This window comes from Oryzomonas sagensis (genome assembly GCF_008802355.1).
GTDB classification, from domain to species: Bacteria; Desulfobacterota; Desulfuromonadia; order Geobacterales; family Pseudopelobacteraceae; genus Oryzomonas; species Oryzomonas sagensis.
The window spans coordinates 1-57,671 of the sequence record NZ_VZRA01000007.1; the positions used below are offsets into that span (position 1 = coordinate 1).

Consider the following 57,671-nt stretch of genomic DNA (forward strand, 5'->3'; position numbering starts at 1 on the left):
TGCCGCTGGCATCATAAGCCTTGGCGGAAAGGGTATAGCTGCCGTTGGCAATGGAGGCGGTATTCCAACTGTAGCTGTACGGGGCGGTATTGGCGGCATACAGCAGAGCGCCATTCTCATAAAATTCAACACTGCTCACTCCCACGTTATCACTGGCAGTGGCAGCGATGGTTACTGTCCCGCTCACCACGGAACCCGTGGCCGGTGACGTCACCGATACCGTCGGAGCCGTCGTGTCGCTGCCCGCAACCGTTACCGAGACAACACCGGATTGCCCCACGTTGCCGGCGGCATCATAGGCCTTGGCCTGCAGCGTGTAGCTGCCGGAGGCAAGCCCGGCGGTATTCCAGGAATACACATAGGGGGTCGCGGTGTCCGTGGCCTTAAGAACGCCGTTCACGTAGAACTCCACCTTCGTTACCCCCACGTTGTCGCTGGCGCTGGCATTGACCGAAACCGTGCCGCTCACCGTCGCACTTGCGGTCGGAGAGCTGAGGGACACGGTCGGCGGGGTCAATTCGGGGATACTGGCGACATTCGAGTAGGAGCTTTCGACACCGGAGGCGTTATAGGCGGCAACGGCAAAGTAGTAGGCATGGGCCGGGTCCAGTCCCGTGATGGTGGCGCTGGTCAGGCTCTGGACATCGAGAGGGGCCGCGCCCTGGGTGGCACCGGTCCCCTGAAAGGGCTGGGTGGCGGAATCTGCCTGGTAATAGACCTTGTAGCCGGTCACGCTCGGATCCGTATCGGCATCCCACTGGAGAACTATACTGGAGGCAAAACAGGTAGCTTGGGCAGCTACGAGTAAAACCATCGTGAGCAGATTGACCAAAAACAATCGGGACTCACCAATCCAGCCATTTCCTGTGTTCTTCCATGTAGCAGTTCTCATTTTGCGTTCTCCTGTTTTTGCCAATAAAAAAGCCGGGGCCGATATACCTTTTGGTATTTCGGCGACCCGGCTGTCTCAAGGAGACCCTGTAGGCTTTCCGTCCCATCCTCGCGGATGGTTTAGTATTATCGTGTACCCTTCTTTATGTAGTTCCTTTATCGCAGAAAGCCCCAAGTAAAGGTGTGACCGGTCTCACAAAATCAAGGAAGTCTTCGTCAGAGGTGTGACCGGGCTCACAAAAGAGATGAATAATTGGAATCGGGAGAACAAGATTTGTTGCAAGGAGGGATTTTACGGCTCGCAGGAGGCAGTCACGCGGTTATCTGATCCCGGCTGAGGTCTACTGCAAGGGAGTGCTTGAACAAACCAGAGTAAAGAAGAGATGCGGGGCAAAAACAACCCGGCTGTCGTTACATTCTCCCCAAAAAGAAACAGCCGGGTCTCCTATACCTGATGATGGTATTTCGGCGACCCGGCTGTCTCAGAGAGACCCTGTAAGTTTTCCGCCCCATTCACACGAATGGTTGAGTATTATCGCGTACCGTTTTTTTGAACTTCCGCTGGCAAATACTCTGAGCAGCAATTCATGTCGACTGAATTCAACACCATGCGACACGGAACAAACAAACCCTTGACCATCTGAAATCACGTGTTTTTATACAGAAGACGGTTTATTTTCACGTGGTGGTGCGGTTTCTCTCTGACGATCTCTCATCAACCGGCAGTTGGTCATTGAACCGTGGCTTTAAGATTCTTCGGCGCAGTCGGACCAGATGCGACACTGCCACCAAGAGTAACTGGATAACCGGACGCATTTGCGGTCCCGGTCGAATCGACAACATACAAATAAGCGGTTGCATTGCTTGCAAATCCACCTTGATTAACCGTCGCAACAATAGACCCAGCTGACCACGACATGAGCGGCTGGATTTCGCAACTTTTCCGAGATGCCCATGTGGAGGCATCGCATAGTTCAACACGAGATTGGCTACCCTTTTGGACATAAATATCATCTTGCCAAACGGTTCCAGCCGTCTGGCCATTGCCAAAATAGTTTTGAAATTCAATAAAATTCCAAGCCGTTCCTAAAACATGTGTTTTCAAACCAGTATAAGTACTTGAGTGCAGAGTGCTTCCTGGCTCATAATGTGTAACAGTAACAGTGCCGTCCGATGCGCTGGTGGAAGAACTGGCTGTAAGGTAATAATCCATTCTATGCCATGTTCCTTCAGTTTGTGGAAATAAGTTCGTGTCTATCCAGACGGTATGATCGTTGCTCGTATTAGGGTCCACGTAAAAATATGTCTGATAAGTACCCCAGTTTGAAAACATTAGCTCTTGCGGTCCATCAACAATAGTATCATTTTGAGAAAATCTCAGCATTTTCCACTGATGATTATTGAGTCCATTGCCAGTAGTGACTTTAACCCAGTATGATACAAATATGGACTCACCGACGCCTATCCCGCTTGGCAGCGAGTAGGAATAAGCCGCCTCTAAAGCACCGTCAGCTGTTGTAGTAACAGCTTTAAGGGATTTACTTCCACTATGCGGAGTATCGGTAGAATAGAGCATGTGTCGCCAGTCTTTATTATTGCTCCAATTATTCCTGGTAAACTCGGCACCGTCACTGCCAGCTTCAACGGCAGTACCTATCGACTCAAAGTTTGCCGTACCTGCCGAGGGGTTGCCGGTGAATCCTGAGCCACCGATTGTAATGCTTAGCCCGTTTTGATATGTGCCGGCAGCGGATACAGCAGAAGAGGTGACACTCGCAGCAGATGTTGCAGTGCTGGCAATTGAAGTGATAGAAGGTGTGGCGCCAGCCACCGATGACCACAGTATAGCCCCAATTACTAATAGTCTTTTCATTATTCATCTCCCTTTTCCCTTAATACTTGGCCACAAAACATTGTCAGACACGCCTTAATTATAAACCCGCTCCAACCGGTAATTAAATAAAAAAACCGAGCCCGTTATACCAATTGTGGCATTTCGGCGACCCGGCTGTCTCGTGGAGACCCAGTAGGCTTTCCGTCCCATTCTCGCGAATGGTTTAGTATTATCGTTTACCCTATGATATTTCTTAAAATAAAAGCTAACAAAAAACCAAATCAAATCATGTGATGTTAATCACAAAAAATATGCAAATTCACTTAATGAGCTACAATCTCATTTCTTTTCTAAAAAGACGTTTTTGAGCCATATACCAGAAAGAAGGCCTGTTTTTATCAATGCTATGTATAATATCTAGCGTTGAATCAAGTAACTTATTTCTACTATTTAAATATTTATTTAAACCAGACATTCCATCACAAACACCTTTTATCCAATATTTAAGTTTTCTATCTCTAATAGAATAAACAAAAGTTGATAAAAGGCCTTTAAAAATATAGATAATTGAATAAGTTAATGGAAAGTTTCTAGCAGCAACCATGAATTGGTTTCTTGTATCATAATAATATCTATACCATGATTTTCTACCAGATTCGGCATGGTGATGAACCAAGCAAATATCGCCACAATATTTAACCTCGTAGCCTGAATTCATAATCCTGAGTGCTATGTCTATTCCTTCATGACTCAGAAAGAAATCTTCCGCATAGTATCCCGCCTTTTCAAATACTTTTTTCCTAAATGCAACTGCGCCTTCAGTAATTTCGTACGTCAAAAATGATTTATTTTCAAACTCGTCAGACCTACAGTGATGAATCCAATTACAAATCTTTCCTTCTATATGATCCACTACTTTAAAATTCAAGGCCCCCAAATTCTCATTTGAAACAAAATAATTAATAATCGTCTCAATTTTATCATCATCCACCCCAAATATATCATCATCAATTGTTATAATAATATCACCGTTTGCCTTTTTAATACCAATATTACGTGCAGCGACACCAATATTGGTACTTGTTTTATGATAAGCAACATACTGATATTGTTTTACAACAATACCAGTATTATCTACTGAATTATTATCAATTACAATTATTTCCAAATTATTATATCTAATATTGGTCAGCGAGGCCAGTAATGTATTTAAAAAATTGGCTCTATTATATGTCAAAATACATATTGAAACTGTTATATTTTTCATAACGAATAATACCTTATATTGTTTTAAATTCAAACAATGCTAGCTTCAACTTAATTAAAAATTGAGCTTGTCAAACTTTACGATCGAGACCGTTGATTAGATACAATTCACTAGTTTTTTCAGTAACTATTTTGTTTATATTGTAAAGTGAAATGGCAACACCACACCCAAGCCACCAATATATTTCATACAAATCCATACCAAAAAAGCCAAGAACCAATCTTATTGCGATATAAGCGAATACCGCCGTTGTAATGCATTGAAGAAATTTTAAATCTTTTATATTTTCCTCTGCCTTAGATTTTATAACGTCACTACTAAAATTATTATACAGTATTTCAGTATTATCTATCAATAAACGTGCTAGATTTTTTTTAATTATACTGAGCATTGTTAACATCTTGTATATTAGCAATAGAAATATAATAAGCCCATGAATTCCCAGGTTTGTCGCCACCTCCAAATACAGATTATGTGTGTCCTGTGACCTATTAAAATATTGTGACCTGACTTTTGGGAATGCTTGTATTCCAACACCGAATGGGTGTTGATAAAATATTTCTATCGCATCCTTCATTATTTCAACTCGCTTCTCAGATGAATGACCTTCTTTTTCTTTCATGGTAAATATTGAATTAAACCTTTCAACATATTGTAATGGAACAACTAAATAAGACAAACTCAAAAAAGCAATGAGAATTAATACGTATTTTGTACGTTTTAGATTAAACATTATAAAAAACATAAAGAAGATAAAACCAACATAACCCGTTCTTGATCCAGTATAAATAATGATATTAAATGAAAATATAGCTAACACTAAAAGAGTTATTTTTATATACTTATTAGATATTGGCCAAAGCGCATATATAAACGGCAGCGTGCCAAGGGCCATCCCTGAAAATGAATTAGGGTGCTCATAGATCGGGGTAGGACCATGAAGCCTCATCACCCCCTGATTTTCCCACATCATACTTCCCGTTATTTTACCGAAAAATCCTTCTTCGCCCATCTTAAAACAGGCCAACAAAAAGGCAGCCAAGAAAAATTTCAAGTGCCGAGGGCTTCTTACAAAACAGGTAATAAACCACGCCATGCACGCAAACTTTATGATTCTATCCCAAAAAACATCAATGGATCTGTCAAAATCATAAGAAAACGGCAAAGAAACCACTAAAATAAAAAAATACAATCCAATATAGGGGAAGAGAGGGCAGTTCCAATTCAACTTAGGAGTGAACAAAACAGACAATACAATAAGAATGGATGCATAAATAAACTCAAATCGTATACTGCCAAGCATTGGTACTCTGATGCCTATTTCCAAAAACCATATAACAACATACCCACATAGCAGAAGGATACTTAGCAGAGATATATCGGGATATTCAGTTATTTCTATTTTATTTTTCATATATTTCGCATAGGTTAGGTGAATTCAAATACGTTATTGTACCCGGCAAATGGAAAATCGGTATTTCCCAGATTTTTCAGGTTTGATACAATCTACAAGCTTAATTGTCACATTAACACCATTTCCGAGCAATTTTATAAAATATTCAGACAATTCATATTGTGTACCTCTACTATAATCTAAAGCAGGAACTACCAATAGAACAATCTGATCCATAGTTTCTTGCACAATCTGCAATTGTGCTATGCCGGAAAATTTCGTCAACGTATTTTCAATCAATGACACGCCAGCGACCCTGGAACCATCCCTTCGGATCAAGTAATCCGCGACTCTGCCGGTAACTTGTTCCATTAAAGGCAGCCCCCTTCCGCAGGAGCACTTTCGTTCGCTTGGAATCCCCATATCCTCAACCTGGTATCGGATAAAAGGCATTGCATAATTCATTAAATCAGTGATTACAATCTTACCTTGTTCTCCTGGCTTTGCAGGAGTATTGTCTTCCTTCAGGAACTCAATGTAGAGATGTTCAATATTCAAATGCAAACCTTCGTGTTTCTCGCATTCAGATGCGATCAGGCTTAATTCCTCACAACCATAACGGTCGGTAACTTTAACCCCAAAAACCGACTCAATAAACTTACGTTCATTTGGCAAAAGCATCATTGAGGTTGATAAGATGCCTCTAGGCTTTATCTCCTTGATTCCAAGCTTATTGACGTATTCCGCCAATATATAAAGAGAATGGGCATGACCATACAAAAGAGATGGTTTGGCGCGCTCCCATTCCGCCGCAAAAGTCTTCACGGCATGTTCCGTGACGTTCATGGTATCTAGATATATCAATGGGTTCAGCAGCCAGTTCTTTAATTTTCCTTTTATATCTTTAGGCAGCTCAGGATTTCCCCATACGGCACCAACGGGTTCCCCAACCTCCCACCCAGTCCATCTGTCATGCCGACGAGCACAGGCGTTGCGCAATTCGCTGCACTTTTCGGTGAGATAAACGTCAAGTGGCTTTCCCGTCGAGCCCCCGGTTTTATAGTGTTGTAGCTCTGCCGTATCAAAATCGCGACTGATCATGCGCAGCGTATTTTTACGAATGTCTTCTTTGGTTAGAAGCGGAATAACGTGCAAATCCTCGGGAGAACGCACTGATTCGGGAGTAATCCCGGCTTTTTCGAACCTTTCGCGGTAAAATGAGTTATTTTCCCATACATGGCAAAGCATGCGCTCAAGCCGTTGCCATTGCCTGTTTTTCAACTCCTCTTCCGGTAAAAATTGTGTTTGCTCCAACTCGCGCCAGTATCGGAGGAGGGGACTGCCGTTAAGCCGGAAAATGAGCGGCTCGAACAGCTTGCGGCGTAGCAGCGACGATGTAATGCTACCCGGCATGGTTCCTCCTTATTGCGTCCCATCTGTCGCAAAAGGAACGATAATAACCTTCCCATTGCGGCATGATGGTTTCCCAGGTGAATTTTTCGATTATTTTTCTTTTGGAATTGCCACCTAGTTTTTTCCTCAATTCCTGGGAATCGGCAAGGCTGAGGATGGCATTTGCCAATGCCACAGCATTGGCTGGTGGAATACAGGCGCCATTCGTATCGTCAACCAGTTCGCTGTTGCCACCGACCGCGGTGGCCACCACGGGGAGGCCGCAGGCCATGTATTCCAATATGGCATTCGACAGGCCCTCCTTGTCGGAACACAAAACGCCGACATCAATATGGTGCAGATAATCGCTCACATTGGCGACAGCGCCCATGAAATGCACTCTGTCGCCGACATCCAGAGTATCGGCAAGGCGCTGTAGTTCCACTCTCAGCCTGTCGTCGCCCAAAATGACTAGTCGAATGATCTTCCTGGGGGCACTAGTCTTCAATTCCGCCAAAGCGTGAAGCAGAATATCTATTCTTTTCACTGGCTTCAGGTTGGCTACGATCCCTATCCACAAGTCGGCACGATACTCTTCGAAAAGAACGGGGCAATCCGGTGGCAGCATTGGGAAGTCAAGACCATTGCCAATTACTGTGATATTTTCAAGAGGTATGTTTTCATATCGAACTATATGTTCCTTTATGGCAAAGGCGTTAGCTGCTATGCCATCCGCTGATCGCAAAACAAACGGTTTGATTTTTTTATACAGCCAATGATAGGAAGGTTCATCGCTCCCCAAGCCCAAATCTCTTCGGCTGACAATCAAAGAATGCTGTTGTTTGCTCAGTAATTTCCCCAACCATCCAACAAAGATCGAATCTTCAAAAAAGGTCTGAACGATATCTATATCCATTTCGCGAAGAAGGCGCTGATAATCTAAAAGGACCAGAGGAAAGCCGGGCTTCAGGAATCCTCTATACCCCAGTGTGACAACCTTGCATGGTAATGAATTTCGTATCATCCATGGAGATTCATACAAACATACCAGCGTGACTTCAAACATATTCCGGTCCAAACGTTCGATGATGCTCAGGAGTTGCTTCTCAGTTCCCCCTTTATCGGAATCGATAGTGTCGATGAGATATGCGATGTGAATTTTTTTTGTCATGAAATGCCTTCACCCATCACTTACAGATAACCAGATACGCGCGACCTGAAGCTCCCCCTGGTTTCAAACCTTCCAACACTGATCCTGGGAATTTCCAGCAGACAATTCTGCGCAGACCATATCCCAGGCGTAGTAGTTACAGCAGTTTCATATCCCGCCAGGTGTACCTGCTCTTTCACGCAACTGTTTAAATTCCCATTAGGATACGCAAAATGCCTGGGCGGTAAGCCGGTCATTCTGGTAATTTCCCGATGAGCCGTTCGAAGTGATTCCTGAACCTCTTGAGGGGTGAGTTGGTCCAATAGTTCATGCCCATGGGTGTGTGAGCCGACAGTAACACAAGCCGAAGCTGCAAGGCGTCGCGACTCCTCCGGGGTCAGCATTTGCAGGGAAGCCCCGACAGCAGCGTATGACTCCAAAATGCTCTCAACGTTTTTATCACGATCCGGCGGCGCCATGAGCTTCAACCTGCTCAGAATTCGCTGGACTTGCTGCCATCGACACTGCTCACTGGCCAGATGAGAAATTTTGTAACGCTCCTTCTGACCATTCAATGTCAGGCAAACGTGTACGTCACGGGGCACATCAAGCAAGTTAATGATCCGGTCGTACCAATACTGTTTTTGGTCCACAACCGCCTGAGTAGCTATAAACACGGTGAATGGAAGTCCCAGCGATTCCATTAACGGCAATACGATATCAATATTCCCCTTGTACCCATCGTCAAACGTCACAACCGCGAATGGCCTATGGTAATTTGGTTTCCCCGTGATCCTATCGAGTGCATGATCCATTGATACAACATCGAAATGGGTCTTCAGAAAGAGCATCTGCCACCGGAAATCCGATTCCCGGACGACCGTCCAGGCAGGCAACTTAAAATCGTCCGGGAGTACCTCGTGGTACATCAGCACGATACCTGAAGACGGAGACATTCGGCTGATGGCGCATTTGGCAACGATCTCCGGGAAAATATATCTAAACAAACGATTCTTGAGCCCCACGCCTATCTACCCCGCACCCTTTTGCATAGTTCTTTGGACTGGTCCAGAACACTGAACAAATGGGAACGCCACGTGCCTCGTTTCATGTCGCATCGATAGAGTACCCGCGACTCATTTGTCCAAATGCCTTTGTAACTCTCATCGCCCTGGAGAAAATTGAACTCAGTCACACCTTTCGAACAACAGTTTTCAAGCGCCAGAAAGAGCAGAACCGAACCAGGGCTCAAATCCCCATAAGCCGGATCATGGGCGACCTGATAGTAAAAAAAACGGTTGCAAAACTCGAAGCCGTAGATGACTGCAATCAACTTGTCGTGCAGGCGAAGCCCATAGAAACGAACCATCCTCGATTCCTGGGCGAGGAGTCGATGCAACGCCTCCACGCGACCACCTTCAAAAGTGCTATCAAGCACTCTTTCCACCGCCCTTTTCTGATGAAGGGCAAATAATGCATCTAAGAAAAAAGCGTGGGTGCCCTTATCCACCGAGAAAACCAACTCCCCGCCGGCCTCCAGAAACTTACGTACCAGGGAACGCAAATTATAACGTTTTTTTTGCTTGAACTCTCCGAGTAAATCAGCGAAATCCCTGGGCAAAATCTTGAATGGTTCTACGGAAACGCTCTTGGCCGGCAGGTTCCAGTCAGCCAGTTCATCCCCTAAAACCCAGTCCAGTATAAATCGATCCCAGCCGGGAACATTCAGCAGGTATTCCCGTATGGCTTTGGCGCATTTTGCCCTGTAATGTTGAGCACTTATCAACCCGATTGGATCCGGGTAGAAATCCGTGCCCAAAAAACGCAGATCCCTCCCACCCAACGCATTAGGTTTGCTGACCAAGGGGAGCACTGCCCTGACACAGCCATCTTGCTTTGCAAGAAGTATAAACAGTTTATCATCTGGGCAGAGGTTCTTCGCGGAAGCCTTTAACCAGTCCCCACAACAAAAAAAACTGGGGTAAGTCATACTTTGAGCAATTTCTGTACAAATGGCCCAAACTTCATTCAGATTGTCTATGCCTGCATACTCAACGAGAAAATTTGAATTCATATTGATTTAAGCATCGTATGTGGTCTACGAATAGTGTTCAGAGGATTAATGCCCATGGCCATCCACCGTATTCACGACATATTCACCGGATCCCTTTGTGGAGACTATTTCTCCGGGAATCCCCACGATCACCCCGTAATCGGGTGTCGGCTTGGTCACCACGCAGTTGGCTCCGACAGCGGTGTGATTGCCGATGGTTATCCCTCCAATGATCTTGCTGCCAGGCCCGAAATATACGTTGTTCATGATTACCGGGGTTCCGGGATATTTTCCACCATAGGTCGTGCCGATGGTCACTTCCTGGTTGATATTGCAGTTGCAACCTATTTTTGCTTCGCAATTCACAATGATCCCACCAAAATGGCCGATGTAAAGCCCTGGCCCGATGTCGGTGTTGTAGGGGATGCTGATCCCGTATTTGAACTGATAATGATTGAGCAGGAGCCGTGCCATAGCATAAATAGGTAAGAACCAAATCCCCTTAGACTTCAGATACCGGGCGGTTCTCATGAAAAAAGAATATCTGAAACCGGGGATAGTTGCATAACACTTCAAGAAGGGACCCAAGTTGCGTTGGCCGCAATACCGGTAAAGGTCGGAAGTAACGATAAAGGTATATTGTTTCCAGTTCATGAAACACCTCTCCCACAGGCCGTCAGGAGATTTTTCACCAAGCCCTTGTATGCAGCCACTTCGGCCGGGTTTTGGCCGATAGCATCTATGAAGTACCAACTGGATTTTTTCCGGTCAATGGGGCGATAGTACTCGCCACGGTTGCAATACGTAACCGCATATGCCTTCCGTATGGTCCAAGCCGAAAGGAGTCCCGGATATGTTCCCAGGAAATTCACCATGATCCTGTCGGAACATCGCTGCCTTTCCTCAAGGTTTTTGGACATCTGCCCCGAATGTCCCATACGGTAATAAAACAGGCGGTCATCCACATAGTCAAATTCGTAAGCCGTAGATATCCTGAGCCATAGATCCCAGTCAATGCCCATTTCCAGGCTCTCGTTAAACCCACCGAATCTTTCAAAACACGACTTCCGGACTATGGAGGAAGAAAACTGCACAAAATTGTCGAACAAGAGCCACTTGGTAACCGCCCCGCGTCGCGGTTGAAGATAGGTGCCTGTCATTTCATAGTCAAAGCTATCGTTGTTCTCGTCAATATATCGTGCCCGGCAATAGACAACTCCCGTACGTTCATTGTCGAAGCAGACCATCTGTTTTTCGAGTTTTTCCACGCACCATCGGTCGTCGGCATCGAGAAAAGCTACAAATTCACCACGAGATCGCTTGATCCCCATGTTTTTTGCAACGGCCTGCCCCTGATTTTCCTGTTGGATATAGACAATCTTCGGATTTTTTAGGTAGTTGCACATGACCTCATCCGTGTTGTCGGTGGAGCCATCATTGACCACGATAATCTCGACATTCCGGTAGGTCTGTTTCAGCACGGAATCAATCGCTTTACCAACGTATTTCCCATAGTTAAAACAGGTGACCACCACGCTGACAAGGGGTGTCATATCCATTGAAAATCCCGTGTATTATGCATTGGCACCATTATCTCCTACTTTCTTGAGTCCCATGGCCATCAAAATCGTTCGTGCAATCCCCTTCCATGCAGTCACGGCCTGTGACCAGCACGGATTGCCCGAAAGCGCCTGCCAATCCTTTTGCATGGCCCGCAGATAGTGGCTATGATTCGCATAATAGCGGGCAAGGCCCATCTGGCAACCGGCGATGTAACGGTTCAAATGCGTACAAACTCTTGGGTCCTGCTCGTTGTCTCGCAGCAAACTACGGCTATAAATACCATCAGACAGCATCTTGGTTGGATCACTGCTTGTATTATTTTCATGAAGCCTCCTCAACATTCCAACTTCATTAACAATACCCACGGAGCTATGTCGAGCTAATCGGTAGTAGAAATGAAAATCTTCGCAGACCCTAAGTGTTGGCTCAAAGCAAGGTTCATATTGAAGCATACTTTTTCTGAACAATAATGTTCCTGCGATACCAAAATTCTCTTGTGCCAAGATAAGACACGGATCTTCAAGGATCAATTCTTTCTTGGCTTTTAGTTGCAGCAACAGTTGTGGACAAGTTTGAAAATGTGATTCTAAATAAAAAGCACCTTCATTGAAATTGCGATAGTCACAGAATACCAGCCCAACATTGGAATGACGTTCCATGAAATCAACCTGCCGGAGGATGTGGTCCGGCACCATGATATCGTCGGCATCGATAAAGCAGATAAGATCTCCTAAGCTATGCGTTATGCCCGTATTTCGCGCGATACCTGCGCCGCTGTTGTTTTGGTAATGGTAACTGATTGTAGACGTATATTTTTCAATAAGCTCACTTACAATTGCGCCGGTAGTATCAACAGAACCATCATCAATAACTATCAATTCAAAATTTTGATAGGTCTGTGACAACACACTCTTAATCGCTTCAGCAATAAATTCTGATGCGTTATATGCCGGCATGACGACAGACACCAATGGTTGATATGATATTGGGAGGTTTTCGCCTGCCATTTAACCAGCCTTCCCTTTAAGAATATAACCAGCACTATTAGATATTCAATTCCGTCAAAGGATATGGCAGCCCATTGCAAACCGATGCTCTAAAAAAATCGAATGAGCCCTCATAATCTTTAAGAACTCCATTTAGTCAAAAGACGCTTGACCTTTATCACCGGTTCAAAAACCGCTTGCGGCAGACTGCACAGCAGATAATAAACTATGCTCCGCGTATCGAAGGGACATATCTTCAGCGCCTTGGACAAACAAGACTTGGCCTTTTTTCTATCTTTCACGTCATAATAATAGATAAATGCATATTTTCTATAAATGGTGTTCAGGTTGAGTTTAGCCGCATTGCGCACCCTATGCTTATCGAGTCCAACCAAATCGCCGCTACGGGCAATTTCGGAATTAATAATAGAGACATACCCATCCAGCATTTCGTCATATCTCTTGGAGAGACTGCCAGCTCTTAGGCGGTAGCAAACGAGCTTTTCCGCGCAAAATACAATTCTGAACTTCCGTGCGATTCTCAACCATAGTTCATAGTCCTCACAGAGGATATCCTGATTGAATAAACCGGCCTCAACCAAGCAGGACTTACGAAGCAAGGTTACAGAAGGAGTGTTGATACGATTCCTTCGCAGAAATTCAAGGTAGACATCTCCACTGGGCATGCTGGAGGGACGCTCGTTGACGATATCCCTGCCGTGTTCATCGATCAGGGATGGATATGAATAGACCAGAGCGCAATTGGGCTCCCCTTCGATGGTACGGACAAGGCTCTCCAGGTTTCCTGGCAGCCATTGATCATCATCATCAATGAAAGCCACATATGAACCATTTGCTGCGCTTAGCCCCAGGTTTCTGGCAGCGCCGCACCCAGCATTGTCCTGTCTTAAATAGATAACCCTGTCAGAGACCGGGGCGAGTACGGAACGGATGTCCTGGCTGGAGCCATCATCCACGACAATTATTTCGAAACGTGGATACGTCTGATCGAGAACGGACTGAACTGATTGCAGCAGGTATCGCGTACCGTTGTAGGTTGGAATGATAACACTCACCAGCTCCATATCTTGTCTCCACGAAAATGCGATTAACCTATACTTGTCGCCGGACAATCTTAGTTGAATCAGAATATCTTATAGGCTCAACCACTCAAACGTCACAACGTAACTACTTCGAAGCTTTCACAGGTATTATTTTCAAAATAAGTGTAAATACTCTGAACAAATTCATGGAACCGCGTTAAATGTTCAGGAGCCAAATAAAACGCCTTGATTCTAACGTTGTGGCCCAGGATAATATTACAATTTTGCAGTGCGGAGCAAAAGAAAGATGCGAGTATTTTGGGCATATTTCCCTTGACAGTGATTTCATATTCAATCGGGCCGTCAAAGCATTTGACCTCAAATCCCAGACATCCTTTGATCTTATCAATCATTTCAATCGATTCGCGCGGATGGGGGATATAAAACATCTTTTCGCCGGCAAAATATGACTTTATTTTCTTTAAATATTCCAGATATAATTCCTTTTTTATATAACCGTCTTCAACCAGGCATTGTCCCAGAAAAAAGACTTCATCAGAAGGCAGGGCACGTGTAACCATTTCCCGCAAATAGTCATACTTGTTTCGAATCAAACGATCACCAGTTCCTACTTCAATGTCATATGCTGAAAAAAAATTAATAGTACCGGCATCGTTATCATTCCACTCGATGTAGGACTGCCGCCACATCCGCCGTAGTCCCCCCAAAATTGAGCCTGCTTCTTTCGGGCATGCTTTTCTTAGAAGATAGTTCTTTCGTTCGTCGTTAATCTTTATGACATCCGTACCGTCGTCAATGATATAAAGGGTCTCGTGTGGGAGAGTATTTGCAAAGTGCCGCATATATTGTTTCCACTCTGCAAGATAATTGCCTAGAAAAATATTCTTGACCCTGCCAAAGGACGTCGCAATATTGTCCAACTTTTTTCTATTCTGGTACTGTTGATAATCATAACGGAATCCCCGGATTCTATTGGATATGGTTTTACCGAGGAATCTGGACTCAAAATCCATCGTGTTATTATCTAAAGCAAAAAAGCAAAGGCTGTCCCAGTCATCCGCACCAGCTAATCTTTCGAATAGCTCTTGGGAAAAACCAACCCCCAAGCGTACAACGAGGTGGTTATTCACAAGCTCGAAATATTTTTTCGCTTCCATCGCATTGAGCAACTGTAACGGTGATTCGATCAGGAAAACATTCCCATAAGGAGTTCTCATAATAAATCTTCTCCAACGTCAGCCCTGAAGGTCCAATCGTTCATCATGGCCTTCAGGTCCCCGTTCGCGCCGCAGCCTGAAACCACGCCGATGACCCCAGCAGTTCGTCGTAAGACCCCTGGTTGACAATATGACCATGCTCCATGTGATAGATGATATCACAATCCTTTACCGTGGTCAGACGGTGGGCGATCATGATGATGGTTTTTTCTCCCGAAAGGGTACGAAGGGCATCCATCACCGCCTCCTCGGTAATACCGTCCAGGGCGCTGGTGGCCTCGTCCATGATCAACACGACAGGGTTGCGATACAGGGCACGGGCAATGCCGATACGCTGGCGCTGGCCGCCGCTCAGGCGCACTCCCCGCTCCCCGATGACCGTCTCGAAGCCGTTGGGCAGCTCTTGCTCGATAAACTCGTTCAGGTTGGCAATACGGGCGGCACGAATCACGGCCTCCATGTCGACGTCCTCCTCTGGGACACCAAAGGCGATATTGCGGGTGATGGTGTCGTCGCAAAGGTAGATGTGCTGAGGCACGTAGCCCAGGTTGCGTTGCCAGTTGGCGACAGTGTCGCCGCTGACCTCGCTGCCGTCCACCAGCAATTGACCCTGGGTCGGGCTCAGCAGGCCGAGGATGATATCCACGGTGGTTGTCTTGCCGGAGCCCGTGGCGCCGACCAGTCCGATGGAGGTGTTGGGGGAGATCGTCAGGCTGATTTCTTTGACGGCAGGTTCTTGAGCTCCGGCATAACGAAAGGATACGCCCTCGAGCACGAGTTTTTGTGTGAACGGCAGGGGCTTCAGGCTCTGAGCATCGACAACGGCGACATCCGGATCGGCTGACAGCGGACTTTCGCACATATCCTGATGCAGGATTTCCAGGGTGGGCAGGCTTACGCGCACCGCCGAAATGCTGGCAAAGATCTGCTGCAGGGCCGGCATCAGCCGGTATCCGGCAAAAGCATAGATGGAGAGGAGCGGGACTATCTTGCCCACATCTTTCTCGGATTCCAGGGAATAGATGACGATCAGCAGAATGCCGCCGAAAGCGATGGTTTCCAGGGCATACCGCGGAAGCTGGGAGATAACGCCGACCGTGGCATTCCGCCGCGCATGACGCAGGGCATGGGCCGCGAACCTGTCCAGGAAGACCCGCTCCCTTCCCAGGATCTTCAGGTCCTTGATGCCGCTCAGTGCCTCGCTGGCCGCCTTGAACTTCATGGTGTTGGCTTCAACCTGTTCCCGGCCGATGCGGACCAGGCGGCGGCGTACCACAAGGTAGATCGCGCCATAGGACCCGCCGAGAACGACGATAATGGCAACGGCAACGAAGGGATCGACGACCATCAGAAAAGCCATGATAAAGATGCAGAGCAATGAGCTTGACAGGAGCTGCATGCCGGGGCTGAGAATCCCGGCGATAACGGTCCGGGCCTCGGAGAGCACATTCTTGCCCATCTCGGCGGTGTTTCTGTTGAGGAAAAACTCATAGGGCCGTGACAGGTACGCCGCGAGAAGTCGGCGCGCCAGGTTGTAATTGAGCCTGTTGTCGTACCGGAGCGTCAGCCAGGTGGTCAGGGCCTTGAACAGGTTGCTGAAGACCATGAGGCCAAGCACCACGATTCCCAGAAAGAACAGAAAGCTCTGCAGGCTGCTGAATTGGAAGAAATCATAGGCATGTTTCAGCCACCGGTTGGTCCGGATCACACCCGGATTTGCAACAACCGCCATGAAGGGAAGGATCGAGGCGATGCCGGCCATCTCGACGAAGGCCATACTGACCAGGGCAACGAACTGAACATAGAGTTGGATCTTTTCTCTTTTGGAAAGCAGATCAAACATTTTTCTGATGGTTACGAGCATGAAATAAGGTCTCCGGGACATAATCGTTGAAAATTAGGCACTTCTTTACCGCATGCCTCGGCTGGCAATGGGAAAATCACCTCAAAGGTCTGTTGGAGGCCGGCCTCACGCAAAGGGCTCGAGCCCTATCACGAGGCCCGTTCATAGAGCTGCCCGTGGAAAATCACCTGATTTCCAAGAGCCCTTTTGCGGCCCAGCGGGACAGATAGTCCGAGACACAGGCTTCCTCCAGGCCGACCCTATCGGCCAAACTCTTTGTCGTAACCGGCCGCTGCAACGTTGGTATCAGGTCCATGAGCAGCCTCATCTTCCTCCTCTCATCGCTTGGAGCATCACCAAACGCCACTTGGCCGAGATCAATGTAGAGATCGTAGCGAGGGTTGGAAAGACAGATATTCCCCTCAAACGTCTTATACACAAGTGACGATGCCTCCAAGAGTTCCACCGTTTTTTCCAGCACGCCGACCGCCTCCTCGAGACATGCCTCGCTCATGAGGGAACAGTTGTCCCGTGAAGAATGGTACTCGGGGTACGGCATGCGCGACAGGGAGCAGGACGGGATGCCGTAGGCCTCCCAGATATACTCGTCATTGATGATAATGCTCTCAAAAGCCCCACGGCGGTACGGTATCCCCTGCCCCCCCATGACCGCGGCCATCGCCTGTTCGAGGTTCGAGTCGGCGCCCCGCGATTCCTGGAGGGCAAGCCCCGTTTGCGAACCGAGCATCCACAGACAGGCACATTCCAGAATCCTTCCGCGCTCGTTCTTATCCTGCTTGCCGAGATAATATTCCGTACCCATGATCCCTTGGGCGAGAACCAGTTTATAGGTAAACTTGGTGTTCTTTCCGGCAAGGCGCCGGAAAAGCTCTATCCCGGCAACAACGCCGGCCAAGCCGTCATTGGCGACCCCGGGGTGGTCAAGGTTTGCGCAGAAGGTAAAGGTTTCGCCAAGTTCCCCCCTGTGGGTGAATTCCAGCATCTTCAGAGATCCTTGCGACTCCTCCGTTTCAATAACGACTTCGTATTCGCCTTCCTGAAGTCCGTCATAGAAGGTTTTGGGGACACAGAAACCCCACTCCCTCTGCCAGCTCCTGAAGAGTTGCCTGAAGTGGAACGTAATCGAATCGTCATACCGGTGATCGTAGTGAAGATGCCGTTTCAGTTCCTGAAGGCCGACCTTCCCATGAAACCTTTGCGACAAGGAGATGACGGCCAGGGCATGCCACTTTCCGTCATAGATGACCTGGCCATCCTTGAGAATCTTTGCTTCCTTGACGTCCCATTTGGGGGGTATGACCCAGCCGTTGTATTCCTCGTCAGCATGGTATTCAATAACCCTGAACGGCAGGATTTTCCGCAGGTATTCGATTGTCCTGTCATAATCGCTTGAACAGATGACCCTGTTCAGGGGGGTCAGGTCGTGCAATATCTCCATCATCAGACTCACGTTTCTTCTCCCGGTTCCGCGGCAATTACCATGGCAACCTGTCAGACCATGATTTTTCTGGTCCACTCATGGAGCCCGGCATCGTTTCTCTTCGGCAGGTCATTGGTATCAAGCCGCGAAAGAGCCAAAGGATTCTCGCGCTCCAAATCCGCGATCCCGACGCTTACCGATAAACCGATCCGGCATCCTTTCATGGCCAGAATCGAAAGCAGGGAATCATTGTAACCACCATACGGATAGCACATTACCCAGTTTTCGAGGTCACACCCGATGCCGCCCAGGAACTCCAGCGAGAGATCGATCTCCCGTTCCTGTTCCTCTTTTGAAAGCGAGTCCAGCCAGTAGTGGTCATAGCCGTGGCTTCCGATGAACATGCCGTTTCTCCGCATGCACTCGAGTTGCTCCGCGTCCATGTATAATTCCCTGGCAAAGGCAGCCTCGTCGCCGGTAACAAACTCGGCGAACAGCTTGTCGACCATCCTTGCCCTGAGTTCTTCCGGAAGCCCCTTCTGCAGTATCCTCTTGATGAAAACGACATCCGCCGTATCGTAGCGGCCCGCCACCGCCAGTCTTTCATAGTAGGATTCAGGCCGGTCGAGAGCGTATCCTGACTGGTTTTCGCTGATGTCGGAGAAGATTGTTTGGATGATTCGTGCCTTGTCGGTTACCGATGCGAGAACAAAATGGATCTTGTTCACATCGAGCACGAGATGCTTGGTGACCGCCTTGGCCGGCGGGAAAAAACACCCCTGTATTCCGTATCTGTCGAGAACAGGGAATACGTTGGTGAAATGATCGATATAGCCGTCATCAAAGGTTAACAGAAGCGCCTTCGGCGGCAATTCGTACCCCTTCGTCCGAGCCGCATGAATAAGCTCCTCCATCGTTATGGGGGTATAGTGCGCACGCATGTAGCCGACCTGGCCGACAAAATCCTGCAGATCCAACCCTTTGATCCCGGGATATCGGGAATGTTTCAGATCCCGTACGAAGTGATACATGACAATGGTGATTTTTCTGGGCATACGCACCTGGCTCGATAAAATTCTTGTTTGCGTTGCATGCCTGGTTGAGACGACGTGGCACGACGCCGGTTATTCATGGCACCATCATATCACCACACGCTCAGTCCTCCATCCACCACGATATTCTGCCCCGTCACATAACTCGATGCATCCGAAGCCAGATAGATCAAGGCACCGACCATTTCTTCGCCCTGCGCCATGCGGCCGAGGGGGACGCGTGCGGCGTAGCGCTCCTTGAAGGTTTCATTCTGCCCGCTCTCGACACCGGCGGGAACGAGGGTATTGACCCTGATCCCCTTATCGGCCCAATAGGCCGCCAGGTATTTCGTCAATCCGACAACCGCAGCCTTGGAGGCGGCATAGACCCCCGGATTGCTGATCTGTCGCCCCAGATAGAAGGAACCCTCGTAAATTCTCTTGTCAGAGGCAAGGATGCCATAGATGGAAGACGTCTGGATGATGCTTCCGCCTGTCCCCTGGAGTACCATCCGGCCTCCCACCGCCTGGGCGACCAGAAACATGCCGTCAATGTTGACCGCCATGACCTTGCGCCACTCCTCAAGGGAATAATTTTCGAACGGCGCGAAAAAAGCCTCATGATCAGACGACTTGGAAGCAGCGTTATTGTGCAGGATATGCACGTTGCCGAACCGCTCCACCACCCTCTGCACCATGGCGCTTACAGATCGCGGATCCGATACGTCGCAGGAGACTCCTTCCGCCTCGATCCCGAATTCTTCAGCCAGTTCCCGGGCGAATTCCGCCGTTTTGTCGCCATCCAGATCAACAACGGCAACATTGGCGTTGAACTCGGCCAGCCCCTGGCAGAAACGGCGGCCGAGAATGCCCAGCCCACCGGTCACGATCGCGGTCTTGCCCGTTAGATCGAACATGTTCCTATAGGTGGATTTCATGCAAAAAGACCTTCCTCCCCTGGGATTGGGACATCCTGCCCGCCATGAGAAGCCGCATGGCTCCGAGCGTTTCCTCCGGGTCAATGGCGGGCCTGCCCTCCTTGATGGATTGGCAGAAGTGCCATAACATCCTGCTGAACATGGAAAAATTATCGGTGATCTCATGGGAGGAAATCTTCCTGGTCCCGAAAAAATCGACGCGGAAGCATTTCGTCACATCCCCAAGGGCGTCGAGTTGCAGGAGCGACCCGTCATCCATCTGGACGGCAACCGAGGTATGGGGCGCATCGAGTGCGACCACCGAAACGGCCCGGGAACGGACGACATTGGAGATGGCGTCCACGAGATGAATCCCGTATTTCTCCCATGAATTGAGGATGGTCCCGCGAATCAGGCGGATATCCCCATACTCGTTCAGCGCGGCCCGCGGCTCGTCGAGCTCTTTGGCGTAGCGCATGCCCGCACAGGACATGAGTTTTCCGTTCCTCAGATATTCTCCCAAGGTCGCCAGTTCGGAGATGGAGAGACTCAGGGGCTTGTCGACGAAGACGTGCATGCCTGCCTTCAGAAAAGGGATTGCCATGTCGAAGTGATTTTCGTAGTCGTCGCGGGCGATGATCACCGCATCCACGTTGCCGATCATATCCTCGGGGCGGGAGACCGCATGGGGAATCAGGCAGGCTTCGCACAGCCTTTTTGTTACGTGCGGGTCCTGGCTCCAGCAATGGGTCACCCCAACCCCGTCGATGCCGAATTCGGATGGATCACGGCGCCGTACGTAGTCGTAGATCACGGGCCATCCGGAAGCGGCCAGCCCGGCATCCGAATAACCGTTTATGATCGAGGAAAACGAAAACGGGTGACCATTGCCCTCACTCACCCCTATCATGCCGAGCCGGATCATCACAGAACCCTCCTGTAGCGTTCATCGGCCTTTCCCTCCAGCCAGCTGATTCCCTCCAGTTCCGGGAAAAGGGGAATCTCGTATCCCAGCCAGAAAAAGCGGCCGGAGGGGCCGTTTTCATCCAGTGACAACAGGTAGTCAACCGTCGGGTGGCAGACGGAAGGGGGCATGGGGGCGTCAGGCGCCATGTTGCTGCGAACCGGCCCTGGGCTCATCAGGTTGATCTTGATATTGTAATCGTTGCACTCCTTTGCCGCCGTCACCGTGAAAGCGTTCAATGCGCCTTTTGACGAGCTATACGCGCCGTATCCCGGGAAACAGTTCAAAGGCGCACCGGAGGTCACGTTGATCACCCTGCCGAAGTTATGGGCCTTCATTGCCGGAATGGTCTTCTTCAGGATATACAAGGGGGCAAAACAGTTAACCCGAAAGGAACGCATGACATCATCCATGTCCAGGGAGTCGAACGTTCCGCCTCTATTCACCCCGGCGTTATTGATGACATACGGTATGTACGGATGGTTCTCCAGGATATGCCCAAGGCCGCTTTCCAACTCCTCCGGCTTCGCCAGGTCAATGCAATAGGTCGTTACATTCCGGTTGTGCCGGAAGGCGTCCTGAATGGCCTGTCCCTGCCTGGCAACAGCCAGCACATGGTATTTCCGCGAAAGGTATTCCGTCAGCGACAGGCCGACGCCGCTGCTGACGCCGGTGATGAGAACCGTATCGTTCATTGCACGCCCCTCCCCGCAAGGATGGCTTCCGCAAGAAAGACATCATTCCAGCCGTCGATATCAACCGACCTCTCCGCCGGCATAACGACCGCCGCCGAGTTGCCGAAGAGGATGCTGGGGACATCCGCCGTCAGTCCGTCGGCCCGGAACGCATACACGGCGCCGTTCAACTGGTAGGCCCTGGGGAGCTTTTGCCGGGGCAGCCACGGGTTGACGCCGGGGATGAACACATCCGGTTGGCCGTTCTCGATCCTCCATGCCCGACACGGGTTCAATTCGGCCTCCTTGAAGGTTGCGACAGAGTCGATGGCGCTGTCTTGCAACAATGCGAGGCACTGCCGTATATCGTCGGCGCTCCGCAAGGGTGAGGTGGGTTCCAGCAGCATGACGATGTCGGCGCTCTCGCCCTCGTTTCGCAAAGCTTCGATGAGATACCGCAAGGTGTCGATAACCAGGGCGTCGTCCGCGGCAAGCCGGGAGGGCCGGGAGTAGACTTCGGCCCCGCTCTCTCCGGCGACCCGGCCGATCTCGTCGTCGTCGGTGGACACGATAATCCTGTCGATTTCGCCCACCTGCTGCGCAACCTCAACGGTCCAGCACAGCAAAGGCTTTCCCGCCAGCGGCGTTATATTTTTCCGCGGTATCGACTTGCTGCCGCCCCGGGCGGGTATGACCGCCAGTACCCTCTTCCCCTGTATCATCTCTTTACGGCTCCCATCGCGGCATTGCCCGCGGCATCAGAAATTCAGGTGCAAGGTATCCAACGCCTTCTTGTATTCGGCCCACTCCCCGACATCAATCCACGACTTTTCGCTGACCGGGTAGATGCCGACCTTCCCCCCGGACTCCTTTACCTTCTCGATAAGATGGGTAAAATGGAAAAATTCATTTTCCGGGATGAAGCTCAATGTTTCCGGTTTAACCACATACAAACCGGTATTTACCAGGAAGTTGTATTCGGGTTTCTCACGTATCCTGCTCAGGATGCCGCCGTTTTCCACCTCGCAGACGCCGTACGGGATATTGTAGTTCTTGAGGGAAGCCACCAGGGTGATGTCGTTGTCGTTGGTCAGGTGGTGCTTCACCACATCCGGGTAGTCTGCCTTGATGATGACGTCGCAGTTCGTCACGATCAGGGGCGTGTCGATCTTGCCGCACAGATACCGCAGGCTGCCGGCAGTCCCCAATGGCTTGTCCTCGTATATGTACTCGATGGTGTAGGCAGGGCCCAGTTCCTCGAAATAGGATTTGATTATCTTCGACTTGTAGTTGACGGAGATGTAAAATTTGTCGACCCCGCAGACAACGAATGAATCGATTATGGTCTCAATGACGGTCTTGTCGCCGAGCGGGATCAGCGGCTTCGGCAGTATCCTGGTAAAAGGATCGAGCCGGGTCCCCTTCCCCCCGGCCATGATGACGACCGGCAGGCGGATCGGCGCGAGTTGCCGGCCGGCCTGCACCTCTCCGAAGACATTCTCCCAGAGCAGGACCTCGATGATCTCCCTTTTCCCGTTGACGACCGGAATGCACCCTATCTTCTTCTCCAACATCGTGGCTTTGATCTGTTCCAGATCGTAACCGGCAGTTGCAAGGCACGGCATCGTGTTGCAGATGCTCTCCACCGTGCCGTCGAGACTTCCTTCCGCCAGAATCCAGCGCCGGATGTCGCCGTCCGTCAGGGTGCCGATCAGACGCTCTTCGCCGTCAACGACAAACAGGGTTCTTCGTTCGGTCTCTTCAAGCTGCAGCAAGGCGTCCTTGACCCGTGAACCGTTCCTGATCATGAGCGTGGTAATCATAACAAGACCTTTCAGGCCAAATCCCGGAACTCTTTCCGGATGAGATCTTCCGAGAGTTCTATGGTCTTCAGCTTTTCCTTGATCCGCAGCGATGTCTTTCCATCCCGGAACCGGTCATAGGGATTGCCCATTGTCTCCAGGCCGGCCCTGAAATCGTGGGAGAGCGCCCGGCCAATACCTTCTCCGATCGATTCGGTCGAGGTATCGGCGTCGATCACATTGGCCGCCCGCATCCGCCCCCTCTGGCGTTCGCCGATGTTGACGACCGGCAGCCCGAAGGAGGGTGCCTCAATCAACCCGCTCGAAGAATTCCCCAGCATCAGGTCGAGATTTTTCAGGCAGCTCAGGTACTTAAGCTGGCCGAGACTGTCAAAGAGCTTGAACCTGTGCGGGTTTGCCCTGCAGAATTCCTCAACCCTGGCGTTGATGACGCTGCCGCCCGTATCGGCGTTTGCCTTGGTGAAGACCGCCTTGATGCCCGAGGCTTCGATCGCTGCGAGCAGATTGTCGATCTGTTCCCGAGCCGTGCCCTGCTCGGTGGTAACCGGATGATAGGTGACAATGGCAACGATCCCTTCCAGCTTGAACCGGAGCGCAGTTTCCAACTCATTGCGGTTCAACAGGGGCAGCCGGTACAGGGCGTCAAGCCCCGGCGCGCCAAAATTGAAGGTGACATCGGGGTTTTCCCCCATCTGCAGAATCCGTGTGCGGTAGGTTTCAGTTGCCGGAAAATGGATACTCGCCATCTTGGTCAGGGAATGCCTGAACACCTCGTCAATGGCCCCCTGGCTGGTTTCACCGCCATGGATGTGGGCCAGCGGGATGCGGAACACCACTGCCGCAAGGGCAATCGGGACGATCTCGAACCGGTCCCCCAGAAGCACAACGATATCCGGCCCGATCTCCTTCAAGGCATCGGCAAAGGAGATCATCGCCACTCCCATGGATTTGACGATCCCACTCTCACTGTCGGAGGAGAGCAACATCTCGATCCGCTTGTCGATGCGAAATCCGTCCTTCTCGATGACATCGGCGGTCATGCCGAATGCGGCCGCAAGATGCATGCCCGTAGCAATGACGCTCAACGACAGATCGGGATCATCCTCGATCTCCTTCATGAGCCAGCAGAGCAGCCCGTAATCGGCCCGTGACGTGGTGACGACGCAGATTTTGCGTTTTTTTACGCCAAGTAATGCCATTGCAGCACGTCATCCTTTGCAATCGTCTTGTTGACCCTCAACCCGACCAGCTTCTCCATGTCTTTCGGCTGCACACCGTGCCCCGGCCTTTTGACCGTCAGCTTATCGATAGAGATGATCTCGCCCTCCGCAATCGTTTCCGCAGCCACAACGCTCTTTCGGGCAATATCGATATTCTTCAACTCGCAGGGGGCCGGTCTCTTGATGCCGTCACCCATGGCCTGCTCGACGTTCCTGATCGCCTGAACCATGCGCATGAAATCCGCCGGATTGAGCGACGCCTTGTGGTCAGGCCCTTCCATGGCATTGTCCAGGGTAAAATGTTTCTCGATAACCCTGGCACCGAGTGAAACCGCCGCCAGGGGGATCTCGATGCCCGGGGTATGGTCCGAGTAGCCCACCGCCGCCTTGAAGGCCTCCCGCAGGGTGAGCATGGCGTTCAGGTTGATCTCCCCATAGGGTGCGGGGTACTCGGTGACGCAATGGAGCAGGGTGACGCAAGGGTTTCCGCACGCCTGGAATATCCCGAGGGCCTCTTCGACCTCGCCCAGGGTGGACATACCGGTGGACAGGATCACCGGCTTCCCCTTTCGCGCGATATGTTCCAGCAAAGGATGGTTGGTGATCTCACCCGACGGGACCTTGAAGGTGGACATGCCGAGCGAATCCAAGAGGTCCGCGCTCTCCTCATCGAAGGGGCTCGACATGAACTCGATGCCGCGCCGGCGGCAGTGGTCGAAGAGCTCCCTGAAATCCCCATCTTTGAGTTCGAGCCTCTTCAGCATCTCGAACTGGGAAGCCCCTCCCGTTGCGTCGCGCTTCTGGTAGTCCGCCTTTGCCGCGCTCCTGGTAACCAGGTTCTCGGCCTTGAAGGTCTGGAACTTGACGGCATCGGCACCGCACAGCCTCGCGGCATCCACAAGCTCTTTGGCGATTTCCGGCGAACCGTTGTGATTCACGCCCGCCTCGGCAATGATATAGGTCCTCTGTTCACGCATCATCCGATCCTCTTCGCGGGGTTGCCCACATACGTCCCCGGGATCGTTATATCCTTTACCACCGTGGAGCCGGCGCCGATCAGGCAATTGGCGCAGATGCCCACGCCCTGGATGACGTTCGCCCCGGTTCCGATCAGGCTGTTGTCCCCCACGGTTACGCCGCCGCTGAGCGTGGCGCCGGGCGCGATGTGGACGTTATCCCCGATCCGGCAGTCATGCTCGACCGTGCTGTTCGTGTTGAGGATGCAGGCACGCCCGATCTGCGAGCCGCTGTTGACCACCACCCCGTCCAGGACGGCTGTTCCGGCACCGAGCCGGACCTCCTCGTTGACGACGGCCTGGGGAGACACCACCGGAGGGAACCCGTAACCGAGCGCAAGGAATTCGTTCTGAAGCCTGATCCTCCGGTCTGAAGCGTCGATTTTCCCTATGCCGATAATTGCCCGGCAAGCGGCATCTTTCCGTATCATCTCCGCAAGGATGCCGTCATCACCGAGATACGGGGCCCCGAGAATCGGCCCATTGTCCTGCCGGTCCGTATAACCGGCAAGGTCATAGCCGGATTTTTTCAGGACGCAGATCAGGACCTTTGCATGTCCGCCTCCGCCGATGACGACCAGCCTATCCATGGCGCAACCGCTCGGCCACAAAGGCCACCTCGCCCGCCGTGATACCCGTGCTGCAGGGAATGTTCAACGTTATCTCCAGCATCCGGCACGCCTTTTCGATATGATACTGCTGGCAATCGCGGTAGGGGACCTGGAGGTGATTCAGGTGCCAGACGGGTCTCGTCTGGACCCCCTCCCCCTTCAGGTATGCCATCACTTCCTCCCGGTCCTTCCCGTAGCGGGTGCGGTCGACCTGCAACGCGTACATCCAGTGGTTGTTCCGCGCATACGGGGGGGCGTCCGCAAGCGTCAGGCCGTCGATGTGGTCTATCGTCTCCTTGTATCTCAGGAAATTTTCCCGTTTCGACTCCAGAAATCCGGGCAAAAGTTCCAGCTGTGCCACCCCGATTGCGGCCTGGACGTTGGTCAGACGGAAGTTGTAACCGACCTCGTTATGAACATACCTGACCTCATCGTCCTTTGCCTGGGTGGTCAGGTATCTCGCCCTTTCGGCATATTTGGGAATGCTGGTAACGATCATCCCCCCGCCGCCGGTCGTGATGATCTTGTTGCCGTTGAAGGAAAAACAGCCCACATCCCCGATGGTTCCCGTATGCTTCCCCGCCAGCACCGGATCGAGATAACGGGTGCCCAGGCTCTCGGTCGCATCCTCGACGATGCCGATGTTGCGGTCGCGACAGGTAGTCGCAAGTTCATGCATCCTGACCGCATTGCCGAATATGTGGACGGGGATTATGGCGGCAACCCTTCTGCCGGTTCGCTTGTTGTAGGTAACGCCACGCTGGATTTCCGTCTCGTCCCGCAGAAAATCAAGGGTTTTTTCCACGTCAATGTTGTAGAAATCGTCGCAATCCATGAAGACCGGGGCGGCGCCCAGGTAGTTCACGGCATTCACCGGGGCGATGAACGTGAGGGTCGGGACGATAACCTCATCGCCGGGGAGCACGCCAACAACCCTGAGCGCCACCTGGAGCGCCGCGGTCCCGTTGACGCAGGCAACGGCGTGGGGGGAGCCGACGAAGGCGCTGAACTCCTCCTCGAACCGTTCAACGTACTTGCCGGCCGTGGAAACCCACCCCGTATCCAGGCACTCCTTGACATAGTTCCATTCATTGCCCTTCAGGGACGGTACTGAGAGCGGTATCATTTTCGGAGTATCCATGCGCCCCCTATAAGATCGTTCAGATGTTGTAGATATGCGGTTTGTACAGCTTGAGGTTTTCCGGAAGGGCGAACCACTCGATTGTCCGGGCAAGCCCCCTCCGCAGCCCTTCGAGGCCGGCGTAGTTCTGTTCATGCCTGAGCAGCCGCCTCGCCTTGGCGGTATCGGCCCAGAGCCTCTCCACCTCGCTCTTTTCGGGCCTGAGCCGCTCCTCATCGGTGACGATCTCCATGTCAGCCCCCATGATATCGGCAATCATCCGGGCCGTGTCCCCCATGGAGATCTCGTAGTTGCTGCCGATATTGATCACCTCACCCACGGCTGCATCGCATTGGGCGACCGCCATGAACCCGGCAACCGTGTCGGTCACGTAGTTGAGGTCGCGCGTCGGATGGAGCGCACCGAGCCTGATGGTGCGAGCCCCGGACGCAATCTGGGTAATGACCGTCGGCACAAAGGCCCGCGCGGATTGTCTCGGTCCGTAGGTGTTGAAGGGGCGGATTATGGCGACCGGCGTTTGAAAGGAATGATAAAAGGACAAGGCGAGGTGGTCGGCGCCGATCTTGGAAGCGGAGTACGGCGACTGGCCCAGGAGGGGATGTTCTTCGGTTATGGGCACAAAACGGGCCGTGCCGTAAACCTCGCTGGTCGATGTGTGCACCACCTTGGCCACCCCCAACTCGCGAGCGGCCTGAAGGACATTCAGGGTCCCCTTGATATTGGTGTCGACATAGGTATCCGGCGAATGGTAGGAATAGGGGATCGCTATGAGCGCGGCCAGATGGAGTACGATGTCGCACCCCGTCATGGCCTGTTTCACCCCGTGGGGGTCACGGATATCGCCGCTAAAGACGTCCAGCGACGTCGACACTTCCGGGGCGAGGCTGTCCAGCCATCCCCAGGAGTTGAACGAGTTGTAATACACGAAGGCGCGGACATCGCAGCCGGAGCGCACGAGTTCCTCGGTGAGGTGAGAACCGATAAAACCGTCGGCGCCGGTCACAAGGATTTTTTTGTTTCTCAGGTCCATTGATGCTCTCTTTTCCGTGTCAAGCGTGGCGGCGGACCTGCCCCCGGCGTGCCTTACCGGGGCTCCGTGTCCTTAATATGTTCGGTTATGACATCGGGCAACCTCTTTGCCTCGCGGCATCGCTTCCCGGCAACGGCCCGTATGGTCGCCCGCAACGCTTCCCCCTGTCGGAGGTACTCCCGCGCCAATTCAAGTATTTCATCGATCTCCCCGCTGGAGGGGAAGACGGGGAACTCGCGCACATAGTCATACTCGAGGAGCGTCTGCAGGCTGAGCATCTTGTGGGCGCTGGACCCGAGAAAGATGCACGGCGTTCCACCCAGTGAAGCGAGGATGGTGGGATGGTATCTGCCGGAGATGAAGAGGCGGGCATTTGCCAGGATCGCGCCCCCCATGAATACCGAGGTATTGACCGGGACAAACCCCACCCCGGCTTCGGCTGCAACCGTCCGGAGAAAGACATCCCCCCCGCAGTTTTCCGTGAGATACACCGGATACCCCAGTCCCTGAACCTTTTCCAGAAGGCGCGCGAAATGGGGTACTGCCGCTGTTTTGTCTTTCGCGGCCAATGCGCTTCCGCCGATGCAGATATAGGGTTTGGAGAAATCCAGCCGCCCCAGATTCTGCTTGTTCTCCGGGAAGGGCATGATGAAGTCTCCGTTTGCCGGGATCTGCGAGGCGCTCTTCTCGATGTACGGATACCAGCTGAAAAGGGAATCGGGGACAAGGCTGCACTCGGCGGCCGGCATCTCCTTCTTCACATAGTCCAGTGACTGGTAATCCCGCACAATGACCCCGTTACACCGGGACAGCGTCCTTCGGGCGAATTCCAGGGTCGCATGATTCCGCCCGGTGGTAGGGCAGTCGGAAACGAGTCCATTGGCAAAAACCACCTTTTTGTGCAGATGCAGCCCCAACTCGGCCATCCCCAGCAGGAACAGGACTTCCCGGCGCGGCGGGGTGGCAAGCACAAAATCGCCTTCCCCATGGATGACGAGGAGGTCGGCGTTTTGAGCCTTCTCGTATATCTCCCCGATCTCCCGGTGGGTATCCTTGTAGCGGAGGATATTGGCAACGGTTTCCACAGGATCATGGGCTATGAAATCCTTGGCCCCGAATAACTCTTCCAGCCGGATATAGTACTCGTAGATCCTTTTTTTGTGCCGGCTTGCACGCAGCATCGCAAAGAGCCAGCCATACCCCGGCGGGAGAAGCGTACCGACATATCCGAAGCCGGCAGAGTCCAGTTGGAACGCACTGCCGGGTATGGTATCGCCGACCCGGAATCGCTCCGACAATATCTGCAGCAGGGCAATGCTCCCGCCTCGCCCCCCCCAGTTTTGGTATGAACTGTTATCGCCTACCAGCAGAACGTTTGTCATGGATGCTTTCCGCGGGGTGCGCCGCCCGCCGTCAGTCAACAAGCCTCCTATAAATTTTAGCGTAGTTCTCCGCCATTGCACGCGCGGAATACGTACCGACGACTATTTTTTTACATCGGTCAGCCATTTCTGCCGCCAAAGCCTCATCCACCATGACTCTGCCGATGCCTTCCGACAGATCAACGGCACGGGGAGCTGGCACCAGTATCCCCGCCTTGCCATGCTGCAAGACCTCGGGGACCCCCCCGACACTGGTCGCAACAACCGGCACCCCCGCCTGCATCGCCTCGAGCAGGACGAGCGGTAGCCCTTCGGTGAGGGAGGACAACACAAAGACTCTGAAAAACGGCAGATAGTCTCTGGCGTTCTCCCGGTAGCCGGGCATGAGTACCCGGTTTTCCAAACCGAGTTCCCGCACCTTCCGCTCCAGGTCCTTCCGCAGGTCGCCATCCCCCAGAATCACCAAACGGATGTCCTGACGCCTTTGGGCCAGAATTGCAACCGCCTCGATCAGCCGGTCAAACCCTTTTTCCCTTGAGAATCGCCCGATGGCGCCAAGGGTATACCCCCCCCGGCAGAAATCCCGTACCTCACGATCGAGTCCCTTGCCATCAACGAGGTCAACGGGGTCGCTCGCCAAAGGAATGCCGTTCGTGACCACTTCCATGCGGAGCCTTGGGCGATTCCTCAATTTGGGATGGCTTTTCATGGCCTCGTTGACCAGCACGATCCGGTCGATAAAATTCAGGGCAAGCGAATCGAACCATTCGTAGAGCATCATGCGGTTGATCTCGCCCGTTCCTGTCCAGCCATGTATCGTCGCGATCATGGGGATTTTGCGAATGCTCCGCGGGATAAGCCCAAGGAGGATATTCCCCTTGTAACCATGGGAATGGAGGAGCGTTGCTTTTTCCCTGCGGGCAAAACGGAGAACCTCAAGGGCACCCACCACATTGGGTCCCGATCTCATGCGGAAAACCTGCACCCGCAAGCCACGCCGACGGGCCTCTTCTTCAAGCGGCTTGTCGGCAACAGCACGCTCCCCCATGCTGGCCAGGACCGGTTCAAACCCCATCGCGACCTGTTCGCTCATCAGGTTGAGGAGCATAATCTCGGCTCCGTACAATCCGCCGCTATCAATGACATGCACGATCCTCATCTCATCCCTTGCGCGGCGTCCAGACCACCTGTTTTTTCCCGAGGAGGAATTTGCCGAAAGCGTGTGCCGCGGCCAGGTTAAGCAGGAAAAAATATCTGCTGAACGTCAGGACTCTTCCCCAGACTCCGGCACTCTTTGTGCGGGGTGCGGCTAAAGCGCCCACATACCCTGCATGCTGCAGCACCAGCATCACCGTATACCCTTCGCCATTCCCCAATAACAGCCAGTTAGTGACATAGGCAACAAGCAGAAAGCAAAAGCAGAGATAACGCAGTACCTTGTGGGACCAGAGTTGCCAGGCGAAAAGAGGGTTAATCCCCGGCCACAACAACTGCCGCATGTCGAAAAGAGCCCAGAACGCACGCAGGGATACCCTGACCCGCATCCGGTACTCGTCGTCCGTATCCTTCAGGCTAGGTTCCCACAGGACGGCCTCGGGCTCATACACGACCCGATACCCCTGTTGGACGACCTTGAGCGGCTGGACGAAATCCGGCAGTTGATCGGCGTTCATCGGCCGGTAGAGCGTGGCGCGCACGGCATCTATCCCACCATCCACCCCGACCACCGAACCGAGCCTGGTCTCGATGGAACGAAGGGCATTCTCATACTTCATATAGGCGCTGCACCCCTCGCCGATAGGGGTGCCGTCCGGGTTGGCGTAGATCATCCTGCCGGTAACATACCCCACCTCTTCATCGGCAAAATTCGCCAGCAGCTTGCGTAACGCATCGGGAGCATAGAGGGAGTTGGCATCGGAAAAGATGATGATATCTCCCTTTGCCAGGGGGACGGCCATATTGAGAGCGCCGGTCTTGCCGGCACGGGGTTCCTGCCTCAGGAGGCGGACATCGCGGGCGGCGAAGCCTTGCACGACAGCGTCGGTCCGGTCGGTCGACCCGTCCGAGATAACGATGATCTCCAGCTTATCGTGAGGGTATTCCAATCCGAGCTTATTTTCGATGGTGGTTGCGATGCCCTCCGCCTCGTTGTAGGCCGATATCAGAATCGTGACGGTCGGTTCGAAGGTTTTCTTCTTGACCGTGCGCTGAAGGCAAGCCGCCAGACCGGCGGCAAGCAAGGGGTAGCCGGCATAGATATAAAAAATGAGTGCCACTGATAAGAAAAAAACCGTTGCAATCATCGGCTGCTTTCGCGTTTATGATCGAGTGATGTAGCTGTGAAAAACAGGGTAAAAATCTTCAATGAAATCGAACACACGCTTCCGTACCGTCTCAATGCTTTCTTCCCCCAGTGGTGCATTGATCCGTACGAAGGCGTTATCTTCACTCCGGCCTGAGAATTTATCCACAACCATGGCAACTTTTTGCGACTGCGTGCTGTGAACGGCCTTCCCGTTTGCCTGAAACCAATAAACGACGAGTTCCCGGTCCCCCTGATGCTCAGCTATCATATACGAGTATTGGATCGTCAGCTTCTGCTTGTTTTTCAGGACATACTCTCCGGTGCCGCGATTGCCGATCTGCCACCCCTGCCCCTGAAAGCAGACCAAAGGATCATGGGCCGCTCCGACTTTCTTTACCGTGCGGTAATACCCGATGTACAGGTTGACGAGCCCTTTGCCGCGGCGGTAGGAGTGATAGAGATAGTCGTCAAGTTTGAGCGCCTCGACGATCGGTGGGTCCATCGGAAAAGCACGGATCAGTTGCCAGGTGCCGACCGGGGAAATACCCTGTTGCAGCGGTTCCTTCGCCCTATCGGCTGCCCCCGCCTTGAGATGCTCCTTGATGACGAACGTGGTACCGGCCAACAATACGATAAGAATTGCCAGCCGTACCGACCTCACCGCTCCCATAACGCCAGCCCCTTTCCCGCCGCCAGAAACAGGCCCAAGGCAATCCCGAACACGGCAAGCCCCAAACACGTATGGAGCGTCCCTTCCGACAGGTCGATGGAGAGGAAATAGAGAGCTGAGATCAGGACGAAAACACGGAGGATATTGACTGCGAGCGCAATGGGAACAGCGAGGAGTAACAGCGTCCCCCGCAGCATAGTGGATCGCAAGGTAAAATACGCCAACACCGTTCCAAGGGTCAGCATGGTCATGATCGATCGAAGACCGCTGCATGCCTGCACAACCTGGAACGTCCCTTGGGGAAGTTGTATTATGTTTCCATCGTGAAAAATCGGAATACCGCTGAATGATGCAAGTCCGACGCTTGCCTTGGTGACGAGCAATTGGAGCGGAATGGTCAGTCTCGCTATAATCTGGGCCGGGACAGGTATCATGAAGGCGAGGAACACGAGAGGGAGAAAACAGGCCCTGAAGACGCCATAGCCAAACAGAAAAATGACGGCACCCCAGAGAAATACGATCATGGACAGCGACGCGATGGTTTGCATTTCTCCTATTTTCGAAACGGCATAGAGAAACAGGGCGCCTGTTGCCAGAAGCAATCCCGACCATGAACCGACAGCCTGTTTTTCAAGAAAAACCTCTCGCTTTTGCCAGAGCATATAAGCGGCCACCGGCGCTATTATAAAGCCATGTGAATAGTCGTCGGAATGGGACCAGGCATGAACCAGGCTGGTGATGACGGGAAAGTAGGCGCAGACGAAAGCCACGCCGAAAACGGCCCAGAAGAGGTACTGTAGTTGAACGCCACGCGCCGTGGATAACAATTGCTTTGCAAACGGCATCGAACAGTCCCCTTTACGAGCGCATAGAACCATCGTCAAAATACATCCGCTTCAGTGATGTGAAGCTGAAGTCCCCCAGCAGCTGGTGAAATCGTTGTGCCGTCTTGTGAAGATTGAGGTAGTGACGAAACGTGCTTTTGACGCCGGCGCCTCTCATTCGGGGTTGTTCCGGATCGAGTTCCCAGGGGTGCAGATAAAAAACGAACGATTTATTTTCTTTGGAATTAATACGTTGCAACCCCCACTTCGTGAATGCATAGGGGAAAAAACGGAAATATCCTCCCCCGGCAATGGGAATGTTTTTTCCGCAAATGTTTACGGTTGTAATAGGAATTTCGAATATTCGCGGTGCAGCCCCGATTTCAGCCCCTCCGGTTTCGGGCGCTTCCGTCTCCGGGTCCCAGTCGCCATTGGCTTTGCGCAGCACATTGCAAGCGTAGCGGGGCCAGTCGGGAATCCCATAAAAGTCATGGCGAATAGGGAATACACTGGAATCGTAAAGATACCCCGCCTCAATCAGCTCATCGAAGGCCCAGAAAGAGTTGCGTGCGATTGAATAACTGGGAGCGCGATACCCGATGACCGCTGTTCCAAGCAAGTTTTCAAGCACCGCCTTGCTTTTGCGGATGTCGTCGCGGAATTCCTGTCTGGTTTGCTGGGTAACCCGTTGGTGGCCATACCCATGACAGGCGATTTCATGTCTTCTTGCCTGAATTTCCTTAACTAATCGAGGTGTGCGTTCCGCAATCCACCCCAGCACAAAAAACGTGGCGGTAACGCCGAATTCGTCGAGCATATCCAGTATGCGGCGAGTATTATCTTCAACCCGCAATGGGTAGGCGCCCCACTCACTGCGTTTCACACAGCGCTCGAACGCCGACACTTGAAAATAATCTTCCACATCGATGGTCAGGACATTAAGAATCAAAAAGTCTTCCTCACTTCGACAATGCCACGGTTGATCTCTTTGGCGTCGGCCGCTCTGTCCACAGCATAACGATAGGTTTCAAAGGAATACGTCACACCAAGGCTGATGTCATAATTGAAAGCATAGGTCAAGCCGCTTGTGGCGATGAAATGGTAGGGGAAATCGCCGGAATTGCTCTGATAGAAATGTTCCGCCGTTGCGTTAAGGCTGACCGTCAGGCTCGGTATGATTTCGTGACGTCCATAGCCGGAGAAGGAAAGTTTGCGCTGGCTACGAATATCCGTTTGCGTATTGACATACTCGGAATAGGTGCTCGACGCCCCCAAAGCCCCGCGGGCCAATACCTTGTCGATCTTCCCGATGTAGTCGGTTTCTTTGGTCGAAACGGACTGCGGATCTTCGGTGGTTTGAGCCTTTGTTTCCACCGTTACCGTGGCGACCTCGAAGTCATGCGTAAGGCCGGCATCCCAAAAATAATACGCAACATCATTGGCCTTGTCGAAGAGCTGCCAGCTTCTGCCCAGTTTGCCGAAAACAAAAGACTTGTCGGCATATTGATATTTGAAGCCACCATACACGTCATGCGTGTCGAAACGACTCAGCGACGTTTTGCTGCGCGTAAATGCATACCCGGACGTAAGACTCAGTTTGGGCGTCACTTCATAACTGAAATCGGCAAGGGCACTATGTTCGAACTTGTCGATGCTGGTTGCATCCCAATACCGGGTATCGGAATAGCGATAACCGGTTTTGAGCGTACTCTTTTCGCCCATTTTCCACAGCAGATACGGCGAAACGGCAGCGATATTCTGGTCGGTCTGGTTGAGAAAGAGACTGCTTTGGGTGGTCACGTCACGGGTAACGTTAACGGTTACCCGGCGATAGGTTTCATTGAGATCGAGATAGAAGAAATTATCTACAAACGCGATGTTCCCCTTCACCATGGCGTCGTGATTAAACTCGGCATCACGGCTGTGCCGCGCATAGTTTCGGTAGTCGAACGTATAGGCCGTGTCCCAATTCCAGAAGGGGGTCAGGTAATGAAGCGACGCTCCCGGCTGGACACGGGTAATATAGTCGGTTCTCTTGCCGGCCGCGACCTCGTAGATGTTGTCGTTGACCTCTTCGCTGACCGCAAGCGATGGCTTAAACGCCGTCTCTGCGGCGCAGGCCTGCCGGGCAATCCCCGTTACAAGGCCTGTTACGATCAGTGAGCATATCATCCAAGCCTGCCGGGAACAGTTCATCATTTTCTCCTGCCGAAGGTATCGCCGCCAAAAACCCTGCGGACAAACCCTACATTCGTGGGTTCATGAGGCATGTCAAGGGCACTGTCGTCTCCCTGGGGCGGGACGATTTCATCCAGCTTTCTGATAAGGCTGAATATCTGCGAATCGGCCTTTGCCATATGCGAGGAGACGCTATTCTGAAGCTGCGTGAAGCGATCCTGAAACTCGTTGATGACTGTTTGCACCGGGCTGCCGCTTGTCCCCTCAAGCGCATCGATCCGCCGGGCAATATCGCTCAACAGAGCGCGCATATCATTGTTGTCCAGCACGTGCGATGCAGCGCCGGCATCGGCCGACAACGCTTCCGGGGGGGTAACGGCCCCGCTCGACCAAAAATGGTTGTCGAAATCAAGGTCCCCGATAACTTCGCGCACCATCTCGACGGGAATCACCTTCATTTCTTCGGCAAATGCCGAAAGCATCAGGAAATCGCAGATAATGTTTATTAAGCGGGGAATTCCCCTGCTGTAGCGGAAGATAATGTCCAACGACTCGAAAGGGAACTCCACGGCAAGGGCATTGCCTGCGACTTCCAGGCGATGCATTATGTACCGCTCGGTTTCCTGACGGTTGAGCGATTGTAAATGGCAATTTATGCTGATCCGCTGCCGCAACTGGCGCAGCTCGGGGGTAGACAGGATCGTCCTCAGTTCGGGTTGTCCGACTAGAATAATCTGCAGGAGCTTACTGTCGGACGTCTCCAGGTTGGAGAGCATCCTGACCTCTTCCAGAAGCTCCGGAGCGAGGTTTTGGGCTTCATCTATGATCAGGATCGGCTGATTGCCGCGCGCATACTGGTCAACCAGGAAATCATTCAGATCCCGGATCAGGGTAACCTTGTCCTTCCCTTGGGTCTGAAGGCCGAAATCGTCATTGATCATCGCCAGCAGCTGTTCGGAGGTGACGCGGGTGTTAAAAACCTTGGCCAGGACCAACTGCTCATAGCGCTTATTGAGCAGGTTTCTAATTATTGTGGTTTTGCCCGAACCGACCTCTCCGGTAAGAAGAATGAAACCTGCCCGCTCTCTGATTCCGTAGTCCAGAAACGTCAACGCCTTTTTGTGCGACTTGCTCAGGTAGATGAAACTTGGGTCGGGAACCAAGTCAAATGGTTTCATGCGCAAATTGAAAAAGGTTTCGTACATACGTGCTCCGCTTTTGTTATGTAGCCTTGTGATAATACGAGTAGCGTTCGTCATGCCGGTCAAGTATGGCGTCGTTATATACCATTCCCAGTAGTTCGCACCCCTTGAGAGCTTCAACAGCTTCCTTGATGTTTTCGTGGGAAGCAAGCCGTTCCTTTACGACAAACAGTACCCCGTCCATCTGGTGGGCTAAGGAGCGCGTCTCCGCAAAGAGGAGAATGGGCGGCGTGTCGAAGATGAGATACCGGTCGGGATAGCGGTATTTCATCTCTTCGATCAACTCCTTCATCTTCTGCGACGTGAACAGTTCGACCGGGTTGCTGACAGCATGGCCAGCCGGTATTATGGAGAGCTTGCCAATACCTGTGGCGATGATCGTATCTCCGATATCCGTTCCATCAAGGAGGACGTCCGAGAGTCCTCGTCCGCTGTCAATATTGAGGTAACGCTGGACAGAAGGACTGCGCAGGTCCGCGTCCACCAACAGGACGGTGTGGTCGAATTCCTGGGCCAGACTGATGGCGAGGTTGAGGGCGGTGAGCGTCTTCCCTTCGTGTGGTACCGCGCTGGTCACCATAATCGTGTTCTTGAAAAAATCCTCACCTTTGGTCATTTTTACCAGTACGGATTTTAGTTTTCGGTACTCTTCCGCCGTAGGTGAATGCGGATCGTTCAGATTGACGAGATACGGGTTGTCAGGTCTTATTTTGTGGGCTACGGGCGGGATTGGAGGAGGCTGAGACGGAATGGCCCTGAAAACGCGTTTTTGTGGATGCCCCTCGGGAGGCGGGGCAACGCCATCCCGAAGCTGTGCCGCCTTTTCCATGGCCTTTTCGATTCTGCTCATATGTTAACCCTTTCGTGATACATCAGGTGTATCGCCAGATGGCCTTCTTACCGCAGATGCCCCTTGACGTCCTGAACCAGATTAGCCGGAGAAACGTAGGTAATCATTTTATCGACATAATTAAGTCCCAGCAGCTCCATTGCCGGGAAACAGAGCAGAAAAAGAAAATATACGCCGGCAACGGTAAACAGGCGCGTCGCGCGCTTGTGCTGCATGGCCGCCTCGCGCGGATTCAGTATATGTGGAATAACCGCCAAAACGGGCACACCGAATTCCTTGACAAAATTGGCATCTTTCACTGATGCGTCCATCTGTTCAAGGAACAGCAGAACGCAAAAACTGCCCGCCAGGCCACCGGCGATTCCGAACAACATAATGGCAAGGCGATTCGGGCTTATGGGTGCCGTGGGGAGGACAGCGGGGTCGACAACACGAAACGTCGTCGATTTGTCCTGCACCTCCATCTGCTTTGAGACCTCGGACTGCCCGTGACGCGCGAACAGCTGGTCGTAGATATTTTTCTGGTTGTTTCTTTCCAGTTCCAACTTATCGAGTTCAGCCTTTGCCGCAGGAATGTTCCTGAGCAGTGCCTGATTCGAAGCGATATTGCGCCGCAGTCCACCTTCCGATATCTTGATGGCGGCGATCTCCGAATCGACTTTTGCCAGCTCGTTGGAGTCAAGCGCCTGCCCGCCACCCGACGTCTTCATCTGCTCCTTGATTGACTCGATTTCCGTTTTTACCGTGAGTACCCCGGGATAGCTATCGGTATATTGAGCCTGCAGTTCATGCAACTGTTTCTGCAGCGCAGACAGCTTCGAACGCAACGGGTCGCTGGTCGTTTTCGTTACCTGGCGCATTCCCTCCAACTGCCGACGCCTCATTTCCAGATCAATGAGTTTCTGCTGCGAAGCATTAATATCCTGAAAAAGTTTTCCCTCATCAATCGAGATGGCCGTCCCCTTCGCCCGCTTATAAGCGTTTACTTCATCCTGCGCCTTATCCAATTTGGTTTTGAAAGCGGATATTTGTTCAGAGAGAAACTTGGTAGCGTCATACGATTCACCGCGTTTTGATGAAGTATTTTCTTCAATATAAAGGCGAACCAACGTATTGACGACATCCTGGGCCAATCGTGGGTTACGGTCTTTGTATGAAATTATGAACAAATTCTTGTCTTTTACTTGTACGACGATATTTTTCTGGAGCTTTTTTACAAGTTCTTCTTCAGTTTCGGTATTATTATTCGGTGCCAGGTTCATATCAACACTGTCAGCGGTCTTGGCAAGCAGCGTGCGGCTGGTGATTGCATAGGTAAGAACTTTTATCGTGTCTTCCATGGATGGTGAAACGGTAAGACCTTTGACAAGCTCACTGATCACGTTTTTTTCTATAAAAACAGTGCTTTTTGCTTCATATATTTTGGGGAGCGCAAAACTTACGATAGTAACTGCCGTCATAATCAGCAAAGCCAGCGTCACAAATAATTCTTTACGCCTGATCAAAAGCTGCCGATATTTTTTGAAATCAAGCTCAGAAGACTGCATATGCACCTCACAAGCAATATTTTACCTGAACCGGCCGCCGTTTAAAAAAGGCTTTCCTTGACAAGGACGTAATCACCCGCTTCCAGCACCAGATTCTGGGACAGGTCGCCTTGCTTGAAAAGCTTTTTAGCCTTGACTTCCAGGGATTGTTCCTTTTGCCCGACCTTTCTCCTGATTACGATATCATCCTGGTCCGCGAACTTGGTGAAACCTCCCGCTTCGAGTATCGCCTCCATGACCCTCATGCCCTCCCGGTACTCAACGGCTTTCGGGGTGAGGACGGCGCCGAGGATATAGACATTCTTATCCAGCAGGAGCGGAATGAACAGTGAATCGCCGGACTCAAGCAGTATGTCATTCTCCGACTCTCCCTTGATAAACAGCTTATAGAAATCTTCTTTCACTCTTTTCCCGTTTCTCAACAAATACGCTCTCCGGAGATCGGCAGTCTTGACCTCGCCAAGCGTGCATAACAATTGCAGGAGCGTTGTCCGCCGCTGGAGATCATAGACCCCCGACTTGATCCCACCGCCGTAAATATACACTTTGCTGTTGGTGATATCTCTCACGGTAACCGTAACAATAGGATTCTTCACCAACTCCCTGAGCCGTGCCCCCAAGGACACCTGCAACTCCTTGGGGGTCGTGCCGCTGGCAGCCACATCCCCCAGGCCCGGAACGGTGATCTTGCCATCCGGACGTACTTTCACGGAGAACGTCAGTTCTTTTACCCCCCATACGGAAATATCCAGGCCGTCACCTTCGCCGATCACATAGTCCGCCGCACCGGATGCCACGGGGGCCATCAAGAAGAGCATGCCTATACATGCCGCCATCAGATTTATTCTCATAGATTCCTCACGAAACAGGGATATTGGCAGGGCGTTATTGCCCGCCACGGCCAAAAAGCACAACCTTGATGGTTTCGAAGAAGATCAACGTGTCCAGGAACGGGCTGATATTTTTGATATAGAACAGGTCATAGCGTAATTTTTCAATGGCATCTTCTATTGTCGAACCGTAAGGGTATCGTACCTGTGCCCATCCCGTCAGTCCGGGCTTTATGAAGTGACGCTTAGAATAGTACGGGATCACCTGTTTCAATTTTTCAACGAATTCAGGCCGTTCCGGACGCGGCCCCACAAAGCTCATATCCCCTTTCAAAACGTTGTACAGTTGGGGGATTTCATCGATCCGCGACTTCCTGAACAAGCTCCCGAGCTTGGTCACACGCGGGTCATTCTTGGTGGCCCATATGGCGCCGGACGCGTCCTCCGCATCCTGGCGCATGGTTCTGAACTTGAACAAATTAAACATTTTCTCCTTATTGCCGACACGCATCTGCCTGAAAAACACCGGACCCGGCGAATCAAGTTTAATGGCAAATGCGATGAAGGGGAAAAGGGGGAGCGTCAGAAACAAACCCGTTAAGGACAGGACGATATCGATATAACGTTTGCAGATATTGAAATAGATTGGCCTGCGGAAGCCGCTGGAAAAAATGATCCAACTGGGAGTGATTTGCTCCAGCATGAGTTTGCCATGGATAAGCTCATAGAACGAGGGAGCATCCATGACTTCAATGCCGTTCAGTTTGCAGCGCAAAACATCCCTGAGCGGGAAAACGCCCCTTCTCTCGGACAGTGCAACAACAATTACATCGGCCTGTGCAACAAGCGTAGCCGCCATCAGGTCGTCGGCGTTTCCAACAATCAGGTCAGGGGGAACGACAACGCTCTCGCCTTGTTTCTCATTGTCGCCGGCACCATTACACGTGCATACTGCGTATCCCGCCAGGGTATAATTACGGTTGTGGGCCGAACAGAACTCCCCGACCTGGCTTGCCAGCGAGCCGGTACCCAATACCAAAACCCGCCGGGAAAATCGTGGATTGTGGCGGCCAACCAGGTAAAAAATCACATGCCAGACATATTGCAGGAGAGAAAAAATGGCAATCGAGATTGCCAGTATGCCGCGCCCGAGCATAATGTTCGGGTCAACGTAATAGGTGATGGAGAGCAGGAAAAACGAAGTTGCCGCACCGAGCAGGGTATTAATGATGATCTCACGCTTTCTGGTGTTTCTGTCGAAATCGTAGGTGTCCATCAGGTGCGAAGCGAACAGGATCGCCAGGACGAAAATGAATGCCGTATAAAATGTCGAAGTTTCGGACAGCTTGCTGGTGACTTCCGCGTAACCGAAACGTACCACGGCTGCGGAGTAGAGAGACAGCAGAATCAGTAGGACGTCGACTATTATGAGGATAAACCAGCGCAAACTCATGTGGGTCTCATTTTCTCAGTTCAGAGAGCATCGATTTGGCGGCATTTGCATCGGCAAAGTCACCGAGCGTAAGGGCCTTTTGTAAGGTTCGCACTGCATTTATCTTATCACCGGACGTCCTGTATGCAAGTGCCAGGTGGTAAGCGATCGTTGGATTATGCGGGAGAAGAGTGGCGGCCTTTTCCAAAACCTTTTTCGCCTCGTCTATTCGGCGATTTTTCAGCAAGGCATATCCCAGCGTGTCCATGACTCCGGGATTTCCCGGCTCCAGCTTAAAGGCACCGATTGCCAGCCGCAGGGCTTCTTCCTTCTTGCCGTAACCTTCCGCGCAGAGATAGGCCAGGTTGTTCAGAGCCGGTACATAGGTATGTGATTTCTCCAGACAGAGCCGGTATTTCCCGACCGCTTCCCTCTGTTTCCCCTTCAGGTCAAATATTGCCCCCTGGGCGTAAATGGCCGGCACGTAATCAGGTTTTTTACGCTCGGCGTTGACATACGCAACCATCGCCTGGTCATAATCCTTTTGGGTTTCAAAGAGCTTTCCCAAAAAGAGCAGCGCATTCGCGTTATCGGGATCGACACGCAAACCATTCTTCACTTCCCTGATCGCGCCAGGGTAATTTTTTTGGTTTTCGTAAACGGAACCGAGCAACACATAGCCACGCGCCGAGCCCGGATATTTGGCGATGACCTTGCGCGCCTGCTCTACCGCCTTGGCAGTGTTCTTCATGGCTACATAGGTAGTTACTTTCAGGACAATGCCCGCTTCCGGGTTGAGGGCTTCCACGTCGTCGAACATCTTAACGGCTTCTTTATACTTCTTATCGGCAACCAGGATACGCCCTTTCATCTCGAGGGCTGAAACATCGTGCGGGTTAACCTTTATTGCGTCATCCAGCACCTTTATCGCCTTGTCGGTTTCCTTCTTTTTCAGATGATGGCTCGCCTGCGCCAAAAATGCCGCGGGGATATTGGCATCTTTTGCCTTCTGGTAATAGACGAGGGCCGACCGGTCGTCGCCCTTTATTTCATATAAAGCAGCCAGGCCGAGCATTGCCTGGGCATTATGCGGATCATTGCGATAAAGGGTGCCGTACTCGTCAATGGCTTTGTCATAATTACCCGCAACGGCATAATACGTAGCCAGGCTCTGGTAGGACGCGGGCAGCAGCGGGTCAATCTCTTTCGCCTTTTGCAGGTTTCTGATACCTTCGGCTTGCTTGCTTTCGGAGAAATTGAGAGCCGCCAAGGCATTATAGAGCGGGGCATCGCTCTTTTTCCCCGTCAAACCGGACTTGAGGACAGACAGCGCCTTGGGGGTGTTGCCCTTCCGCATATAGTAAGAGGCGAGCAGCAGGCGACTATTCAGGGAATCGGGAGCCATCTTGACGGCCGTTGCAAGCTCCATTTCTCCCTCGGTGTTTTTCCCACGGCTCAAATAGTAATATCCCTTCTTCTGATAGGCATCGACCATCTTGGGATCAGCTTTTGTCGCCCGGTTCAGCTCCTGCATGCCCTCATCGAACATCCCCTTTGCCATATAGGCATTGCCAAGCATGTTGTGAGCAACCGCATCCTTGTCATTCTGCTGCAGCACTTTATTGATCTCGGTAATCGCATCATCAGTCCGCTTTTGCGTCAGGAGAATTGCGCCCGTCATGAGCCGGGCCTGCCGTGAAGTGGGCACGACGTCAAGGATCTTGCGAAATTGGCTCAAGGCGGTTTCAAGTTCACCCAGATTATAGTAGCAGAGCCCGAGGAAGTAATACCCTTCCGAGGTAGGCGTAATCTTTATGGAATTCTGAAGTTGGGCGGCGGCCTCCGCATATTTTTTTCGCTGGTAGCTGACCAACCCTTTCAAACGATAGCCATCGGATCTTTTGGGAAACGTTTTGATCATCTCGTCAGAGGTTTTCTCAGCCTGATCCAGTTCCCCCCTTTCAATACGGATCAGCCCGGACTTGTAACCGGCGAGCACCTCCGAGCGGTTGATTGCAAGGATTTTCTGATAAATTTCCAATGCCTTGTCAGCATTTCCCGCACTTTTTTCCATGGCGGCGAGCATATAATATGCGCGGGGGTTTTTCGGGTCCTCGGCCACGATTTCATCCAGAAGGCCTCTTGCCTTCGGCTCTTTGCCTGCGGCCACGTAGAGTGCCGCCAGTTCGAGCTTTGTCTTCGAACGCCGGGGGTCTGCCTTGATGGCCTGCAACAGGTAACTCGCCGCTTCGTCATACCTCCTACTCGCGGCACACGCTAGCCCCAGCGTCTCCAAGCACTCGGCGCTGCCGGGATGCTTGGCGAGGTAGCGCCCCGCCAATTTGAAAGCCTCATCGGTTTTCTTTGCAGAAACCATAAGTTTTGCCAATTCCAGCAAAACTTCATCACGGGAAGGATTTTGCTTCAGAACCTTGGTAAACTCCCTTTCCGCCTGTTCCCGCTTTCCCAAGGCGGCGTACGCCTTTGCCAACTGGAAACGCGCATCGCTGTAATTCTCATCTTTCTCCAAAGCACTTCTGAAGAGGACCACGGCAGCGTTCGAATTGGCAGCGTTCAGTTGCTTAAGTCCCTCGCTGAACAACTCTTCCTTCGACTTGCCGCCACAGGCAGAACAAACGAACAAGACCAAGGCAACCAAAAAGATTCTAAGCACTTTGACTCCCTCCTGGCTGAGACGAAGAACTTTTTCAAGACATGCTTCATGCACTGCTTCAGTGAAGGCAGTCGCTCCCTATCCTGTCAGCCGTGCCGCACGCTCAAATCCAGACGCTTCGTCATCCACCATTCCGGCGGTAAGCTTCGCAGCTCTCCCCCATTTCACATCAGCTCGCATTAACACGCTATTGCCCCGCGAATTTACGAACAAAGACCACCTTCCCGGGCGCCCACCCTGCTCTCTTTATAATCTAAAACGCTGCTGTCGAAAAAATTAACAATCAAGTGACCACCAAAGCGTATTCGCAAAAAGCATCCACCAAAACAGCAACTTATATTCGCGGCACACAAATTGCTTCAAAACCACCAAACTTACGTGACTTTTCCGGGGCCATTTTGTGCTGCCCCAAAAAGAGGCGGCGTGCACGTTGTAATGGTCGGTCGTTGCAATGCCAGCCAGGCGAAAATCCAATGCCGACACCAAATGCAAACGTCGGGCCAAAATATTACGAGACAAACATGCATACATATAACACAGTTTAATATTTAAGTGACGATCAAACAACGTCGTCGCCACGTATTGTGAGAACAATAAAGCCAACACTGCAATTACGTATGAATATACATATTATTTCCTGTTAAGAAATTTCCATAAACAGTATTATAAAACATAATTGTAATCAACACATTTTAATGCTGCTTTCTCGTAATATGAGTAGCGGGGAGACATCGAAATGGAGAAGAGAAATTTTACGCGGGTTACTTTTTCTGGCGGGGCCTCAATTAAGTACAAAGAGCAAATTTTCTGGGGGAATATAGGGAATGTAAGCTTACAAGGCTTCTTTATCAAAACAAAGCATGACCTGCCGCTCGATAATCCCCTGGAAGTGACCATCTATCAATCGCACAACTCTTCAATCTATTTGAATGCCTGCGTAGTTCGTAGCGAAGAGGACGGAGTGGGCATGAAAATCAGCGGACTGGATGTGAACTCCTTTGTCCGCCTCAGGGAGGTAATCTCACAACAATGCAACGATCAAACGCTTATTATGCATGAAACCTATAAAATGGCGAACTGCATTCACTGACTATTGCCCGAGCGACCAGCACGTACCGCCGCCCCTCCTTTTTCCCGCAGATAATACATGGAACCCCCATGAACCTCACCAAGAAGCGAATCGTCGTTCTGTTCCACAGCGGCAATTGCGCTACCGGGGTCACCAAATACAGCGTTGACCACCTCGCCAGATACTGGCGCGAGGACGGGCACGAAGTCGTGTATCTGTTTGGGACAAAAACCTATGTGCCGGCCGACATCGTACTCTTGCACGTGGACCTGTCGGTCGTCCCCGATCAATACCTCGCCTTCGCCGCGCGCTATCCGATTGTCCTCAATGGGCACATCCGGGACATTCGCAAGTCTGTTGTCAGCACCCAACTCGTCGATCCGCGACAATCATGGACCGGGCCCGTCATAGTGAAGTCCAATTGCAACTACGGAGGTGCGCCTGAGCAATCGCTGACACCGGGGTGGCTCACCAAACACTCCCGCGCTTGGCGCACGGCATGCCAAGCCGTGGATCGGCTCACCGGCCGGGAAGCGATTACCGACTGGACGAAATACCGGGTTTACGACAGCGTCAAAGATGTTCCATCGTCTTTTTTCAAACGGAGCGACGTTGTGGTCGAACGATTTCTCCCGGAGCGCGAGAACGGCTTGTATCATCTGCGCATGTTCCAGGTCCTCGGCGACCGCTGGACCTGCATGAGGATCGCGTCTCCCCACCCTGTGTTCAAGGCCTCGATGAGCGTTTCGTCGGAAGAGATCGAACCGCACTCCGAAGTCTACACATGGCGCAAGCAATTTAACCTCGATTACGGAAAGTTGGACTATCTCGTCCACGAGGGGCGGCCCGTGCTGATTGATGTCAACAAGACGACAGGGGCGTCGGGCCAGGTGGCAGGGGCCCCTTTGCAGGCGATGCGCCGTCGGATCGCCGAGGGGCTGTACAGCTATTTCGCCTAGTTCCCCGTGCGGTTTGCGGTTAGTCGTGAGAAGGAATACCGAGTTGTTTTTGCGGGTGCCAGGGCGCGGCGACATGAGCTGCATCAAGGGACCAAACGACGGCAGCGTACAAGAGAGCCGGAATTACGGCTACGAACTAACCACGGGGCACGAACCGGGCGTGCTGCTGCTTGGCGGGCACGACGAAGCGAACGTGATATGCGCCAGGGGGGCCGGCAGCACGTCGGTGAATTCCAAGCGCACGCAGGCGTAGCGGTCGACATTTCTACTCGTGAGGAGCACCGGATAAAGCCGTCCCTTGGAGTTGCGGCAGAGCACCACCTCACCGGCCTGCGTGCGCTGATCACCGCCCGGGAATGGGCGGAATCCGAGCGTCGCGCCGGTTGCTCGCTGGGTCATGTGGACGTCTTTGATCAGCCTGTCGAAGAGGTAGTTGGTGACGCGACCGGTCAGGCGGTACCGATGCATGCGCTCGGCGGCCTCGGCCGCGGTGATGGGACGCCCGAGGAAACGCGCCACATTGTCGACAGCCTGTGGCGGCGGGTCGGAATCGGGAGGCTCAACCGGGGCATTTCTCAGGAGCCGGTCATACTCCTCGAGGTCGAACTCCTCCGACTCGACAATCAGGCCAACCCGGTGCGAAATGCGCATCTCGTCGATCAGTTGACGAAACTTCCGCACGTATCCCTCCGTGAGCTCGAGAGGGATGTCGTTCGTGCGCAAGCCGCAAAGGTTATCGACGACAAGAAAGAAGTGCGCGCCGGGCGGATACAACTCGATTATGCGGCGGCAGAGGGTGTTAATCTGCGAAAGGATCAGAAGCTCGGAAAGACCGACATCGTAGGTTAGCGGCAAAATCCCTGGGCGGGTCGTGGCGTGGTAGCCCGGTCCGATATCGTAGAAAAACTTCAGAGCCCCGCCTGTCGACATCCGTCTGCGCAGCATGGTCACGACATCATCGCGATAGCACTCGGTTTTGTTCCGCCCCAGATAGCAGAACGCGCGGCTCGTGAGCACCGTAAAGAGCTCATTGGCGAGCGGCGCATCGTCGATCGGACCCGCGTCCGGGAGGCTTGGCAAGGGCACGATCCCCCCGAGCACATCGCTGAGATAGGCGCTCACCTCGTGATTAATCGTTTGGCCGATTGCTATCACATCTCAGCCCCACTCTCATGTTTATCGTTAACCGCGCGGCGCGTTTGTGCCTATTTACCGTTTTTACGTCTCTAACCCGTGCGTTCGCCGGCATCCAGACATTCTTGTTTAGCTCTTTGCCGGTATTGGTATATATTTCCTTTTAAAATCCAATAATTAATTCCCAAATCAATCCTTTTATCATAATCATAACAGTATATGATTCTCCTGATAGCCGTTTCAAAGAGCTTTCTAAAAAGATATCGAGGTGCATTGAACCAATAAATGGCCTTCGGCAGTTCGTAGAGCTGCGCCATAGAACGCCCATATCTGAATGCCCTGCCATATAACCAAGCAACTTCTAACTGCTCGCGTCGAATTTGGTGATAAACTAAAGCGTTCGGCAAAAATACCGCGTTCATCCCGGACTCTTCCAGTTTCATGAGCAGTTCGGTCTCGCTGCCCATTATATAATTATCCCCATTGGGGCCTATATCCGGATTAAATTGCCACCCCTCAAGAAAAACAGTGGAACGTATGGCCATATTGGGTCCCCAAACCTTATGCGGTGGACAGTGCCCTTCTCCAGTGTCCCAGTTTACAACGACATAGGCTCCTTTGAAAAATTTGTGGGCTTCTGATATCGGACTTTTCGTCCCCGGAGGATATTGGGGCAATATCCTGCCTCCAAATACGGAAACGTCCGGCCATCTCGCTGAACCGTCCCACATCTCCAGCAACCAATGATGATCTGCTATGACATCATCGTCAGTAAATACAAAAAGATCGCCCGTTGCCAGTTTAACCGCTTTATTCAGGGCATTGTTCTTTCCACGTTTTTTTTCTACGAGATACCTGATGGGTAATCTATTGGTAAAACCAAGCACCAGTTGCTCGGTCTTTGGGTCGCCATGATTATCAACCACAAAAATTTCCCAACTCAATCCATCAGTTATGATGTCGCAAAAACTGTCGAGAGTGCGGGACAATATTTCATTACGCTTATATGTTGCAAGCATCACCGTTATGTTCATGCAACAGTCCTCATAACGCGTGGATATTCCGGGGGAGGTGTCCCCAGCCCCTCGGGCGGGCAGAAACGCTATCATGGTGTATTATAGCGTAATTTTTCCTTTTGAAATTTTAACCTTCTTTTTTCCACATTGGATCGGCCAATCGTTTGACCTTCACATAAAGCCCTTCGCGGTTTTCGTCATAAATACCCAACGACAACTTCCGTCGTAAAATTTCCCCCGGCATAATGACTCTATCAGGCCCTTTCAGGGGTGCCGAGGTAGCGTTCATAAGTCTTGCAGGCAGGGGTGCGCAGGTAGTAAAAGAGGGTGCAGAACTCGAGGGCAGCGGTGAAGAAGTCTCTCCATTTAAGCTTCGAGCCCTTTACATCCGCCCATTGCAAAAGAGGAACCTCAACCCATCTGGAACTTGCCTCCGGTGGAGATACGTTCATGACAATGGGAAACCGGGCGAGCATCTCGACATCAAACGTCCAAGCGACCTTGAAGGGCTTACCGAAGACGTGCCGCAAGGCCTCGCTGTTCCTGAACATCTTGGCTCCGCACTGGGTGTCGTAAATACTGATATCGAGCAGGATCGACGCGCATGTCGCGAAAACCCTGCCAAAGTAGTGCCGCAGGGCGTTACGCTCAATCCTTCGACCAAGGAGGCGTACACGTGAGCCAATAACTATTTCTGCGCCCGAAGAATCGAGTAACCGGCTAAACTCCCCTATGACGTCAAGGGGAGTCGCCAGGTCGGCGTCCCAGTACCCGATATAATCGTAGGCGCCCAGAAACGACGTGAGCATGCCCTGGCGTACGGCCTCGGCCTTGCCTGAGTTTTTCTCCAGATTCACAATTTCTACCTGGGCGGGATTTTCAGCTTTCAGCGAGGCAAGAATCTGCGGCGTGCCATCCGTACTCCCATCATTGACAAAGAGAAGCGACAGGTCGCTGGTGTTATCCAGGGCATCCAGAAAAGCCTTCGGGTTCAGCCGCGTTGCTTCGTTATAGCATGGAATGATTATCCTCGTTTTTCGCATAAAACCCATCCCGTGAGTCCAGGTATCTTTATGCCCAAACGGCTGGCCGATATCAACAGGCTGTTATCACTATCAAAAACCGTCCCGACGGCCCTGGTGATGACCTTGCCCCTGTCCCAGTTCCCGACGCCATCCGACTCCTTGCCGATATTCAGGAGTTTATAGAGGACAAGTTTCGGCAGCAGAAGGGAGGAAAAAAGATAGCCGGAGGAAAGGACCTTGAGTCCGCACATTGCGGTCAATGCAACGAGTTCTTTCAGGTTGTAGCGCCGGTAATGCCCGAGGAAGGCATCGTGCCTGCCGAAGAGGGATTGGAAAGCGGGAACGGTTATCATGACCTTGCCATCTCTGGGGGCATACCTGTCAACGATATCCGTCAGGAATTTCCGGTCAGCTTCCACATGCTCTATCACGTCAAGGAGGAGTATGAGATCATACGGCCCCTTTTCGGGCATTTCCCGGCAATAGTTCATGCCGCCGGCACGGTTGTTAAGCTCGCATATCAATTCATCGGTCAGGTTTATATCTACAGCCGTTACCTCTTTGCTTGTCAGGCGATTGAAAATATTTCCGGAGATGAAACCGTCGCCACACCCCACATCAAGCGCCGTGATCCCCTCAAACATGACAGGATCCAGAATCTTGCGCAGAGCCTTGAGTCGCGCAACCTCCCACGGGTGTTTTTTCGCATGGGTTATGGTAAATTCCTTTAAATCCATTCGCTCCTGCTCAAACGGGTGACCCCGGGATTACACCTCGCAACGGCAGATACCATCAGGACGGCGCTCAGTCATTTACGATCTTGACGTAGTTGGCCATTTTATACGTTTCACTCATGATCATGGCAGGGGCATCACTTTTTAAGGAAACGGCGTCAACCAGCCTGACAAAGGAATCCGCATCGAGTTCATCGATCTTCATGCCCACGCCCACGTCTTCGCAGTGGATCGTACTCGCACGCACATTGATGGAAGAATGGGGCGGGTGATAGATGGTAACGTCTAACGGCAAATCCAATGGCATGTCCGGTTTTACGGTACTTGATGTTCTGATATAGAATCCCTGTAAGCTCAAATTTTCAACAGTGCCCCATACGAGGTGATTGTTGTAAGAAATCGACGCACCATCAGAGAAAGCAACCCTGGTAAAGTTTCTGTTTTCCATTTTGCATTACCCCGAGGATTACGCAAAGATAGTTGTTTCCCACCAGACAGTACCCGGTGAAAAGGTTCTAAAACATATACAGGTAAATAGTAAGCGCATAATGCCTTCTTGTCAAAAAACCTATTCAGAATACTCCTTCCAGACAAGACCGGATCCCGATTCGAATTTTGTTATACTGTCGCCATCTTCGATGCTGCCGGTAAAGGCGGCATCGTCATCCCAGAGTATCCCTTCCGGCATGAGTATTCTGGCCACGACCTCCTTTCCGCCAACGGCACGCGGGCGCACGATCTTTTTAACCCGCTTTGCCGTTGCTTCATAGAGAATCAGTGAAAAGGAAGCGTCGCAATTGCCGCAATGCTCCTGCGAAAACGTATAGACCCCTTCCTTGGTCTTCTCGATTACCGCCTCCCGGATGTCCGCGCGGGCTGTCACTATGACCGGAAAGACCGGTATCCCGTTACGGGACTCGGTACGGGTGAAGGGCCTGTCCCGCCTCGATTTCTCGAATTTTTTGAAGGTAACCGTCAAAGGGGGATATTTTTTGCCGGAGATGACCAGCTTGAGGTCGCCCGTGACAATCGGGACCGGAATGCCTTTCGCTTCATGATTGGTCTGCATCTTGGCCAGTTGCCCCAACCAACTCTTCTCTGCCGCCAATCTGTTGTTTTCCTGAAGTATCCGGTCCATTTTCTGCTGCTCGACCTTGCGAAGCGCATCTTCGCGGCTTTTGCCGTCATGCGTCGCCTGTTCGCGGGCACGTTGCTCCTGACGGGCCTTTTCGCGGGCAAGCCGTTCGTTCTCTGCCCTGAGGAGTTCCGCCTCGCGTGCTTTTTGCTCCTGCTCTGCCGCCAGCCGAGCCCGCCGTTCCTGGGCAAACCGCTTCTGCTCGGCAAGTTCACGGGCCTTGCGCTCCTGTTCTGCTGTGCGGAGTGCCTCTGCACGGCTCGTGCGGTCGCGTTCCGCCTGCTCGCGGGCCAACTGCTGCTGGCGGGCCTTCTCCCGGGCAAGACGTTCCTGCTCGACGCGTTCACGGGCCTTGCGTTCCAACTCCGCTGTGCGGAGCACCTCTTCACGGCTCGTGCGGTCGCGTTCCGCCTGCTCGCGGGCCAACTGCTGCTGGCGGGCCTTCTCCTGGGCAAGACGTTCCTGCTCGACGCGTTCACGGGCCTTGCGTTCCAGCTCCGCTGTGCGGAGCGCCTCTTCACGGCTCGTGCGGTCGCGTTCCGCCTGCTCGCGGGCCAACTGCTGCTGGCGGGCCTTCTCCCGGGCAAGCCGTTCCTGTTCTGCCGCCAGCCGGGTCCTCTGTTCCCGGGCAATGTTCTCCCGCTCCCGGCGTTCTTGCTCCTGGCGCTCCACTGCCAAGCGCACTGACGCCGCTTGCCGAACAGCTTCCTCCTCTGCCCTGCGCAACTCATCTTCGTGCAGAACGGCGAGGCGGGCCTTTTCCCGCTCGGCGTCGGGGGATTCACCGGCCGCGACCGGTTCTTGCGCCGGAGGTGCTTTATCGGTGACCGGTGTTTTGCGTGGCAAGGCCTGGGGCGATGCCGGGAGGGCTGCTGCCGGGCTTGTTGCCGCAGGAAGCGGGCTTTTGACGGCGAGATGTCCGACAGAAGGTGGAATGACCATCTCGGGGGGGGCGCTATCGTCGGCGGACGGGGAGGGAACGGCATCATCTGTCGTCGTTTGCTCCACTGCCTCTTCAGGGGCACCTGGGGCAGACGCCATGGTATCGGTGCCGGGCGGTGGATTCGAGGCGCTCGGTTGCAATGGCGGTGCATCATCCGAGGGCGCATCTCCGCCGCCGGGGAAGAAAAACGAGGAGAGCCGGAAAAAATCGACCTTTTCCGCGGTTGCAACTACCGGCAGTTGCATTATCGGCGCGATCATGGCGGCAAACATCAGGCTGTGCACGAACAGGGAGCCGAGAGCAGACCAGAACAGGAGCCTGCCGCATGCCTTTCTGCGCGCCAGTAGCAAGGCTCTATTTTCGTATGGAGCGTGCAAAGATCACCCTCCGGCACACGTCGGGATGACGGCGAAAACGACAATGACGCAACGTGGCAGCCAGGCCCGTTAAGCTTGGCGCCAACCCCTCCCCCGGGTTCGAGTGTGAAACGTTTGGAACTCAATGAGCGGGCACGTCTATCCGCTTCAAGTCTACAACAAAACATTCGCTCTCGGAGGCCCCACCCCAGGGAAAATCATTTTTTAATTTCATCGATTACCGCAAGCTGCATGTGGGGGTACTTTTCAATCAGGTACTGATATTCCGGGCTGTTTTTTACAAAGATGCTGGCGACCTTGTCGGAATAAATCAGCTTCCACCCGGGCATTGCCTGGAGAAAGCGAGCAAGAACGGAATTGGTATCGAAGAAGAACCAACCGACGGCATATTTATTGAGGACAGCCTCCCAACCGGGTTGTAACGTCGTGACCTTGAAGTATTCCTTCAAGATGCCGGCGGAGTGGTACATGTCGAGCCGTCCGTCGATGAAAACCTTGTACCGGTCGGCAAGCATATAGATCGTCACATCGCCGAACTCATCATTGTTGAAGACGTTGCCGGTGACGCGCTCCCTCTTCAAAAACTCCAGGGCGGCAACCGGCTTGATCGTGGGGTCGAAACGGTAGGATATTTTGCCGGAAACGATAAAGAACGTTACCGCCAGCGTTACCAGAACCGGCCACAGCCCCCCTCGCGCCAGCGCATCAACCGAGGCAACGGTAGCCTCACGCCTGCGGAAAAAACGGGTAATCCGGGGGAAACAGCGCTCCAGATCGTCAGTATCGAGATGGCGGGTAATGATTGGCAGAAAAACCATCGCAAAAAGCGGGGTATATCGTACGGAATAAAGGGCCATATTCAGAAAAAACAAGATCAGAATCAGGTGTACCGGCGGCATGCGACGACGGCTGGCAACGAGAACGGCAACCATGATAAAGAGGAGGTATTTGAGCATCTGCGGTTCGTGAAAGTTTGGCGACAGAAACTCCTGGACACTGTCCATGAGCGTCTTGTCCATGGCCAATTGAAAGGGGAACAGGAAGATTTTGTAACCGAGGGGGTTGAGCAGTGCAGCGACGAGCGACCCGCCCAGAATCTTCAATAAGATGGCGACCCGTTGCCTGGCCCAGGCATCCCATGCCGAACGGTCGATGAAAGAGAGGGACAGGTTCCCGGCAAGATAGAGGCAAATCAAAAAAATGCCGACGATATACCCGCCATGCAGGTTGACCCAGAGGACCATGCTCGCGGGGAGCAGCCATGCCCGTATCCTCTCTCCATCCTGCAGTTTCTCCAGGGCGATATACCAGGAGATCATGAAGAACAGAGAAAAAATATGCGGCCGGGCGAGCCAGTGTACCTTGGCGGCAGCAATGAACAGGAGAAGGACGGCTGACGAGAGGAGTATGCCTGCGCCACGGTCGCGGAGCATTCGGAAAAACAACAGGTTGGTGACGGCAATCACCAGTGAGAAGAGAAGCACGACCCCGGGCAACCCCGCCACGTGATGGCAGAGGGCCATAATGATCTCGGCGAGCCATTCGTGGGCGGTCCACGGGAGTTGCGGCCAAATATACGAGAATGGGTCAAGGTGCAGGATGGTGCCGCTCTTCAACATCAGTTCGCCTGCCCTGACATGGTAGCCGGTGTCCCCGTCACCGAGCATCCGCATGCCGGCAAAGACGGCGGTATACAGCAGTACGGCGCCGAACAGGACATCGGAGATACGGGGGATCAGGTACTGGCGCGCCTTGAGGAGAGACTTCATCGTCATGGCACGCTCCCCCCGAAGGTCAAGGGAAGTTTCGGATACAGGCGGTTCACCAGGAGAATGTCGCCGGAAGCGACATACGTTTTCGGGAGCACGACATCCACCCGGATGCCGGATAAATCGGAGGTATCCACGGCCCGTTTGTGCTCTCGGTCCGTATAGACCAGCGTAGCGAACCGTTTGATTTCCCGGGGCAGTTCTATCGTCTTCATACGGAAGGTCTGCCGACGTTTCCCGCCGAGGAACTCCCGGACCTGCCCATCCGGCGCCACCGTGTACTCGGCCTCATAGGCGGTATATTCCGGGAGGTAGTACATCACATGCCTGAACCCATAAAATACGTACCCTCCAACGAACAACGCCGTGGTCGCCGGATCGAACGTACTCAGATGCTTGAGCATGAGGGCCAGGTCCCGGTCATGCTTGCGGATGACAGGCGCTGAAATCGGATAGGTGGAAAAAAGAAACAGGTAGAGGTTGACGGTGACGAGAACCACGGCAATGATGAGATTCCAGTTCCACGCCAGCAAGGGCGACAGCTCCCGGTGGAGAAACTCCACCCCCTTGGGCAGCAGGATATACAGGGGAGGTGTGAAGACCAGGGCATAGCCGGGGTTTGCGGGGTGGATAAAGATCAATAGGTAGAAAAGGAAAGCCGGGGCGATCCAGATGGTGAAAAAGAGCTGCTTCTCTTTGTCGATCTGCCCTACCCGCCCCCGGCGCAGCATGATATACCCGCAAAAGGGAAGGACCACGACCCCGGCGCCAATACCGCACGTGGTAAAATTGAGCAGGGTGTAGGCATACACCAGGAGCATCCCCGCCCCCTGTTCGAAGACACTGTTGTGCCCTGTGTTGAAATGCCAGAGTTCCCGGAATGCGGAACCGTATGCCGCCCAGCCGCCGGTGGCGTGGATCATCGGCACAAACCAGGCAAGGGCGACGCAACTGAACGTAATTCCCCCAAGCAGCAGCAAGCGTAGCGGCAACCGCCGACAAGAATAGATCACCAATGGGAGAAGAAAGACCGGGGTATTCTGTCTCACCCCTCCCGAGAGCGCGAGGATAATGGCGAGCGCTAGCCAGGCCCCATACTTTTTCTCGGCAATAATCTTCCAGCAGAGGTAGGCGATTGCCGCACTGAAAAAACTTTCCAGGCCGTAATTCAAGGCGACCGCGCCATGAAACCAGAGATTGGGGCTGGTAATGGCCAGGATAGCCGCAAGGAGCGCACAGCGTACACCGAACATATCCCGGGCCAAGAGATAGACCACGACCACACATCCGGCGGTAAACAGCACGCTGAGGGTTACGAACACCCGATTCGGATCATCGACGACCGGGCGAACCAGGCGCCCCAGCAGGATGTAGAGGAAATAGCCGGGGGGATGGGGCTGGTGGAGACGGATGTCGTAGTGATCGAGCGCCAGGGCATACTGCACCGAATCGATATGATACAGGAGGCGGCCGGCAAAGGGGATACGGGTCAGAACCGTTACGAAGAACAACAGCAAGGGAACCATCGGCTCCAGTTTGTTGGTGCTAAACAGCTTCATGCAGGCTCCGCAAACAGGGCATCACAGGATTTCAATCGTCTCACCGATGGCAAGACCGATGCCGGCCAGCGTACCGGCCGGCAGTTCGATGACCGATGCCGCACGGCGATAGATCGGGGAGATCCGGTTTGGCGGCAGAGAGGGGATCTGGGCAACCACCCGGTTGTCCCCATCCAGGAAAACGGCATCGATAGTGAACCTCATGCCGATGGTGTGGATGCCTTTGCACGGTTTTATCCAGAGCGCCTCCCCGGAATCGAGCGATTTCCTCCCCAAGAGCCCCTTCATCCGCGCAAAAAGCGAATGGGCCACATGAATGGTTCCGGCCAGCTCCCGTGCCGGCCCTGCGACGATCGCCCGCATCTAACGCCAGAAGGTTTCGGGCAGGAACATGCGGAGGCCAAAAGTCCCCTGTACCCAGTACGGATCGTATTCACCCACCTTGGTCGATCCGCTCAAAATGTCGCCGGAAATCGTCCGCACCGCACGGGCCTCGGCGGTCAGGGCGATCCCCTTGGTCAAAAACCAGTCGACCCCGGCACTGACATGCCCCCCGTAGGTCCAGTCCAGGTCATAATCGTTGCCGCTCACATGCTTCAGGCTGCCCTTGATGAAATCAGCACCGGCGCCGATGTAGGGCACCACCCTGCCATTGGGGATGAGCCGGCATTGCAGGCCGAGGCCGATATCGGTAAGCGTCGCTTCATACGCCTTGATCCCGCCCTTTGTCACATCCAGTTTGGGCAAATGGGTAACGTCCACCTCGGCCGCCACATAGTCGCCGAAACCGTAGAGCAGTCCCCCTCCCCCGGCAAACCCGGTCTTTGTCCTGGATGTGCCGTTGATGAAATCGTCCTTCACGGGGGTGGCGAATCCGAGCTTGCCGGTAAATCCCAGCCGGTTGGCGATGGTGTCGGCCATGGCGGTGGAGGCGAAAAGTACAAGCACGGAAACGGCAATTGCATTGAAAACCTTATGCATAGTGATCCTCCAGAGAGATATTACTGCCGCAAAATTGTTGCCGACGCCGTTTGCCCCGCACTATCCAACACGGAAACCGTCACCGTTTCAGGCCAAAGAGATGCGTCAACAAGTGTTGCCGTCAGGGTTGTGCTGCCGGAAAGGCTCACCGTAACGCGTGCCGTATTACTGGAATTGGGATTGGTGTACGGAGGAGTCCCCCCGGATATGGCAAACGTCCTCGTTGCCCCCACACCATCGGCGGCGGCAAAAGATAAGCGTGAAGGGGTCAGTGACAAAGCGGGGTTCGACGTTAGCGAGTAGCTTCGGCCCACGTAGGCCGTCACCGGCACCGCATCATTCGTTACAGCCTTAAAAACGACCGTGACGGCAGTGAAAGAGCCGACGGGAGGAGAGGTAATATTCGTTGCGACATTAAATATTCCCATTCCGGCTGAATCGGTGGTAATCGTTTGTTGAGTCGGTTCGGGGTTTGGCGCTGTAGTCGTTCCCCCTATCGTCGTCGGCACCAAAAAGTCAATAATCACATCATTTGGATTAAGAGTCGTGATGCTG

52 protein-coding genes and 2 riboswitches (1 of these 54 running past the window's edge) are annotated in these 57,671 nt (G+C 52.5%); of the genes, 2 read left to right on the top strand and 50 right to left on the bottom strand.

From position 1 onward, the window contains the following. From F6V30_RS15535 to prsT, 39 genes are all read right to left on the bottom strand, one after another. The coding region (locus F6V30_RS15535) for an Ig-like domain-containing protein (protein ID WP_151157922.1) at positions 1 to 892 on the bottom strand (892 nt) is incomplete at its 3' end. A 57-nt stretch (positions 893 to 949) separates the two neighbouring features. Beyond that, a riboswitch (cyclic di-GMP riboswitch) is annotated at positions 950 to 1,026 on the bottom strand. A gap of 595 nt (positions 1,027 to 1,621) precedes the next feature. Next, positions 1,622 to 2,764 carry a hypothetical protein gene (locus tag F6V30_RS15540; protein ID WP_151157924.1) on the bottom strand — a complete coding sequence of 381 codons (1,143 nt, stop codon included), beginning with the start codon at positions 2,762 to 2,764 and terminating at the stop codon, positions 1,622 to 1,624. Positions 2,765 to 2,886: 122 nt separating this feature from the next. Further along, a riboswitch (cyclic di-GMP riboswitch) is annotated at positions 2,887 to 2,963 on the bottom strand. A gap of 93 nt (positions 2,964 to 3,056) precedes the next feature. Next, positions 3,057 to 3,992, bottom strand: a complete 936-nt coding sequence (locus F6V30_RS15545) for a glycosyltransferase family 2 protein (protein WP_151157926.1) — start codon at positions 3,990 to 3,992, stop codon at positions 3,057 to 3,059. Positions 3,993 to 4,062: 70 nt separating this feature from the next. Then, entirely contained in the window at positions 4,063 to 5,406 is a 1,344-nt protein-coding gene (locus tag F6V30_RS15550) for an O-antigen ligase family protein (protein WP_151157928.1), read from the bottom strand. Between the two features lie 33 nt (positions 5,407 to 5,439). Further along, positions 5,440 to 6,798, bottom strand: coding sequence for a phenylacetate--CoA ligase family protein (locus tag F6V30_RS15555; protein WP_151157930.1), 1,359 nt, complete (start codon positions 6,796 to 6,798; stop codon positions 5,440 to 5,442). Further along, complete coding sequence (locus F6V30_RS15560) at positions 6,788 to 7,948, bottom strand: glycosyltransferase (protein WP_151157932.1); 1,161 nt, start codon at positions 7,946 to 7,948, stop codon at positions 6,788 to 6,790. The genes F6V30_RS15555 and F6V30_RS15560 overlap by 11 nt, the downstream gene beginning before the upstream one ends. Before the next feature lie 20 nt (positions 7,949 to 7,968). Beyond that, entirely contained in the window at positions 7,969 to 8,952 is a 984-nt protein-coding gene (locus F6V30_RS15565) for a polysaccharide deacetylase family protein (protein ID WP_151157934.1), read from the bottom strand. 2 nt (positions 8,953 to 8,954) lie between these two features. After that, entirely contained in the window at positions 8,955 to 10,001 is a 1,047-nt protein-coding gene (locus F6V30_RS15570) for a GNAT family N-acetyltransferase (protein ID WP_151157936.1), read from the bottom strand. Positions 10,002 to 10,046: 45 nt separating this feature from the next. Then, complete coding sequence (locus F6V30_RS15575) at positions 10,047 to 10,634, bottom strand: serine O-acetyltransferase (RefSeq protein WP_151157938.1); 588 nt, start codon at positions 10,632 to 10,634, stop codon at positions 10,047 to 10,049. Beyond that, a complete protein-coding gene (locus F6V30_RS15580) occupies positions 10,631 to 11,539 on the bottom strand; it encodes a glycosyltransferase family 2 protein (protein ID WP_246163560.1) in 909 nt (302 codons plus the stop codon). Before F6V30_RS15580 ends, F6V30_RS15575 begins: the two co-directional genes overlap by 4 nt. 15 nt (positions 11,540 to 11,554) lie before the next feature. Then, positions 11,555 to 12,550, bottom strand: a complete 996-nt coding sequence (locus F6V30_RS15585; RefSeq protein WP_151157942.1) for a glycosyltransferase family 2 protein — start codon at positions 12,548 to 12,550, stop codon at positions 11,555 to 11,557. 119 nt (positions 12,551 to 12,669) lie between these two features. Then, a complete protein-coding gene (locus F6V30_RS15590; protein ID WP_151157944.1) occupies positions 12,670 to 13,614 on the bottom strand; it encodes a glycosyltransferase family 2 protein in 945 nt (314 codons plus the stop codon). A 92-nt stretch (positions 13,615 to 13,706) separates the two neighbouring features. Beyond that, positions 13,707 to 14,810 carry a polysialyltransferase family glycosyltransferase gene (locus F6V30_RS15595; RefSeq protein WP_151157946.1) on the bottom strand — a complete coding sequence of 368 codons (1,104 nt, stop codon included), beginning with the start codon at positions 14,808 to 14,810 and terminating at the stop codon, positions 13,707 to 13,709. Between the two features lie 52 nt (positions 14,811 to 14,862). Then, positions 14,863 to 16,674, bottom strand: a complete 1,812-nt coding sequence (locus F6V30_RS15600) for an ABC transporter ATP-binding protein (RefSeq protein ID WP_151157948.1) — start codon at positions 16,672 to 16,674, stop codon at positions 14,863 to 14,865. A 163-nt stretch (positions 16,675 to 16,837) separates the two neighbouring features. Next, positions 16,838 to 18,115, bottom strand: coding sequence for a DUF4910 domain-containing protein (locus tag F6V30_RS15605; RefSeq protein ID WP_246163577.1), 1,278 nt, complete (start codon positions 18,113 to 18,115; stop codon positions 16,838 to 16,840). A gap of 50 nt (positions 18,116 to 18,165) precedes the next feature. Further along, on the bottom strand, positions 18,166 to 19,149 hold the full coding sequence (locus F6V30_RS15610) for a polysaccharide deacetylase family protein (protein ID WP_151157952.1): 984 nt from the start codon (positions 19,147 to 19,149) through the stop codon (positions 18,166 to 18,168). 89 nt (positions 19,150 to 19,238) lie between these two features. After that, positions 19,239 to 20,063, bottom strand: a complete 825-nt coding sequence (locus tag F6V30_RS15615) for an SDR family oxidoreductase (protein WP_151157954.1) — start codon at positions 20,061 to 20,063, stop codon at positions 19,239 to 19,241. Further along, positions 20,047 to 20,967: a Gfo/Idh/MocA family protein gene (locus F6V30_RS15620; protein WP_246163579.1), complete on the bottom strand. Its 921-nt coding sequence runs from the start codon at positions 20,965 to 20,967 to the stop codon at positions 20,047 to 20,049. Before F6V30_RS15620 ends, F6V30_RS15615 begins: the two co-directional genes overlap by 17 nt. After that, complete coding sequence (locus tag F6V30_RS15625; RefSeq protein ID WP_151157959.1) at positions 20,967 to 21,701, bottom strand: SDR family NAD(P)-dependent oxidoreductase; 735 nt, start codon at positions 21,699 to 21,701, stop codon at positions 20,967 to 20,969. The genes F6V30_RS15620 and F6V30_RS15625 overlap by 1 nt, the downstream gene beginning before the upstream one ends. Continuing rightward, entirely contained in the window at positions 21,698 to 22,402 is a 705-nt protein-coding gene (locus tag F6V30_RS15630) for an acylneuraminate cytidylyltransferase family protein (RefSeq protein WP_151157961.1), read from the bottom strand. The genes F6V30_RS15625 and F6V30_RS15630 overlap by 4 nt, the downstream gene beginning before the upstream one ends. A 36-nt stretch (positions 22,403 to 22,438) precedes the next feature. Continuing rightward, entirely contained in the window at positions 22,439 to 23,503 is a 1,065-nt protein-coding gene (locus F6V30_RS15635; RefSeq protein WP_151157963.1) for a nucleotidyltransferase family protein, read from the bottom strand. 11 nt (positions 23,504 to 23,514) lie between these two features. Then, entirely contained in the window at positions 23,515 to 24,702 is a 1,188-nt protein-coding gene (neuC, locus tag F6V30_RS15640) for a UDP-N-acetylglucosamine 2-epimerase (protein ID WP_151157965.1), read from the bottom strand. After that, the gene (neuB, locus tag F6V30_RS15645; RefSeq protein WP_246163562.1) at positions 24,684 to 25,703 is read right to left on the bottom strand and encodes an N-acetylneuraminate synthase; all 1,020 of its coding nucleotides are present in this window, start codon (positions 25,701 to 25,703) and stop codon (positions 24,684 to 24,686) included. The genes neuC and neuB overlap by 19 nt, the downstream gene beginning before the upstream one ends. Further along, the gene (locus tag F6V30_RS15650) at positions 25,700 to 26,329 is read right to left on the bottom strand and encodes an acetyltransferase (RefSeq protein ID WP_151157967.1); all 630 of its coding nucleotides are present in this window, start codon (positions 26,327 to 26,329) and stop codon (positions 25,700 to 25,702) included. The genes neuB and F6V30_RS15650 overlap by 4 nt, the downstream gene beginning before the upstream one ends. Beyond that, positions 26,322 to 27,491: a LegC family aminotransferase gene (locus F6V30_RS15655; RefSeq protein ID WP_246163563.1), complete on the bottom strand. Its 1,170-nt coding sequence runs from the start codon at positions 27,489 to 27,491 to the stop codon at positions 26,322 to 26,324. The genes F6V30_RS15650 and F6V30_RS15655 overlap by 8 nt, the downstream gene beginning before the upstream one ends. Before the next feature lie 19 nt (positions 27,492 to 27,510). Then, a complete protein-coding gene (locus F6V30_RS15660) occupies positions 27,511 to 28,521 on the bottom strand; it encodes an NAD-dependent 4,6-dehydratase LegB (protein WP_151157969.1) in 1,011 nt (336 codons plus the stop codon). A gap of 53 nt (positions 28,522 to 28,574) precedes the next feature. Beyond that, positions 28,575 to 29,903 carry a polysaccharide pyruvyl transferase family protein gene (locus F6V30_RS15665; RefSeq protein ID WP_151157971.1) on the bottom strand — a complete coding sequence of 443 codons (1,329 nt, stop codon included), beginning with the start codon at positions 29,901 to 29,903 and terminating at the stop codon, positions 28,575 to 28,577. A gap of 31 nt (positions 29,904 to 29,934) precedes the next feature. Continuing rightward, positions 29,935 to 31,062 (bottom strand): glycosyltransferase, encoded by a 1,128-nt coding sequence (locus F6V30_RS15670; RefSeq protein WP_151157973.1) that lies wholly within the window; start codon positions 31,060 to 31,062, stop codon positions 29,935 to 29,937. A 1-nt stretch (position 31,063) separates the two neighbouring features. Continuing rightward, on the bottom strand, positions 31,064 to 32,179 hold the full coding sequence (locus tag F6V30_RS15675; protein ID WP_246163565.1) for a glycosyltransferase family 2 protein: 1,116 nt from the start codon (positions 32,177 to 32,179) through the stop codon (positions 31,064 to 31,066). 42 nt (positions 32,180 to 32,221) lie between these two features. Then, entirely contained in the window at positions 32,222 to 32,878 is a 657-nt protein-coding gene (locus tag F6V30_RS15680) for an exosortase C-terminal domain/associated protein EpsI (RefSeq protein WP_151157978.1), read from the bottom strand. Next, a complete protein-coding gene (gene xrt, locus F6V30_RS15685; protein ID WP_191965738.1) occupies positions 32,866 to 33,723 on the bottom strand; it encodes an exosortase in 858 nt (285 codons plus the stop codon). Before xrt ends, F6V30_RS15680 begins: the two co-directional genes overlap by 13 nt. A gap of 13 nt (positions 33,724 to 33,736) precedes the next feature. Continuing rightward, entirely contained in the window at positions 33,737 to 34,651 is a 915-nt protein-coding gene (locus tag F6V30_RS15690) for an XrtA system polysaccharide deacetylase (protein WP_246163567.1), read from the bottom strand. Continuing rightward, entirely contained in the window at positions 34,648 to 35,898 is a 1,251-nt protein-coding gene (locus F6V30_RS15695) for a TIGR03016 family PEP-CTERM system-associated outer membrane protein (RefSeq protein ID WP_191965739.1), read from the bottom strand. The genes F6V30_RS15690 and F6V30_RS15695 overlap by 4 nt, the downstream gene beginning before the upstream one ends. Next, entirely contained in the window at positions 35,898 to 37,085 is a 1,188-nt protein-coding gene (locus F6V30_RS15700) for an XrtA/PEP-CTERM system-associated ATPase (RefSeq protein ID WP_151157984.1), read from the bottom strand. The genes F6V30_RS15695 and F6V30_RS15700 overlap by 1 nt, the downstream gene beginning before the upstream one ends. A 16-nt stretch (positions 37,086 to 37,101) precedes the next feature. Next, a complete protein-coding gene (locus F6V30_RS15705) occupies positions 37,102 to 37,932 on the bottom strand; it encodes an XrtA-associated tyrosine autokinase (protein WP_151157986.1) in 831 nt (276 codons plus the stop codon). A gap of 47 nt (positions 37,933 to 37,979) precedes the next feature. Then, positions 37,980 to 39,479 (bottom strand): XrtA system polysaccharide chain length determinant, encoded by a 1,500-nt coding sequence (locus F6V30_RS15710; protein WP_151157988.1) that lies wholly within the window; start codon positions 39,477 to 39,479, stop codon positions 37,980 to 37,982. 41 nt (positions 39,480 to 39,520) lie between these two features. Next, entirely contained in the window at positions 39,521 to 40,378 is an 858-nt protein-coding gene (locus F6V30_RS15715; RefSeq protein WP_275938151.1) for a polysaccharide biosynthesis/export family protein, read from the bottom strand. Then, on the bottom strand, positions 40,365 to 41,762 hold the full coding sequence (locus F6V30_RS15720) for a TIGR03013 family XrtA/PEP-CTERM system glycosyltransferase (protein WP_151157991.1): 1,398 nt from the start codon (positions 41,760 to 41,762) through the stop codon (positions 40,365 to 40,367). Before F6V30_RS15720 ends, F6V30_RS15715 begins: the two co-directional genes overlap by 14 nt. Positions 41,763 to 41,769: 7 nt before the next feature. Further along, positions 41,770 to 44,415, bottom strand: a complete 2,646-nt coding sequence (prsT, locus tag F6V30_RS15725; RefSeq protein ID WP_151157993.1) for an XrtA/PEP-CTERM system TPR-repeat protein PrsT — start codon at positions 44,413 to 44,415, stop codon at positions 41,770 to 41,772. 736 nt (positions 44,416 to 45,151) lie between these two features. On the opposite strand from prsT, the gene F6V30_RS15730 reads away from it, so the two are divergent. Together F6V30_RS15730 and F6V30_RS15735 are read left to right on the top strand one after the other, a co-directional pair. Beyond that, positions 45,152 to 45,505 carry a PilZ domain-containing protein gene (locus F6V30_RS15730; protein WP_151157995.1) on the top strand — a complete coding sequence of 118 codons (354 nt, stop codon included), beginning with the start codon at positions 45,152 to 45,154 and terminating at the stop codon, positions 45,503 to 45,505. 68 nt (positions 45,506 to 45,573) lie between these two features. Next, positions 45,574 to 46,443: an ATP-grasp domain-containing protein gene (locus F6V30_RS15735; RefSeq protein WP_151157997.1), complete on the top strand. Its 870-nt coding sequence runs from the start codon at positions 45,574 to 45,576 to the stop codon at positions 46,441 to 46,443. Positions 46,444 to 46,572: 129 nt separating this feature from the next. Here the strand turns inward: F6V30_RS15735 and F6V30_RS15740 are convergent, their stop codons facing one another. The 11 genes from F6V30_RS15740 to F6V30_RS15790 form a co-directional block, all read right to left on the bottom strand. After that, positions 46,573 to 47,598, bottom strand: a complete 1,026-nt coding sequence (locus F6V30_RS15740) for a hypothetical protein (protein ID WP_151157999.1) — start codon at positions 47,596 to 47,598, stop codon at positions 46,573 to 46,575. 71 nt (positions 47,599 to 47,669) lie between these two features. Further along, positions 47,670 to 48,611, bottom strand: coding sequence for a glycosyltransferase family 2 protein (locus tag F6V30_RS15745; RefSeq protein WP_191965740.1), 942 nt, complete (start codon positions 48,609 to 48,611; stop codon positions 47,670 to 47,672). A 236-nt stretch (positions 48,612 to 48,847) separates the two neighbouring features. Beyond that, on the bottom strand, positions 48,848 to 49,636 hold the full coding sequence (locus tag F6V30_RS15750; protein ID WP_191965741.1) for a glycosyltransferase: 789 nt from the start codon (positions 49,634 to 49,636) through the stop codon (positions 48,848 to 48,850). Next, positions 49,618 to 50,355, bottom strand: coding sequence for a class I SAM-dependent methyltransferase (locus F6V30_RS15755; protein ID WP_151158005.1), 738 nt, complete (start codon positions 50,353 to 50,355; stop codon positions 49,618 to 49,620). Before F6V30_RS15755 ends, F6V30_RS15750 begins: the two co-directional genes overlap by 19 nt. A 67-nt stretch (positions 50,356 to 50,422) precedes the next feature. Further along, a complete protein-coding gene (locus tag F6V30_RS15760) occupies positions 50,423 to 50,800 on the bottom strand; it encodes a PilZ domain-containing protein (protein ID WP_151158007.1) in 378 nt (125 codons plus the stop codon). A 120-nt stretch (positions 50,801 to 50,920) separates the two neighbouring features. Beyond that, entirely contained in the window at positions 50,921 to 52,807 is a 1,887-nt protein-coding gene (locus F6V30_RS15765; protein ID WP_151158009.1) for a coiled-coil domain-containing protein, read from the bottom strand. Between the two features lie 197 nt (positions 52,808 to 53,004). Continuing rightward, entirely contained in the window at positions 53,005 to 54,582 is a 1,578-nt protein-coding gene (locus F6V30_RS15770; RefSeq protein WP_151158011.1) for a hypothetical protein, read from the bottom strand. Continuing rightward, positions 54,579 to 56,135, bottom strand: coding sequence for an ArnT family glycosyltransferase (locus tag F6V30_RS15775; RefSeq protein ID WP_151158013.1), 1,557 nt, complete (start codon positions 56,133 to 56,135; stop codon positions 54,579 to 54,581). The genes F6V30_RS15770 and F6V30_RS15775 overlap by 4 nt, the downstream gene beginning before the upstream one ends. Positions 56,136 to 56,156: 21 nt before the next feature. Continuing rightward, positions 56,157 to 56,498 carry a DUF192 domain-containing protein gene (locus F6V30_RS15780; protein WP_151158015.1) on the bottom strand — a complete coding sequence of 114 codons (342 nt, stop codon included), beginning with the start codon at positions 56,496 to 56,498 and terminating at the stop codon, positions 56,157 to 56,159. After that, on the bottom strand, positions 56,499 to 57,116 hold the full coding sequence (locus tag F6V30_RS15785) for an outer membrane beta-barrel protein (RefSeq protein ID WP_151158017.1): 618 nt from the start codon (positions 57,114 to 57,116) through the stop codon (positions 56,499 to 56,501). Between the two features lie 20 nt (positions 57,117 to 57,136). Next, positions 57,137 to 57,671, bottom strand: the 3' portion of a protein-coding gene (locus F6V30_RS15790) for a hypothetical protein (RefSeq protein WP_151158019.1). Its footprint extends 353 nt past the window's final position; the window shows 535 of its 888 coding nt (coding positions 354–888); the start codon falls outside the window, past its right edge; the stop codon is at positions 57,137 to 57,139.

Coding starts and splice junctions, on each gene's coding strand:
- F6V30_RS15540 (WP_151157924.1), bottom strand. CDS start 2,764: ATGAAAAGACTATTAGTAATTGGGGCTATACTGTGGTCATCGGTGGCT.
- F6V30_RS15545 (WP_151157926.1), bottom strand. CDS start 3,992: ATGAAAAATATAACAGTTTCAATATGTATTTTGACATATAATAGAGCC.
- F6V30_RS15550 (WP_151157928.1), bottom strand. CDS start 5,406: ATGAAAAATAAAATAGAAATAACTGAATATCCCGATATATCTCTGCTA.
- F6V30_RS15555 (WP_151157930.1), bottom strand. CDS start 6,798: ATGCCGGGTAGCATTACATCGTCGCTGCTACGCCGCAAGCTGTTCGAG.
- F6V30_RS15560 (WP_151157932.1), bottom strand. CDS start 7,948: ATGACAAAAAAAATTCACATCGCATATCTCATCGACACTATCGATTCC.
- F6V30_RS15570 (WP_151157936.1), bottom strand. CDS start 10,001: ATGAATTCAAATTTTCTCGTTGAGTATGCAGGCATAGACAATCTGAAT.
- F6V30_RS15575 (WP_151157938.1), bottom strand. CDS start 10,634: ATGAACTGGAAACAATATACCTTTATCGTTACTTCCGACCTTTACCGG.
- F6V30_RS15580 (WP_246163560.1), bottom strand. CDS start 11,539: ATGGATATGACACCCCTTGTCAGCGTGGTGGTCACCTGTTTTAACTAT.
- F6V30_RS15585 (WP_151157942.1), bottom strand. CDS start 12,550: ATGGCAGGCGAAAACCTCCCAATATCATATCAACCATTGGTGTCTGTC.
- F6V30_RS15590 (WP_151157944.1), bottom strand. CDS start 13,614: ATGGAGCTGGTGAGTGTTATCATTCCAACCTACAACGGTACGCGATAC.
- F6V30_RS15595 (WP_151157946.1), bottom strand. CDS start 14,810: ATGAGAACTCCTTATGGGAATGTTTTCCTGATCGAATCACCGTTACAG.
- F6V30_RS15600 (WP_151157948.1), bottom strand. CDS start 16,674: ATGCTCGTAACCATCAGAAAAATGTTTGATCTGCTTTCCAAAAGAGAA.
- F6V30_RS15605 (WP_246163577.1), bottom strand. CDS start 18,115: ATGATGGAGATATTGCACGACCTGACCCCCCTGAACAGGGTCATCTGT.
- F6V30_RS15610 (WP_151157952.1), bottom strand. CDS start 19,149: ATGCCCAGAAAAATCACCATTGTCATGTATCACTTCGTACGGGATCTG.
- F6V30_RS15615 (WP_151157954.1), bottom strand. CDS start 20,063: ATGAAATCCACCTATAGGAACATGTTCGATCTAACGGGCAAGACCGCG.
- F6V30_RS15620 (WP_246163579.1), bottom strand. CDS start 20,967: ATGATCCGGCTCGGCATGATAGGGGTGAGTGAGGGCAATGGTCACCCG.
- F6V30_RS15625 (WP_151157959.1), bottom strand. CDS start 21,701: ATGAACGATACGGTTCTCATCACCGGCGTCAGCAGCGGCGTCGGCCTG.
- F6V30_RS15630 (WP_151157961.1), bottom strand. CDS start 22,402: ATGATACAGGGGAAGAGGGTACTGGCGGTCATACCCGCCCGGGGCGGC.
- F6V30_RS15635 (WP_151157963.1), bottom strand. CDS start 23,503: ATGATTACCACGCTCATGATCAGGAACGGTTCACGGGTCAAGGACGCC.
- neuC (WP_151157965.1), bottom strand. CDS start 24,702: ATGGCATTACTTGGCGTAAAAAAACGCAAAATCTGCGTCGTCACCACG.
- neuB (WP_246163562.1), bottom strand. CDS start 25,703: ATGATGCGTGAACAGAGGACCTATATCATTGCCGAGGCGGGCGTGAAT.
- F6V30_RS15650 (WP_151157967.1), bottom strand. CDS start 26,329: ATGGATAGGCTGGTCGTCATCGGCGGAGGCGGACATGCAAAGGTCCTG.
- F6V30_RS15655 (WP_246163563.1), bottom strand. CDS start 27,491: ATGGATACTCCGAAAATGATACCGCTCTCAGTACCGTCCCTGAAGGGC.
- F6V30_RS15660 (WP_151157969.1), bottom strand. CDS start 28,521: ATGGACCTGAGAAACAAAAAAATCCTTGTGACCGGCGCCGACGGTTTT.
- F6V30_RS15665 (WP_151157971.1), bottom strand. CDS start 29,903: ATGACAAACGTTCTGCTGGTAGGCGATAACAGTTCATACCAAAACTGG.
- F6V30_RS15670 (WP_151157973.1), bottom strand. CDS start 31,062: ATGAGGATCGTGCATGTCATTGATAGCGGCGGATTGTACGGAGCCGAG.
- F6V30_RS15680 (WP_151157978.1), bottom strand. CDS start 32,878: ATGGGAGCGGTGAGGTCGGTACGGCTGGCAATTCTTATCGTATTGTTG.
- xrt (WP_191965738.1), bottom strand. CDS start 33,723: ATGCCGTTTGCAAAGCAATTGTTATCCACGGCGCGTGGCGTTCAACTA.
- F6V30_RS15695 (WP_191965739.1), bottom strand. CDS start 35,898: ATGAACTGTTCCCGGCAGGCTTGGATGATATGCTCACTGATCGTAACA.
- F6V30_RS15700 (WP_151157984.1), bottom strand. CDS start 37,085: ATGTACGAAACCTTTTTCAATTTGCGCATGAAACCATTTGACTTGGTT.
- F6V30_RS15705 (WP_151157986.1), bottom strand. CDS start 37,932: ATGAGCAGAATCGAAAAGGCCATGGAAAAGGCGGCACAGCTTCGGGAT.
- F6V30_RS15710 (WP_151157988.1), bottom strand. CDS start 39,479: ATGCAGTCTTCTGAGCTTGATTTCAAAAAATATCGGCAGCTTTTGATC.
- F6V30_RS15720 (WP_151157991.1), bottom strand. CDS start 41,762: ATGAGTTTGCGCTGGTTTATCCTCATAATAGTCGACGTCCTACTGATT.
- F6V30_RS15730 (WP_151157995.1), top strand. CDS start 45,152: ATGGAGAAGAGAAATTTTACGCGGGTTACTTTTTCTGGCGGGGCCTCA.
- F6V30_RS15735 (WP_151157997.1), top strand. CDS start 45,574: ATGAACCTCACCAAGAAGCGAATCGTCGTTCTGTTCCACAGCGGCAAT.
- F6V30_RS15745 (WP_191965740.1), bottom strand. CDS start 48,611: ATGAACATAACGGTGATGCTTGCAACATATAAGCGTAATGAAATATTG.
- F6V30_RS15750 (WP_191965741.1), bottom strand. CDS start 49,636: ATGCGAAAAACGAGGATAATCATTCCATGCTATAACGAAGCAACGCGG.
- F6V30_RS15755 (WP_151158005.1), bottom strand. CDS start 50,355: ATGGATTTAAAGGAATTTACCATAACCCATGCGAAAAAACACCCGTGG.
- F6V30_RS15760 (WP_151158007.1), bottom strand. CDS start 50,800: ATGGAAAACAGAAACTTTACCAGGGTTGCTTTCTCTGATGGTGCGTCG.
- F6V30_RS15770 (WP_151158011.1), bottom strand. CDS start 54,582: ATGACGATGAAGTCTCTCCTCAAGGCGCGCCAGTACCTGATCCCCCGT.
- F6V30_RS15775 (WP_151158013.1), bottom strand. CDS start 56,135: ATGAAGCTGTTTAGCACCAACAAACTGGAGCCGATGGTTCCCTTGCTG.
- F6V30_RS15780 (WP_151158015.1), bottom strand. CDS start 56,498: ATGCGGGCGATCGTCGCAGGGCCGGCACGGGAGCTGGCCGGAACCATT.
- F6V30_RS15785 (WP_151158017.1), bottom strand. CDS start 57,116: ATGCATAAGGTTTTCAATGCAATTGCCGTTTCCGTGCTTGTACTTTTC.